At 72.0% G+C, this 54,152-nt stretch carries 57 protein-coding genes (2 of these 57 cut by a window edge); 26 read left to right on the forward strand and 31 right to left on the reverse strand.

Going from position 1 to position 54,152, the window contains the following annotated elements:
* The 3 genes from ACTWJ8_RS00550 to ACTWJ8_RS00560 form a co-directional block, all read right to left on the reverse strand.
* Positions 1–122, reverse strand: the start of a protein-coding gene (locus tag ACTWJ8_RS00550; protein ID WP_443262331.1) for a S28 family serine protease. It extends 1,201 nt beyond the left edge of the window; the window shows 122 of its 1,323 coding nt (coding positions 1–122); it begins with the start codon at positions 120–122; its stop codon lies off the left edge, out of view.
* Between the two features lie 157 nt (positions 123–279).
* A complete protein-coding gene (locus ACTWJ8_RS00555) occupies positions 280–771 on the reverse strand; it encodes a peptidylprolyl isomerase (RefSeq protein WP_356382436.1) in 492 nt (163 codons plus the stop codon).
* A gap of 112 nt (positions 772–883) precedes the next feature.
* Positions 884–1,363: a DUF4188 domain-containing protein gene (locus tag ACTWJ8_RS00560; RefSeq protein ID WP_356382433.1), complete on the reverse strand. Its 480-nt coding sequence runs from the start codon at positions 1,361–1,363 to the stop codon at positions 884–886.
* A 100-nt stretch (positions 1,364–1,463) separates the two neighbouring features.
* On the opposite strand from ACTWJ8_RS00560, the gene ACTWJ8_RS00565 reads away from it, so the two are divergent.
* Positions 1,464–2,105 carry a MerR family transcriptional regulator gene (locus tag ACTWJ8_RS00565; RefSeq protein ID WP_356382430.1) on the forward strand — a complete coding sequence of 214 codons (642 nt, stop codon included), beginning with the start codon at positions 1,464–1,466 and terminating at the stop codon, positions 2,103–2,105.
* A gap of 76 nt (positions 2,106–2,181) precedes the next feature.
* Entirely contained in the window at positions 2,182–2,466 is a 285-nt protein-coding gene (locus ACTWJ8_RS00570; RefSeq protein WP_443262332.1) for a zinc-ribbon domain-containing protein, read from the forward strand.
* 191 nt (positions 2,467–2,657) lie between these two features.
* Here ACTWJ8_RS00570 and trpS read toward each other — a convergent pair whose 3' ends face one another.
* The 3 genes from trpS to ACTWJ8_RS00585 form a co-directional block, all read right to left on the reverse strand.
* The gene (gene trpS, locus ACTWJ8_RS00575; protein WP_443262333.1) at positions 2,658–3,728 is read right to left on the reverse strand and encodes a tryptophan--tRNA ligase; all 1,071 of its coding nucleotides are present in this window, start codon (positions 3,726–3,728) and stop codon (positions 2,658–2,660) included.
* A 192-nt stretch (positions 3,729–3,920) separates the two neighbouring features.
* Positions 3,921–5,144: a cytochrome P450 gene (locus ACTWJ8_RS00580; RefSeq protein WP_443262334.1), complete on the reverse strand. Its 1,224-nt coding sequence runs from the start codon at positions 5,142–5,144 to the stop codon at positions 3,921–3,923.
* A gap of 79 nt (positions 5,145–5,223) precedes the next feature.
* A complete protein-coding gene (locus ACTWJ8_RS00585) occupies positions 5,224–6,264 on the reverse strand; it encodes an NAD(P)-dependent alcohol dehydrogenase (protein ID WP_443262335.1) in 1,041 nt (346 codons plus the stop codon).
* A 326-nt stretch (positions 6,265–6,590) separates the two neighbouring features.
* Here ACTWJ8_RS00585 and ACTWJ8_RS00590 point away from each other — a divergent pair, with 326 nt between their 5' ends.
* A complete protein-coding gene (locus tag ACTWJ8_RS00590; protein WP_356382416.1) occupies positions 6,591–7,637 on the forward strand; it encodes a Dyp-type peroxidase in 1,047 nt (348 codons plus the stop codon).
* A 5-nt stretch (positions 7,638–7,642) separates the two neighbouring features.
* The gene (locus ACTWJ8_RS00595) at positions 7,643–8,467 is read left to right on the forward strand and encodes a family 1 encapsulin nanocompartment shell protein (RefSeq protein ID WP_443262336.1); all 825 of its coding nucleotides are present in this window, start codon (positions 7,643–7,645) and stop codon (positions 8,465–8,467) included.
* A 19-nt stretch (positions 8,468–8,486) separates the two neighbouring features.
* On the opposite strand, the gene ACTWJ8_RS00600 is transcribed toward ACTWJ8_RS00595, so the two are convergent.
* The 5 genes from ACTWJ8_RS00600 to ACTWJ8_RS00620 form a co-directional block, all read right to left on the reverse strand.
* Complete coding sequence (locus ACTWJ8_RS00600) at positions 8,487–8,990, reverse strand: FBP domain-containing protein (RefSeq protein WP_443262337.1); 504 nt, start codon at positions 8,988–8,990, stop codon at positions 8,487–8,489.
* 78 nt (positions 8,991–9,068) lie between these two features.
* The gene (locus ACTWJ8_RS00605; protein WP_356382409.1) at positions 9,069–9,944 is read right to left on the reverse strand and encodes a universal stress protein; all 876 of its coding nucleotides are present in this window, start codon (positions 9,942–9,944) and stop codon (positions 9,069–9,071) included.
* Positions 9,945–9,971: 27 nt separating this feature from the next.
* The gene (locus tag ACTWJ8_RS00610) at positions 9,972–11,306 is read right to left on the reverse strand and encodes a hypothetical protein (RefSeq protein ID WP_356382406.1); all 1,335 of its coding nucleotides are present in this window, start codon (positions 11,304–11,306) and stop codon (positions 9,972–9,974) included.
* A 158-nt stretch (positions 11,307–11,464) separates the two neighbouring features.
* Positions 11,465–12,850: an FAD-binding oxidoreductase gene (locus ACTWJ8_RS00615; RefSeq protein WP_443262338.1), complete on the reverse strand. Its 1,386-nt coding sequence runs from the start codon at positions 12,848–12,850 to the stop codon at positions 11,465–11,467.
* 125 nt (positions 12,851–12,975) lie between these two features.
* Positions 12,976–13,428: an ATP-binding protein gene (locus ACTWJ8_RS00620; RefSeq protein WP_356382400.1), complete on the reverse strand. Its 453-nt coding sequence runs from the start codon at positions 13,426–13,428 to the stop codon at positions 12,976–12,978.
* Between the two features lie 230 nt (positions 13,429–13,658).
* On the opposite strand from ACTWJ8_RS00620, the gene ACTWJ8_RS00625 reads away from it, so the two are divergent.
* A complete protein-coding gene (locus tag ACTWJ8_RS00625; RefSeq protein WP_443262339.1) occupies positions 13,659–15,176 on the forward strand; it encodes an SDR family oxidoreductase in 1,518 nt (505 codons plus the stop codon).
* 73 nt (positions 15,177–15,249) lie between these two features.
* On the forward strand, positions 15,250–16,608 hold the full coding sequence (locus ACTWJ8_RS00630; RefSeq protein ID WP_443262340.1) for a cryptochrome/photolyase family protein: 1,359 nt from the start codon (positions 15,250–15,252) through the stop codon (positions 16,606–16,608).
* Here ACTWJ8_RS00630 and ACTWJ8_RS00635 read toward each other — a convergent pair.
* A complete protein-coding gene (locus tag ACTWJ8_RS00635) occupies positions 16,583–17,581 on the reverse strand; it encodes a MerR family transcriptional regulator (protein ID WP_443262341.1) in 999 nt (332 codons plus the stop codon). The two genes, ACTWJ8_RS00630 and ACTWJ8_RS00635, sit on opposite strands and share 26 nt — an antisense overlap.
* 122 nt (positions 17,582–17,703) lie before the next feature.
* Here ACTWJ8_RS00635 and ACTWJ8_RS00640 point away from each other — a divergent pair, with 122 nt between their 5' ends.
* A complete protein-coding gene (locus ACTWJ8_RS00640) occupies positions 17,704–18,285 on the forward strand; it encodes an RNA polymerase sigma factor (RefSeq protein ID WP_443262342.1) in 582 nt (193 codons plus the stop codon).
* Between the two features lie 174 nt (positions 18,286–18,459).
* Here ACTWJ8_RS00640 and ACTWJ8_RS00645 read toward each other — a convergent pair whose 3' ends face one another.
* The 4 genes from ACTWJ8_RS00645 to ACTWJ8_RS00660 all read right to left on the reverse strand — a co-directional run bounded on the left by ACTWJ8_RS00645 (position 18,460) and on the right by ACTWJ8_RS00660 (position 20,261).
* The gene (locus tag ACTWJ8_RS00645) at positions 18,460–18,831 is read right to left on the reverse strand and encodes a peptidase inhibitor family I36 protein (protein WP_443262343.1); all 372 of its coding nucleotides are present in this window, start codon (positions 18,829–18,831) and stop codon (positions 18,460–18,462) included.
* 2 nt (positions 18,832–18,833) lie between these two features.
* On the reverse strand, positions 18,834–19,367 hold the full coding sequence (locus tag ACTWJ8_RS00650; protein ID WP_443262344.1) for a hypothetical protein: 534 nt from the start codon (positions 19,365–19,367) through the stop codon (positions 18,834–18,836).
* 6 nt (positions 19,368–19,373) lie between these two features.
* Positions 19,374–19,742 carry a hypothetical protein gene (locus tag ACTWJ8_RS00655; protein ID WP_443262345.1) on the reverse strand — a complete coding sequence of 123 codons (369 nt, stop codon included), beginning with the start codon at positions 19,740–19,742 and terminating at the stop codon, positions 19,374–19,376.
* Between the two features lie 84 nt (positions 19,743–19,826).
* Positions 19,827–20,261: a hypothetical protein gene (locus ACTWJ8_RS00660; RefSeq protein ID WP_356382378.1), complete on the reverse strand. Its 435-nt coding sequence runs from the start codon at positions 20,259–20,261 to the stop codon at positions 19,827–19,829.
* Positions 20,262–20,508: 247 nt separating this feature from the next.
* On the opposite strand from ACTWJ8_RS00660, the gene ACTWJ8_RS00665 reads away from it, so the two are divergent.
* Both ACTWJ8_RS00665 and ACTWJ8_RS00670 read left to right on the forward strand, forming a co-directional pair.
* Entirely contained in the window at positions 20,509–21,009 is a 501-nt protein-coding gene (locus ACTWJ8_RS00665) for a mycothiol transferase (RefSeq protein WP_356382375.1), read from the forward strand.
* Positions 21,010–21,178: 169 nt separating this feature from the next.
* Positions 21,179–22,876, forward strand: coding sequence for a chitinase (locus ACTWJ8_RS00670; protein WP_443262346.1), 1,698 nt, complete (start codon positions 21,179–21,181; stop codon positions 22,874–22,876).
* Positions 22,877–22,922: 46 nt separating this feature from the next.
* Here ACTWJ8_RS00670 and ACTWJ8_RS00675 read toward each other — a convergent pair whose 3' ends face one another.
* Positions 22,923–23,363, reverse strand: a complete 441-nt coding sequence (locus tag ACTWJ8_RS00675) for an OsmC family protein (protein WP_443262347.1) — start codon at positions 23,361–23,363, stop codon at positions 22,923–22,925.
* A 315-nt stretch (positions 23,364–23,678) separates the two neighbouring features.
* Positions 23,679–24,176 carry a cupin domain-containing protein gene (locus ACTWJ8_RS00680; RefSeq protein WP_443262349.1) on the reverse strand — a complete coding sequence of 166 codons (498 nt, stop codon included), beginning with the start codon at positions 24,174–24,176 and terminating at the stop codon, positions 23,679–23,681.
* Positions 24,177–24,384: 208 nt separating this feature from the next.
* Here ACTWJ8_RS00680 and ACTWJ8_RS00685 point away from each other — a divergent pair, with 208 nt between their 5' ends.
* From ACTWJ8_RS00685 to pgm, 4 genes are all read left to right on the forward strand, one after another.
* Positions 24,385–28,674 carry a discoidin domain-containing protein gene (locus ACTWJ8_RS00685; protein WP_443265147.1) on the forward strand — a complete coding sequence of 1,430 codons (4,290 nt, stop codon included), beginning with the start codon at positions 24,385–24,387 and terminating at the stop codon, positions 28,672–28,674.
* Between the two features lie 138 nt (positions 28,675–28,812).
* Positions 28,813–29,847, forward strand: a complete 1,035-nt coding sequence (locus ACTWJ8_RS00690) for an aldo/keto reductase (protein ID WP_443262350.1) — start codon at positions 28,813–28,815, stop codon at positions 29,845–29,847.
* Positions 29,848–29,908: 61 nt separating this feature from the next.
* The gene (locus ACTWJ8_RS00695; RefSeq protein ID WP_356382358.1) at positions 29,909–30,652 is read left to right on the forward strand and encodes a Clp protease N-terminal domain-containing protein; all 744 of its coding nucleotides are present in this window, start codon (positions 29,909–29,911) and stop codon (positions 30,650–30,652) included.
* Positions 30,653–30,736: 84 nt separating this feature from the next.
* A complete protein-coding gene (gene pgm / locus ACTWJ8_RS00700) occupies positions 30,737–32,362 on the forward strand; it encodes a phosphoglucomutase (alpha-D-glucose-1,6-bisphosphate-dependent) (RefSeq protein ID WP_356382355.1) in 1,626 nt (541 codons plus the stop codon).
* A 12-nt stretch (positions 32,363–32,374) separates the two neighbouring features.
* On the opposite strand, the gene ACTWJ8_RS00705 is transcribed toward pgm, so the two are convergent.
* The gene (locus tag ACTWJ8_RS00705) at positions 32,375–33,064 is read right to left on the reverse strand and encodes a phosphonatase-like hydrolase (RefSeq protein ID WP_443262351.1); all 690 of its coding nucleotides are present in this window, start codon (positions 33,062–33,064) and stop codon (positions 32,375–32,377) included.
* Positions 33,061–33,849: a GntR family transcriptional regulator gene (locus tag ACTWJ8_RS00710; RefSeq protein ID WP_356382349.1), complete on the reverse strand. Its 789-nt coding sequence runs from the start codon at positions 33,847–33,849 to the stop codon at positions 33,061–33,063. The genes ACTWJ8_RS00705 and ACTWJ8_RS00710 overlap by 4 nt, the downstream gene beginning before the upstream one ends.
* Positions 33,850–33,977: 128 nt before the next feature.
* Here ACTWJ8_RS00710 and ACTWJ8_RS00715 point away from each other — a divergent pair, with 128 nt between their 5' ends.
* The 3 genes from ACTWJ8_RS00715 to ACTWJ8_RS00725 all read left to right on the forward strand — a co-directional run bounded on the left by ACTWJ8_RS00715 (position 33,978) and on the right by ACTWJ8_RS00725 (position 37,821).
* Positions 33,978–35,168, forward strand: a complete 1,191-nt coding sequence (locus ACTWJ8_RS00715; RefSeq protein ID WP_443262352.1) for a TIGR03364 family FAD-dependent oxidoreductase — start codon at positions 33,978–33,980, stop codon at positions 35,166–35,168.
* A 232-nt stretch (positions 35,169–35,400) separates the two neighbouring features.
* Positions 35,401–37,242 (forward strand): asparagine synthase (glutamine-hydrolyzing), encoded by a 1,842-nt coding sequence (gene asnB / locus ACTWJ8_RS00720; RefSeq protein ID WP_443262353.1) that lies wholly within the window; start codon positions 35,401–35,403, stop codon positions 37,240–37,242.
* Positions 37,243–37,431: 189 nt separating this feature from the next.
* The gene (locus ACTWJ8_RS00725) at positions 37,432–37,821 is read left to right on the forward strand and encodes a VOC family protein (protein ID WP_356382340.1); all 390 of its coding nucleotides are present in this window, start codon (positions 37,432–37,434) and stop codon (positions 37,819–37,821) included.
* Positions 37,822–37,912: 91 nt separating this feature from the next.
* Here the strand turns inward: ACTWJ8_RS00725 and ACTWJ8_RS00730 are convergent, their stop codons facing one another.
* The 3 genes from ACTWJ8_RS00730 to ACTWJ8_RS00740 all read right to left on the reverse strand — a co-directional run bounded on the left by ACTWJ8_RS00730 (position 37,913) and on the right by ACTWJ8_RS00740 (position 39,170).
* A complete protein-coding gene (locus tag ACTWJ8_RS00730; RefSeq protein WP_356382337.1) occupies positions 37,913–38,257 on the reverse strand; it encodes a VOC family protein in 345 nt (114 codons plus the stop codon).
* 47 nt (positions 38,258–38,304) lie between these two features.
* Complete coding sequence (locus ACTWJ8_RS00735) at positions 38,305–38,541, reverse strand: hypothetical protein (RefSeq protein ID WP_356382335.1); 237 nt, start codon at positions 38,539–38,541, stop codon at positions 38,305–38,307.
* A 92-nt stretch (positions 38,542–38,633) separates the two neighbouring features.
* A complete protein-coding gene (locus ACTWJ8_RS00740) occupies positions 38,634–39,170 on the reverse strand; it encodes an SRPBCC family protein (protein ID WP_443262354.1) in 537 nt (178 codons plus the stop codon).
* Between the two features lie 170 nt (positions 39,171–39,340).
* Here ACTWJ8_RS00740 and ACTWJ8_RS00745 point away from each other — a divergent pair, with 170 nt between their 5' ends.
* Together ACTWJ8_RS00745 and ACTWJ8_RS00750 are read left to right on the forward strand one after the other, a co-directional pair.
* On the forward strand, positions 39,341–40,312 hold the full coding sequence (locus ACTWJ8_RS00745) for a glutathione S-transferase family protein (RefSeq protein ID WP_443262355.1): 972 nt from the start codon (positions 39,341–39,343) through the stop codon (positions 40,310–40,312).
* 37 nt (positions 40,313–40,349) lie between these two features.
* Positions 40,350–41,498, forward strand: a complete 1,149-nt coding sequence (locus ACTWJ8_RS00750; RefSeq protein WP_356382326.1) for a dihydrofolate reductase family protein — start codon at positions 40,350–40,352, stop codon at positions 41,496–41,498.
* Here ACTWJ8_RS00750 and ACTWJ8_RS00755 read toward each other — a convergent pair.
* On the reverse strand, positions 41,412–42,371 hold the full coding sequence (locus ACTWJ8_RS00755) for a DMT family transporter (RefSeq protein ID WP_443262356.1): 960 nt from the start codon (positions 42,369–42,371) through the stop codon (positions 41,412–41,414). The two genes, ACTWJ8_RS00750 and ACTWJ8_RS00755, sit on opposite strands and share 87 nt — an antisense overlap.
* Before the next feature lie 126 nt (positions 42,372–42,497).
* On the opposite strand from ACTWJ8_RS00755, the gene ACTWJ8_RS00760 reads away from it, so the two are divergent.
* From ACTWJ8_RS00760 to ACTWJ8_RS00770, 3 genes are read left to right on the forward strand one after another with little or no spacing between them, the layout of a single operon-like run.
* Positions 42,498–43,118, forward strand: a complete 621-nt coding sequence (locus ACTWJ8_RS00760) for a TetR/AcrR family transcriptional regulator (protein ID WP_443262357.1) — start codon at positions 42,498–42,500, stop codon at positions 43,116–43,118.
* A complete protein-coding gene (locus tag ACTWJ8_RS00765; RefSeq protein WP_443262358.1) occupies positions 43,115–43,543 on the forward strand; it encodes a protein-tyrosine phosphatase family protein in 429 nt (142 codons plus the stop codon). The genes ACTWJ8_RS00760 and ACTWJ8_RS00765 overlap by 4 nt, the downstream gene beginning before the upstream one ends.
* Before the next feature lie 58 nt (positions 43,544–43,601).
* Positions 43,602–44,270: a DUF4230 domain-containing protein gene (locus ACTWJ8_RS00770; RefSeq protein WP_443262359.1), complete on the forward strand. Its 669-nt coding sequence runs from the start codon at positions 43,602–43,604 to the stop codon at positions 44,268–44,270.
* Between the two features lie 17 nt (positions 44,271–44,287).
* On the opposite strand, the gene ACTWJ8_RS00775 is transcribed toward ACTWJ8_RS00770, so the two are convergent.
* The 3 genes from ACTWJ8_RS00775 to ACTWJ8_RS00785 form a co-directional block, all read right to left on the reverse strand.
* Complete coding sequence (locus tag ACTWJ8_RS00775) at positions 44,288–45,157, reverse strand: PhzF family phenazine biosynthesis protein (protein WP_443262360.1); 870 nt, start codon at positions 45,155–45,157, stop codon at positions 44,288–44,290.
* A gap of 110 nt (positions 45,158–45,267) precedes the next feature.
* A complete protein-coding gene (locus ACTWJ8_RS00780) occupies positions 45,268–45,639 on the reverse strand; it encodes a hypothetical protein (protein WP_443262361.1) in 372 nt (123 codons plus the stop codon).
* A gap of 75 nt (positions 45,640–45,714) precedes the next feature.
* Positions 45,715–46,518 carry a putative protein N(5)-glutamine methyltransferase gene (locus ACTWJ8_RS00785; protein ID WP_443262362.1) on the reverse strand — a complete coding sequence of 268 codons (804 nt, stop codon included), beginning with the start codon at positions 46,516–46,518 and terminating at the stop codon, positions 45,715–45,717.
* Between the two features lie 275 nt (positions 46,519–46,793).
* Here ACTWJ8_RS00785 and ACTWJ8_RS00790 point away from each other — a divergent pair, with 275 nt between their 5' ends.
* Both ACTWJ8_RS00790 and ACTWJ8_RS00795 read left to right on the forward strand, forming a co-directional pair.
* Positions 46,794–47,519, forward strand: coding sequence for a 2OG-Fe(II) oxygenase (locus tag ACTWJ8_RS00790; RefSeq protein WP_443262363.1), 726 nt, complete (start codon positions 46,794–46,796; stop codon positions 47,517–47,519).
* A 96-nt stretch (positions 47,520–47,615) separates the two neighbouring features.
* Positions 47,616–48,410 (forward strand): slipin family protein, encoded by a 795-nt coding sequence (locus ACTWJ8_RS00795; protein ID WP_443262364.1) that lies wholly within the window; start codon positions 47,616–47,618, stop codon positions 48,408–48,410.
* A gap of 3 nt (positions 48,411–48,413) precedes the next feature.
* Here ACTWJ8_RS00795 and ACTWJ8_RS00800 read toward each other — a convergent pair whose 3' ends face one another.
* From ACTWJ8_RS00800 to ACTWJ8_RS00810, 3 genes are all read right to left on the reverse strand, one after another.
* Complete coding sequence (locus tag ACTWJ8_RS00800) at positions 48,414–49,823, reverse strand: MFS transporter (protein WP_443262365.1); 1,410 nt, start codon at positions 49,821–49,823, stop codon at positions 48,414–48,416.
* Positions 49,820–50,275 (reverse strand): MarR family winged helix-turn-helix transcriptional regulator, encoded by a 456-nt coding sequence (locus ACTWJ8_RS00805; protein ID WP_443262366.1) that lies wholly within the window; start codon positions 50,273–50,275, stop codon positions 49,820–49,822. The genes ACTWJ8_RS00800 and ACTWJ8_RS00805 overlap by 4 nt, the downstream gene beginning before the upstream one ends.
* A gap of 72 nt (positions 50,276–50,347) precedes the next feature.
* Complete coding sequence (locus tag ACTWJ8_RS00810; RefSeq protein WP_443262367.1) at positions 50,348–50,980, reverse strand: TetR/AcrR family transcriptional regulator; 633 nt, start codon at positions 50,978–50,980, stop codon at positions 50,348–50,350.
* Positions 50,981–51,122: 142 nt separating this feature from the next.
* Between ACTWJ8_RS00810 and ACTWJ8_RS00815 the strand changes: the two genes are divergently transcribed.
* The gene (locus tag ACTWJ8_RS00815; protein ID WP_443262368.1) at positions 51,123–52,571 is read left to right on the forward strand and encodes a cytochrome P450; all 1,449 of its coding nucleotides are present in this window, start codon (positions 51,123–51,125) and stop codon (positions 52,569–52,571) included.
* A gap of 22 nt (positions 52,572–52,593) precedes the next feature.
* On the opposite strand, the gene ACTWJ8_RS00820 is transcribed toward ACTWJ8_RS00815, so the two are convergent.
* The gene (locus tag ACTWJ8_RS00820; protein ID WP_443262369.1) at positions 52,594–53,340 is read right to left on the reverse strand and encodes an MgtC/SapB family protein; all 747 of its coding nucleotides are present in this window, start codon (positions 53,338–53,340) and stop codon (positions 52,594–52,596) included.
* A gap of 93 nt (positions 53,341–53,433) precedes the next feature.
* On the opposite strand from ACTWJ8_RS00820, the gene ACTWJ8_RS00825 reads away from it, so the two are divergent.
* Positions 53,434–53,682, forward strand: a complete 249-nt coding sequence (locus ACTWJ8_RS00825) for a hypothetical protein (protein ID WP_443262370.1) — start codon at positions 53,434–53,436, stop codon at positions 53,680–53,682.
* A gap of 69 nt (positions 53,683–53,751) precedes the next feature.
* Positions 53,752–54,152, forward strand: the 5' portion of a protein-coding gene (locus tag ACTWJ8_RS00830; RefSeq protein WP_443262371.1) for an arylamine N-acetyltransferase family protein. 412 nt of this gene lie beyond the right edge of the window; 401 of the gene's 813 nt are visible here — the first part of the coding sequence; the start codon lies at positions 53,752–53,754; the stop codon falls past the right edge of the window.

The following is a 54,152-nucleotide window of genomic DNA, read 5'->3' on the forward strand; positions in this document are numbered from 1 at the left end:
AGGGCCCGCAGCCGGTCCTCGAACGAGGCGGGGGCGGCGGTCGCCGGTGCCGCGGTGGCGGCGAGGGCTCCGGCCGTGAGGGCGGCGGACAGCAGCAGCGTGGGTATGGCGCGCAGGCGCACGGTATCTCCCTGGGTCGAGGGAACGGCGGGCGGATCGGTGATCCACCGACCGAGACCTTAACCCGTGGCGGGCGCCCGGCAGTTGGGCTCGGCGCGAACATGCGGGAAGCCGGGACCCCTTGACGGGATCCCGGCTTCGTGCGCCGTGGCGGGCCGGTCAGAGCTGGCCGGACTCCGCGATGGTGATCTTGGCGGAGGTGGCGCCGCTGCGGGAGCCGAGGGACTCGATCTTCTTCACGAGCTCCATGCCGTCCTCGACCTCGCCGAAGACGACGTGCTTGCCGTCCAGCCAGTCGGTGACGATGGTGGTGATGAAGAACTGCGAGCCGTTGGTGTTCGGGCCGGCGTTGGCCATCGAGAGCAGGCCGGGCTTGGTGTGCTTGAGCTGGAAGTTCTCGTCGGCGAACTTCTCGCCGTAGATGCTCTTGCCGCCGGTGCCGTTCCCGGCGGTGAAGTCGCCGCCCTGCAGCATGAACTGCGGGATGACGCGGTGGAAGGACGAGCCGGCGTAGCCGAAGCCCTTCTCGCCCGTGCACAGGGCACGGAAGTTCTCGGCGGTCTTCGGGACGACGTCCTCGAAGAGGTTGAACGTGATCCGCCCGGCGGGCTCGTCGTTGATCGTGATGTCGAAGTAGGTCTTGATTGCCATGGACGCAATCCTTTCATCACGGAGCCCGGATTGCCGATTCGGCCCGTCGGGACGGCCGTTTTCGTCCACCATTCGCACGCTCCGTGACGCCTTGCTTGCGGGGCGCGAGCGTTCAGGCCGCGAGCCGGTCCTTCGCCTGCACGCCCTCGCCCAGCGGCCGGACCCCGTAGGCCCTGCCGAGGCCGTACGCGGGCATGTCGCCGTAGATGGTCTCGTACGAGCCCGCGGGCACGAGGTAGGTCTCGTGCCAGATGCCGACGTGCCCCTTGCTCGTGCGGGCGTACCGGTTGATGCGGGCCCACCAGGGCTTGTGCCGCTTGTCCGAGGCCGCCGCATAGGCGAGCAGCTTCTCCTTGGACTCCCAGTACTGGATGACGTAGTAGTTGCGCGGGTTCGAGCTGCCCAGCACGTGGTGGAGCAGGCCTGCCGTGCGATCCTTGCCCAGTTCCCGCAGCATCATGGGCATCGCACACATCACCGGCAGCCAGCGGTGCACGGCCCAGAAGCGGTTGATCCGCATGCCGACGACGAAGAGCACGACGTCGCCGTCGGCGGTCGCCGTGGTCCGTCCGGGTTCCAGCTTGGTGAACACAACTCCCCCGTTTCGGTCGGGTGTTCGTGGCGAGCCAGGGGTCCCCCGGGCCCCTGGCCCATGTTTGGATAGTGGCACTTTCCAAGGAGGGGCACAAGGGATGCGACTGGCGGAGTTGAGCGAGCGCAGCGGCGTGCCGGTCGGCACGATCAAGTACTACCTGCGCGAGGGCCTGCTGCCGCCGGGCGAGCGGATCAGCGCCACCCAGGCCGCGTACGGGGACGCGCATCTGCGCCGGCTCGGCCTGATCCGGGCGATGATCCAGATCGGCCGGATCCCGGTGGCGACCGTGCGGGAGGTGCTGGGGCACGTCGACGACGACTCGCTGGGGACGACGTTCCGGCTCGGCGCGGCGCTGTGGGCGCTGCCGCATCCACCGGACGCGCCCGCGGACGATCCGCTGACGGCGGAGGTGACGGAGGCCGTCGACCGGTTCCTCGACACCATGGGCTGGCACCACGCGCGCGAGATCGGCGCGCTGTCCCCCACCTACCGGACGCTGATCACGACGATCGTCACCCTCACTCGCCTCGGCTTCTCGCGCGGCCCCGAGGTGCTCGCCCGCTACGCGCACCTCATGGACGAGGTGGCCCGCCTGGACTTGGACGAGCTCGACACCTCCGAGGACGATGCCGAGAAGGCGGAGCTCGCGGTCGCCTCGACCGTTCTCTACGAGCCGCTGCTGATGGCGCTGCGCCGGCTCGCGCAGGAGGAGCACTCCACCCGCCGCTACGGCTTGTGAGGCCATGGGGACGGCCGCATACGATGACCGGCGGACGCCGAACGCTCTGCGGCGGCCGTACAACGGGAGGGAACCCATGATCATCTTCGGCACGCGGGGCTACGCGTACCAGCTCGCCATCCTCACCTTCGTCTGCGGCAGCTGCGGCAACCCCGCGGCGCACACGCTGCGCAAGTTCGTCACGAAGTTCACGCTGTTCTTCGTCCCGCTGTTCCCGATCTCGACGAAGTACCAGGCCCAGTGCACCTTCTGCGGCGCCGCGCACCAGGTGCCCAAGGAGCACGTCGACGGGATGCTGGCGCAGGCCGCGGGCCCGCAGGCGGGTGCGCCGCAGCAGTACCAGCAGCCGCACCAGGGCTAGTTGGGCCCCTCTCCGTAGACGCAGGAAAGGAAAGGGCCCTGCCGCCTCCCAGGGGGGAGAGGGGGCGACAGGGCCTCGGGCTCGAGCGCCCGGGGGGGTGGGCAGCTTGAGCGTCTGTTCTCCTGCTGCCCGGGATACGGCGGAGCATGCACGCCCCGCGCAGAATCGTCGCGGCAGGTTTCCGCGCCGTGTCAGTAGGCGGCGTTCATGGCGGCCCGCACCTCCTCGAGCGTGGCGTCGGCGATGGCGCCCGCCCGCGCGTTCCCGGCCCGCAGCACGTCCCTGACCAGGGCGCGGTCCTGGGCATAGGCGTCGCGGCGGGCGCGGATCGGGGCGAGGTACGCGTTGACGGACTCGGTGACGCGGCGCTTGAGCGCGGCCGCTCCCCCGGCGCCGATCTCCTCGGCCACGACGCCCGGCTCGACGCCCTCGCACAGGGCGGCGAGCAGGACGAGCGAGGAGACCTCGGGGCGGGCCTCGGGGTCGTACGTGATGTGGCGTTCGGCGTCGGTCCTGGCGCCACGGATGAGGCGGGCCGTCTCGTCCGGGGTCGCGGACAGGGCGATGGCGTTGCCGCGGGACTTGCTCATCTTGGTTCCGTCGGTGCCGAGCAGCAGCGGCGCCGTGGACAGCAGGGCGTCGGGCTGCGGGAAGACCGGGGTGCCGTGGCCGTAGCGGTCGTTGAAGCGGCGGGCGACGGTGCGGGTGACCTCCAGGTGCGGCAGCTGGTCCTGGCCGACGGGCACGAGGTTCGCCTTGCAGAACAGGATGTCGGCGGCCTGGTGGACGGGATAGGTGAACATCAGGCCGCTCACGGCGTTCTGCCGGGAGTGGGCGATCTCGTCCTTGACCGTGGGGTTGCGCTGGAGTTCGGCGACGGAGACGAGGCTGAGGAACGGCAGCAGCAGCTGGTTCAGGGCGGGCAGGGCGCTGTGCGTGAAAATCGTGGACCGCTCGGGGTCGATGCCGATGGCCAGATGGTCGAGGACCAGCTCCTCGACGTGCTCGGTGAGGTTCTCGGCGACGTCGCGGTCGGTGAGGACCTGGTAGTCGGCGATGAGGACGAAGGTCTCGACGCCGAGGTCCTGGAGCCTGACCCGGTTGTGCAGGGTGCCGAAGTAGTGGCCGAGGTGCAGGCGCCCGGTGGGGCGGTCCCCGGTGAGGATCCGGAACCGCCCGGGGTCCTTGCGGATCAGCTGCTCGAGCTCGGCGCTGCGGGTCTGCGCGGCGGACGTGCCGATGGCGTCGGTGGTGCTGCTCATGGTGGTGGTCTCTCCCCTGGTCACGGGCGTCCGCTGGACGGCGTGGACTCCGGTGGGAGGACATGGGAAAGGGCCGTCCGGGGACGGCCCTTGTACGTGCTTGACTGTGCGGCCGCCTCTAAGTGAGGCGCCACCAGTTGAGACACGTAGAACGATGCATGCTGCAATCGTACACCTGACGGACCCGTCCGGTCAGGAACCGACGGGTGTGAAGCGCACGGGGAGCGCCTTCGGCCCGCGGGTGAAGACGCCCGCCTCGGCCGGCTCGAAGCCGTCGGCGAGCCGCACGTCGGGCATGGCGTCGAGCAGCTGGTTCACCCCGGTCTCCACCTCCGCCTTGGCGAGCAGCGCGCCGACGCAGAAGTGCCGGCCGAGCGCGAAGGCGAGGTGGTCGGCGGCAGCGGAGAACGCGGTGGCGGTGGTCAGGTCGGCGCGGAACAGGTCGAAGCGGTCCGGGTCCCGGTAGCGCCGCTCGTCGCGGTTGGCGGCGCCGATGAGGCAGGTGACGGTGGCGCCCGCGGGGACGGTGCCACCGGTCAGCTCCACGTCGACGGCGGCCTGGCGCATGATCATGTGGACGGGCGGGGTGAAGCGGAGCGTCTCGGCGAAGGCCCGCTCGATGAGCGAGCGGTCGGCGCGGACGGCGGCGAGCTGGTCGGGGTGGGCCAGCAGATTGGCGAAGATGCCCGCGATGGCCTTGTCGGTGGTCTCGCCGCCGGCCGCGAGCAGCAGGCTGCAGAAGGCCTTGATGTCCTCGTCGCTCATCCGCACCCCGTCGACCTCGGCGGCGCACAGTGCGGACAGCAGGTCGTCGCCGGGGTGCTCGCGGCGCTCCTGGATGACCGGGATCATGTACGCGGCGAACTCGACGCGGGTCCGCTCCCCCGCCGCCGCGACGTCCGGATCGCCCGACAGGTTGGAGAGGAAGTCGATGACGGCCGTGTACCAGCCGTGGAAGCGGTCGTGGTCGGCCTTGTCGAGGCCGAGCATGTCGGCGATCACGTTGACGGGAAGCCGGGTGGCGAAGTCGGCGACGAGGTCGGCGGAGCCGGTGTCCCTGAACGCGTCTATCAGTTCACGGGAGTTGCGCTCGATGACGGGCAGGAATGTGTCCTGGAGTTCGCTGCCGCGGAAGGCGGGCGCGACGAGCGCCCGGCGCACGCTGTGCTCGCGCCCGCTCATCTGGAGGATGGTCCTGCCGTGCACGGGTTCGAGCTGCCAGTCGTAGTTGTCGGTGGTGAACGTGCCTTCCTTGTCCTTGAAGACGCGCTCCACGTCGGCGTACCGCGACACGATCCAGCTCTGCGTCGCCTCGTGCCACAGCAGCGGGGCGGACTCGCGCATCGCCCGGTAGGCGGGGTAGGGGTTCGCGGCGAATTCCGGCGAGAGGATGTCGGGGACCTGCGCGGTGGACATGGAACTCCCTGTGGGGGCGCAACGGGCGGTAGCCGTCAGCCTATTGACCGCCCGTCAACACGTACACCCCCACCGGGTGTTAGCCGTTGGGGAGGATCACCGCGCGCCCGTTGATCTTGCCGTGGTGCAGGAGTTCGTACGCCTTGGGGGCGTCGTCGAGGGAGAAGGTCTCGGTGTGCACGGAGACGGCGCCCGCCCGCGCCAGGTCGAGGACCTCGATGAGTTCGGCGCGGCTGCCCCAGTACGGGGCGCTGACGTTGACCTCAAAGTTCGTCGCGCCGAAGCCGACGGGCAGGGTGCCGCCGCCGATGCCGACGATGGTGACGTCTCCCTCGACCGCGGCGACGGCCCCGGCGGTCTCGACGGTGGGCTGCACGCCGACGAAGTCGAAGACGGCCTCCGCGCCGCGCCCGCCGGTGATCTCCCTGACCTTGCCCGCGGCCGCGGCGTCGGAGAGCACCGCCTGGTGGGCGCCGACCGTGCGGGCCAGGGAGAGCTTGTCCTCGGACACGTCGAGCGCGACGACGCGGCACGCGGTCATGGCGCGCAGCAGCTGGATGGCGACGTGCCCGAGCCCTCCCGTGCCGATGACGACGGCCGTGGACCCCGGCACCAGCTTCGGCAGCGAGCGCTTGATGGCGTGGTACGGGGTGAGGCCCGCGTCCGTGAGCGGCACCGTCGCGACGGGGTCGAGGCCCGCGATGGGCGCCAGGTGCCGCGCGTCGTCGACGATCATGTACTCGGCCATGGAGCCGGGGGCGCCGAGGCCGGGCGGGCGGATGTTCAGCTCCTCGGCGCGCAGGCAGTAGTTCTCCTTGCCCTCGGCGCACTTGAGGCAGGCGCCGCAGCCCCACGGCCCGTACACGGCGACCGCGTCGCCCTCCACGAAGCCGGTGACGCCCGCGCCGAGCGCGGCGACGGTGCCGACGCCCTCGTGCCCGAGGGTGAGCGGCAGCTCGTAGGGGAAGTTCTCGGCGGGCCAGCTCATCACGGCGATGTCGGAGTGGCAGACGCCTGCGGCGGTGACCTTCAGGAGGACCTCGCCGGGACCCGGTTCGGGGTCGGGGACGGTGACGACCTCGGGCGCCGCTCCCACCGTGCGGTACTGGAGTGCCTTCATGTTCGGGCTCCTTCGTGGCTGACCCCCGCCACCCCATGCAACCCCAGGCTCCGGGCGAGCGCACGCCCGCACACGCAAAGGACCCCGACCGTACGGGGGAGAACGGTCGGGGCCTGGTTCAAAGTTTAACAGCATGTGTCGGGTGCTCGGCACCTGTTCGACGCCGGACGGACGTGAGGTCGGGCACATCCGTTCATCTGCCCTTTAGGTCACTCTTTTCGGGCGCGTGTGCCGGGCTACCGCGCGGCGCATCGCGTGCCGGGCGCCGCCTCAGCCCATATGGTGACAACAGCCGTCCGACGCCCTCCATCGCATCCGGAGCACTCGTGGCCGAACCCCAGCCCGTCCTCCTCACCCCACCCGCGAAGGCCGCCGTCTTCCTGGTCGTGACCATCCAGCCGGGCGGTGAGCCCGCCGTCCGCGACACGCTGGAGGAGCTGTCGGCGCTCAGCCGCTCCGTCGGCTTCCGCGACCGGGACGCCGCGCTCGGCTGCATCACCGGCATCGGGTCGACCGCGTGGGACCGCCTGTTCAGCGGGCCGCGCCCGCGCGAACTGCACTCCTTCCAGGCGCTCGCCGGTGACCGGCACCTGGCCCCCGCCACCCCCGGCGACCTGCTCTTCCATCTGCGCGCGCGCCGGATGGACCTCTGCTTCGAGCTGGCCCGCGTGATCATCGGCAGGCTCGGCGACGCCGTGCGGGTCGTCGACGAGGTGCACGGCTTCAAGTACTTCGACGAGCGGGACCTGCTCGGCTTCGTGGACGGCAGCGAGAACCCGACGGGGCAGGCCGCGGCCGAGGCCGTGTTCGTCGGCGACGAGGACCCGGACTTCCGCGGCGGCTCCTACGTGATCGTGCAGAAGTACCTGCACGACATGGCGGCCTGGGAGGCGCTCCCGGCTGCCGAGCAGGAGAAGGTCATCGGCCGCACCAAGACCGCGAACATCGAGCTGGACGACGACGTGAAGCCCGCCGACTCGCACGTCGCGCTCAACACGATCGTCGACGAGGACGGCACGGAGCGGCAGATCCTGCGCGAGAACATGCCGTTCGGCAGCGTCGGCGAGGGCGAGTTCGGCACGTACTTCATCGGCTACGCGCGCACCCCGGACGTCACCGAGCGGATGCTGCGCAACATGTTCCTGGGCGATCCGCCCGGCACCCACGACCGGATCCTCGACTTCTCGACCGCGGTCACCGGCTGTCTGTTCCACGTGCCGAACGCGGACTTCCTCGACGATCTGCCCGAGCCGCCGGCGGAGACCGCGGTGGCCGTGGCCGAGGAAGCCGAGACCCTCGAGCCCGCCGCGGCCTTCGCCACCCCGGACCCCGCCGCCGGTTCCCTCGGCATCGGCAGCCTCAAAGGAGCCTGAAGACGATGAGCATCGCCCCGAACCCCACCCCGAGCACCAACCTGCACCGTGAGCTCGCCCCGATCACCCCGGCCGCCTGGGCCGAGATCGAGGAGGAGGCGTCGCGCACCTTCCGGCGTCATGTCGCGGGCCGCCGCGTCGTGGACGTGACGGGCCCCGACGGTGCGGCGCTCTCGGCCGTCGGCACCGGTCACCTGACCGAGATCGCGCCGCCCGCGCCCGGCGTGACGGCCCGGCTGCGCAAGGTGCAGCCGCTGGTGGAGCTGCGGGTGCCGTTCACGGTGAGCCGGGAGGCCGTGGACGACGTGGAGCGCGGTGCGCAGGACTCCGACTGGCAGCCGGTGAAGGACGCGGCGCGGGCCATGGCGTACGCGGAGGACCAGGCGATCTTCGACGGGTACGCGGCGGCGGGCATCGACGGGCTGCGCGAGCGGACGTCGAACCCGGTGCTGAGCCTGCCGGCGGAGGCCCGCGACTACCCGGACACGATCAGCAGGGCGCTGACCGCGCTGCGCCTCGCGGGCGTGGCGGGCCCGTACGCGCTGCTGCTCGGCGCCGACGCGTACACGGCGGTCAGCGAGACCTCCGACCACGGCTATCCGATCGCCAACCACCTGGGCCGGATCCTGGACGGCGAACTGATCTGGGCGCCGGCGCTGAACGGGGCGTTCGTGCTGTCCACGCGCGGCGGCGACTTCGAGCTGCGGCTGGGCCAGGACCTGGCGATCGGGTACACGTCGCACGACGCGCGCGGCATCGAGCTGTACTTCCACCAGACCCTGACGTTCCTGCCCTACACGGACGAGGCCGTGGTCGCGCTCAAGGCCTGAGCGCTCCCCCCCTCGCCGCTCAGCGGCCCTGGACCTTGGCGACGAACGCGTCGAGGTTGCCGAGGGCGCGGTCCACGCGCTCGTCGAGGGTGAGGGACTCCTCGTAGCGGCCCGCGCGCAGCTTGGGCTGCTTCTTGCCGCGCAGGTACAGGGAGCAGGCCAGGTCGGCGCAGATGTAGAGGCCGACCGTGTTGCCATCGCGGCCGCGGGCGCCCGCCAGGGGCGCGGCGAACAGGGAGACGCCCGACGAGGCGTGTCCGGTCAGGCAGATCTGGCACAGGCTCGACTTCACCGCGCTGGTGCGCCCGGTCTGCGGCACGCGCAGGGTGACGCCGACCGGTCCTTCGTCGGTGGGCCTGACGAGGTGGGCGCGCAGCGGCGCGCCCGGGTCCACCCAGCCGAGGAAGTCCAGGTCGTGCCAGGGCAGCTCGGCGAAGTCGAGCGGCAGCCGCATACGGGTGGCCTCGCCCTTGGTGCAGTTCACGAAGGACGAGCGGATCTGTTTGTCGCTGAGTGGTTCCACGTCGTGGACCCTACAAAGCCGCTCGCCCCTCCCGCATCCGGATATTCGCGTCGGGCCTGGTCAGACGGTCGGACCCGGTCAGGGGTTGGGGACGACCGCGACGGGGCACGGCGCGTGGTGCAGGACCGCGTGGGCGACCGAGCCGATGCGGGAGCCGATCGCGGTGCGGCGCGCGCGGCGGCCGACGACGAGCAGCTGCCCCTCGGGGGCGATGGAGAGCAGCACCTGTCCCGCGCTGCCGATCTCCACGTGCTCGCGGACCGGCACGTCGGGGAAGCGCTCGCGCCAGGGGGCGAGGGCGGCGGCCAGGGCCTTGCGCTCGTACGGCTCGATGCCTCCGGCGTCGTCGAGCAGGGCCATCGAGCCGGGGCTGTAGGAGAACACCGGCGGCAGGTTCCACGCGCGCACGGCCCGCACGGCGACGCCGCGGGCCTGCGCGGTGGTGAAGGCGAACTCCATGGCGGCGGCGCTGTCCTCGGGCTCGCCCTCCTGGCCGACGACGACGTCGCGCCCGCTCGCCTCGGCGGACGCCTCGTCGCCCGCGCGGACGAGCACGACGGGCCGCTCCGCCTTGGTGAGCACCTGCTGGCCGACGGAGCCGAGGAGGAAGCCGACGATCACGCCGTGCCCGCGCGAGCCGAGCACCAGTGCCTCCGCGTCGCGGGCCGCGGCGGTCAGGGACTCGGCGGCGCCGTCCGCGTCGAGGACGTCGGTGGTGACCGCGAGGCCGGGGTGGCGCTCGGCGATCTCCTGCTCGGTGTCGTCGAGCAGGTCGCCGGCCCACTGGGTGAGGGCGCTCTCGTCGGCGGCGAGCGCCAGGGTGTCGGGGGCGGGCTCGCCCACGTGCACGAGGCGCAGCGGCAGTCCGCGCCGCACCGCCTCGCGCGCCGCCCAGGCGGCGGCCGCCCCGCTCTCGGGTGATCCGTCCACTCCCGCGGTGATGGGCCGGGTCATCGGGTCTCCTCGTCTGTCCGGTGGCGTCTAGTGTGCTGTCTGTCCGGGAGCGCCGGCTTCAGTCCTCGTACCGTTCTTGCTCGTGGTCTTCTTCGACCCTCGCAGATACCGGTTCCAGCCGCCCGGTGGACGCTCCCCCACCTGGAGCGCGCGCAGTTTGGCGAGGACGGCGGGGTCCTGGGCGTCGAGCCAGTCGACGAACTGCCGGAACGACACGAGCCGTACGTCGGCGCCCGCCTCGGCCTTGTCGGCGATCCGCTTGAGCGCGTTCTCGACGGCGTCCATGTAGATGCCGCCGTTCCACTCCTCGAAGTGGTTGCCGATGAAGAAGGGTGCCCGGTTGCTCTCGTAGGCGCGCCGGAAGCCGGTGAGGTACGCGTCGGTGGCCTGGGTGCGCCAGCCCGGGTAGTTGTGGGCGGGGGCGCGGGTGGAGTTCTTCGACTGGTTGGCGAGGATGTTGTAGTCCATCGACAGGACCTCGAAGCTGTGGCCGGGGAACGGGATGCCCTGGAGGGGCAGGTCCCAGATGCCGTGCCGCTTGTCGGGCCAGCGCTGGAGGCCGCCGGGCGAGGACGCGTCGTAGCGCCAGCCCATCTCTCGGGCGACGGGCAGCAGGTTCTCCTGGCCGAGCAGGCAGGGGGTGCGGCCGCCGACGAGTTCCTTGTCGTAGTCGAAGGGCAGGGCGGGCTCGTCGTGCCAACCGGTGTGGGTGCGCCAGGACTTGACGAAGGTGCGGGCCTGTTCGATCTCGCTGCGCCACTGCTTGGGGCTCCAGTTGGCGACGGATCCGGCGCCGCCGCAGAAGTGCCCGTTGAAGTGGGTGCCGATCTCGTGGCCTTCGAGCCAGGCCTGATGGACGTACTTCAGCGTCTCCTTGACGTGCGGGTCGGAGAGATAGCCGATGTCGGAGGCGCCGACGGGGTTGTTCGGCGGCAGGTAGCGGCGCTTCTGCGACTCGGGCAGCAGGTAGAGCCCGGAGAGGAAGAAGGTCATGCGGGCGTCGTGCTGCCTGGCCAGTTCGAGGAAGCGGGGGAACAGGCCGTTGCCGACCTCACCGGCGCCGTCCCAGGAGAAGACGACGAACTGCGGTGGCGTCTGGCCGGGTTCGAGCGGGACGGGCGTGGCCGGCTGCTTGGGCTGCTTGCCCGTGTACGAGGTCGAGCCGTCGCCGATCAGGCGGGGCGCCGCCTTCTTGGCGGGGCGTTCCGGGTGGCGTGCGGGGCCTGCCGGGGGCGGGCTCTGCCGTTCCGCGCCGCCGCTCCCGCATCCGGCGAGCGCCCCCGCCGCGGCGCCGAGACCGACACCGAGGCCCAGGCGGGCCACGCCTCTGCGACTGATTCCACTGGACGAACTCGACTCCATGGGCAACCCAATCCGCGCCCCGAGCGGGGGCGTTGTACGTCCCCCCACACGGACACCGACCCCCGCACCGTAGGGCGGATAAACGGACAAATGCCTCATTTGAGACGGCGTGCCGTGCAAAGAGATGGAGCGCGGAAGGGTGGTCCGGAAGCCGGCGGTCAGTCCTCGCCGACGACCTTGCCCGGGTTGAAGAGGTCGAGCGGGTCGAGCGTCCGCTTCACCGCGCGCTGCAACGCGCAGACGGCCGGGCCGAGTTCGCTGCGCATGCCGCCCCGCTTGAGCAGGCCGACGCCGTGCTCGCCCGTGACGGTGCCGCCCGCGGCGATCGCGGCGTCCAGGAGTTCCTCGAAGGCGGCCTGCGCGGCGACCCGCTGCGCCTCGTCGCCCGGCTCGGTGATCAGGAGCGGGTGCAGATTGCCGTCCCCGGCGTGCGCGATGGTCGCGATCCGCACGCCGTGCCTGCGCCCGATCTCCTCGATGGTGGCGAGCATCGACGGCACGGCCGAGCGCGGCACGCACAGGTCCTCGGTGAGCACGGGGCCGAGCCGCTCGAGCGCCGGGTACGCGAGGCGGCGCACGTCGAACAGGGCCTCGGCCTCCACGGCGTCGGTGGACTGCTCGGCCCACAGGGCACCCGCCTCCCGGAAGGCGTCGGCCACCGCGCTCGCCTCGCTCTCGCCCGCGTCGCCGGGGGCGTCGATCCGGGCGAGGAGCATGGCCTCGGCGCCGGGCTCGATGCCGAGGTGCTTCCAGTTCTCCACGGCCTCCATGCAGGCGCGGTCGAGGAGTTCCAGGGCGGCGGGCGCGAGGCCCCTGCTGGTGACGAGCGCGACGGCGGCGCCCGCGGCGACGAGGCTGTCGAAGTTCCCGACGACGGTACGGGGCTCGGCGGCCGGCGCGGGCCGCAGCTTCAGAGTGATCTCGGTGATGACGCCGAAGGTGCCCTCGGAGCCCACGAAGAGGCTGGTCAGGTCGTAGCCCGCGACGCCCTTGGTGGTACGCCGGCCGAGCCTGACCCGGCTGCCGTACTCCCCCGCGGGGCCGCCCATCACGACCTCCATGCCGAGGACGTAGTCGCGGGTGACGCCGTACTTGAGGCAGCACAGGCCGCCCGCGTTCGTGGAGACGTTGCCGCCGATGGTCGACCAGGGGGCGCTGGCCGGGTCCGGCGGGTACCAGAGGCCGTGCTCGGCGACGGCGGCCTTGAGGTCGTTGTTGACGACGCCGGGCTGGACGACGGCGACCAGGTTCTCGCTGTCGATCTCCAGGATGCGGTTCATCTTCGACACGTCGAGCACGAGGCAGCCGTCCACGGCGTTCGCCCCGCCGGAGAGCCCGGTGCCCGCGCCCCGCGTGACCACGGGGATGCCCCGCGCCGCGCAGGCCCGCACCACGGCCTCGACCTCGTCGGCCGACGTGGCGCGCACCGCGGCGAGCGGTCGGCCCATCGGGGCCCACTCGGCGTCGTCGTGGCCGAGGGACGCGAGGACGTCCGGGTCGGTGACGAGGGTGCTGTCCGGCAGCGCGGCGGCGAGCTCGCCCACCGTGCCCTTCGTGTCTGCGGTGTCGATGTCGTCCTCCTGAACAGATGGCCCCGACCGGCGCGTTCACGGGTCGGGATCACCATCATGGAACACCGCTCGGCGCCGCCCGACGGCGCGGGGGCGGTTCAGGAGGCGAGGGTCAGCACGGCGCGCACGCGCTTGCCGACGGGGACCTGCTCGACGGAGACGACGGCGAGCGCGTCGACGATCTCCAGGCCGTGCCCGCCGACGCGGGCCGGGTCGCGGGGGAAGCGGACGGGGACGGCGGCGCTGCTGTCGTAGACGGTGACGGCGATCTGCCGGGACGTTCCTTCGAGCTCCAGGACGTACGGACCCGAGCTGTGCCGGTCCGCATTCGTGATCAGCTCGGTGACGACCAGCAGGACGTCCCCTGCCGTACGGGGGTCGAGCTCGACGCACCACTCCTGGCGCAGCCGCGTGAGGAACACGTCGGCGAACCTGCGCGCGTCGGCGAGGCTGCTCCCCTCGTCACCCGCGTAGTGGGTCGCCTGCATCAGGGGCCCGACCGCCTCGTCGAAGCCCGTGGGGATCACTGCCCCGTCCATGTACTCGGTCATTCGTGTCTCTTTCACGCCTGCCGGCCTCCGTGATGGGGACCCGCAGCCTGCTGATACCCCGCATGGCGCCGCGCAGTCCTGCCGGTTTCCACGGAGGTACCGGCGCCCGTGGATCTCGTGGGCGCCTCCCAGTATCCCTTGCGTGCACACCGCATCCGCACCCGCCGTGGATGCGGAATTCGTGCAGGGGGTCGACGGTGAAGAAAGCGGGGGCGAGCGAGGGAGAACGGATGAACGCGGAGCACGACCGGCAGCGCTGTCTGGTGACCGGGGCGAGCGGCTACATCGGCGGCCGGCTCGTGCCCCAGCTGCTCGCGGCCGGGCACCGGGTGCGCTGCCTGGCCCGCACCCCGGAGAAGCTGCGCGACCACCCCTGGTACGACGACGTCACCGTGGCGCAGGGCGATGTCCTCGACCGGGACGCCGTCGCGGACGCCCTGCGCGGCGTGGACGTCGCGTACTACCTGGTGCACGCGCTCGGCACCGGCAAGGACTTCGAGGAGACCGACCGCGAGGCCGCGCGGATCTTCGCCGAGGAGGCCCGGAGGGCGGGGGTGCGGCGGATCGTGTACCTGGGCGGTCTGACCCCGGCGGGCGTGCCCGAGCACGAGCTCTCGCCGCATCTGCGTTCGCGGGCCGAGGTCGGCCACATCCTGCTGGAGTCCGGCGTGCCGACGACCGTGCTGCGCGCGGCCGTCATCATCGGCTCGGGCTCCGCCTCCTTCGAGATGCTGCGGTACCTCACCGAACGGCTGCCGGTGATGGTGACGCCGAGCTGGGTGCACACCCGGATCCAGCCGATCGCCGTGCGCGACGTGCTGCGCTGTCTGGTGGTCGCGGCCTCGATGCCGCCCGAGGTGTCACGGGCCTTCGACGTCGGCGGCCCCGACGTCCTCACGTACCGCGACATGATGCTGCGCTACGCGGAGGTGGCGCGGCTGCCCCGGCGGCTCGTGGTCGGGGTGCCGATGCTCAGCCCCGGCCTGTCGAGCCACTGGGTGGGCCTGGTGACGCCGGTGCCCGCCTCGATCGCCCGCCCGCTCACCGAGTCGCTGCGCCACGAGGTCGTCTGCCAGGAACGGGACATCGAGGAGTGGGTGACGTTTCCGGCCGGGTCCCCCGTCGGCTTCGACGAGGCGGTCCGGCTCGCGCTGCGCCGCGTCCAGGAGGCGCAGGTCGCGACGCGCTGGTCGTCCGCCGCGCTGCCGGGCGCGCCGAGCGATCCGCTGCCGACGGATCCGGACTGGGCGGGCGGCAGCCTCTACACGGACGAGCGGGAGCGGCTCGTCGACGCCTCGCCCGACCGGCTGTGGGACGTCGTCGAGGGGATCGGCGGGGAGCACGGCTGGTACTCGTTCCCGCTGGCGTGGGCGGTGCGCGGCTGGCTCGACCGGTTCGTGGGCGGCGTGGGGCTGCGGCGCGGGCGGCGGGACGCGAAGCGCCTGCGGGTCGGCGACTCGCTCGACTTCTGGCGGGTGGAGGAGATCGAGCGGGGGCGGCTGCTGCGGCTGCGCGCGGAGATGCGGCTGCCGGGGCTCGCCTGGCTGGAGCTGACCGTGGAGCCCGCGGGCGACGGGCGGGCCCGCTACCACCAGCGGGCGCTGTTCCATCCGCACGGGCTCGCGGGCCAGGCGTACTGGTGGAGCGTGGCGCCGTTCCACGCCGTGGTGTTCGGCGGGATGGCGCGGAACATCGCGGCCGCCGCCGAACGGCCCGCGTCCGACTCCGACGCCGCTCCGTCCGGGTGAGCCCGCATCCGCGCGGGGCGCCGACCGGGAAGCCCTGACGTATCCCCCTCCCCTGCTGACCAGGAGCCGCGCCGTGCGTGTCCGTGTCGTTCTGTTCACTTCCGATCTGCGGGTGCACGACCATCCGCCGCTGCGGGCCGCGCTCGACTCGGCCGACGCGGTGGTGCCGCTGTTCGTGCGGGACCCGGCGATCGACGCGGCCGGGTTCGCGGCGCCGAACCGGGCTGCGTTCCTCGCGGACTGCCTGCGTGATCTGGACGCGGGTCTGCGCGAGCGCGGCGGGCGGCTGGTGCTGCGGGAGGGCCCGGTGGCCGAGGAGGTCGCGAAGGTGGTGGCCGAGACGGAGGCGTGCGCGGTGCACGTGGCGGCCGGGGTGAGCGGCTACGCGCGGCGCCGCGAGGACGCGCTGCGCACGGCGCTCGACTGCGAACTGGTCGTGCACGACACGGTGGTGACGTGTGTGCCGCCGGGCGAGCTCGCGCCCCAGGGCAGGGACCACTTCGCGGTGTTCACGCCGTACCACCGCCACTGGGAGCGACACCCGGTCAGGGACGCGCTGCGGGCGCCGCGCACGGTCGTGGTGCCCGACGGGGTCGGCTCCGCGGCGCTGCCCGAGCGGCGGCACGTGCGCGGTGTCTCCCCCGGTCTCGCGGAGGGCGGCGAGCGGGCCGCCCGGGAGCGGCTCACGGCCTGGCTGCGCTCCGGGATCGACGCGTACGAGGAGCGGCACGACGACCTGGCGGGCGACGCCACGTCTCGGCTCTCCCCGCATCTGCACTTCGGGACGCTCGGCCCGGTCGAGGCGGTGCGCCGGGCACGTCACAGGGGCGGCCCCGGCGCGGAGGCGTTCGTACGGCAGGTGGCCTGGCGGGACTTCCACCATCAGGTCCTCGCCGCCCGCCCGGACGCGGCGCACGCCGACTACCGGCCGCAGGGCGACCGCTGGCGCCGGGCCCCGCGCGACGTCGAGGCGTGGTGGGAGGGGCGGACGGGGTATCCGATCGTGGACGCGGCGATGCGGCAGCTGCGCCACGAGGGGTGGATGCACAACCGGGGCCGGCTGCTCACGGCGTCGTTCCTCGTCAAGACGCTGTACGTGGACTGGCGGGTGGGCGCGCGGCACTTCCTCGACCTGCTGGTGGACGGAGATGTCGCGAACAACCAGATGAACTGGCAGTGGATGGCGGGCACCGGCACCGACAGCCGCCCGAACCGGGTGCTCAATCCGGTCACGCAGGCCAAGCGGTACGACCCGGACGGCGCGTATGTGCGGCGCTGGGTACCGGAGTTGGCCGAGGTCGAGGGCCCCGCCGTGCACACGCCGTGGAAGGCGAAGGGCCTCGACCGAGCGGCCGTCGGCGACTATCCGGAGCCGATCGTCGCGTTGTCGGACGGCCTCGACCGGTTCAGGCGGGCTCGGGGGCTCGACTGATCTCCGGGTAGTACCGCTCGATCTGTTCGAGGGCCTGCGGCAGGGTCGCCGGGTGCAGCGCGCCGCGCACGCCGCGCCCCGCCCAACCGGGCCCCGCGAGCATCACGGCCGGTTTGCCGCGGGCGCCGCGCACGCCCCAGTGGGTGTCGGCGAGGTGCCGGGCCAGCGGGAGGCTCGCCGTCGAGCGGGCCTGCGCCCACAGCACGACGACGCGCGGCCCGATCCTGCGCACCGCCGCGGCCACCGCCTCGACGGGCACGGCCGCCCCGAACATCCGCTGCGGCACGCCCAGTCGGCTCAGTCCGGCGCTGAGCGCTTCGAGGGCGAGCACGTGCTGTTCGGCGGGGACGCAGGCGAGGACCAGCGGCGGCGCGGCGAGCGTGGACTCGACGGGCGACGCGGCCCGGTGCAGGGTGCGCGAGACGTGCCAGGACAGCAGGTGCTCGACCTCGACGTAGCGGTCGCCGGCCTCCTCCCACTTGCGGCCGACGGCGTGCAGCACGGGCGCCATGACGTCCTGCCAGGCGGTCACCAGGCCGTGCCGGTCCACGGCTTCGGTCAGCAGCTTCTGCACGGTCGGCGCGTCCATGCGGGTCGCGGCGCGGGAGATGCCGCGGCACTGGCGCTCCAGCGTGGCGGGCGAGGCCGCGGCGGGGGCCGGTCGGCGCTGCGCCGGCAGTGCGGCGGGCTCCCGTTCCTGGCGCTTGCCCGCGAGCCGGGCGGCCTCGGCGGGCGGCAGGCCCGTCGTGGTCAGCCGGCACATCTCCTCGACGACCGCGATGTCCTGCGCGGTCCAGCGGCGGTGGTGTCCCGCGGCGCGCTGCGCGGGTCCGAGGCCGTAGCGGCGGTCCCAGCTGCGCAGGGTGGTCGGGGAGACCCCGAGGCGCCGCGCGAGGGCGCCGGTGGTGACGCCCGTGTCCTGCCGCGGCGTCTGTGGCGGTGTCGCTTCGTGTGTGGCTCGCCCCTCGTCCATCGGCCCACGATACGACGCACAAACGATGCGGGTTGCCGTGCTGCGCGAGCCGTTTCCAGGATGACCGGGCCTGGCCGGAACAGGCGGACGCACGACCGTTTCGAGGAGTTGACGGGGCTTTGATGGGCGCAGGGGTGCTGGCGCGGGGCGTGGACCCGCGCGAGATGTCGGACGCCGCGCTGGCGGAGGGTCTCGCCGCGGGGGACGTCGGCTGCCTCGCGGAGGTGTACCGGCGGTGGTCGCCGGTGGTGCGCGGGCTCGCGCAGCGGGCGCTCGGGGACCGCTTCGAGGCGGAGGACGTGATGCAGCAGGTGTTCCTCGCCGCGTGGCGGGGCCGGTCCGGGTACCGGCCCGAACTGGGGCCGCCCGTCGCCTGGTTGACGGGGATCGCCCGGCATCGGGTGGCGGACGCGCTGGCGGCCAGGAACCGTCGGGCGGCGCTGTTCGAGGCGGCGCTCGCCCGGCATCCGGTCGCGGCGGAGGACAGCACGGACGCCGCCGTGCGCCGGGTGCTGCTGTCCCAGGAGCTGGCGCGGCTACCCCGCACCCAGCGCACGGTGCTGCGTCTGTCGTTCTACGAGGATCTGACGCAGCCGCAGATCGCGGAGCGCACCGGGTGGCCGCTGGGCACGGTCAAGAGCCATGCCCGGCGCGGCATGCGGCGCCTCGGGGACCGGCTGCGCGGCGGGGACGCCGGCGGCTGAGATTCGTGCGTCCCGGCCGCATCCGTGGGGCGCCCCGGGAGCGAATACCTCGTGTGCGGCCCGGTCCCGTGACCACGGACCGCACGGGGCCGGGCGGCCCGGACCCCGCCGCCCGCCCGCCTCAGCGGGGTCGGTGCCGCTGAGGTGGGCCGGGGCGGGGCGGCGCTGCCTGGGTCAGCAGTCCATCTTCCAGGTGTGGGAGTCGCCGCTGTCGTTGGCCCAGCCGTTGGAGGGGATCTCCTGGCCCGGTGCGAGGCAGACGGTGCCGAGGCCGATGAGGCCCGGGTTCTCGTAGACCTGGACGTGGTCCTTGATGCCGGGGCCCGAGATGCCGTGGTTGGCCCAGGAGGAGTCCTCGTCCTGGATGCCGTCCTCCCAGTCGTGGTCGTCGCCGGACCAGTTCCAGCGCATGCCGCCGTAGTTGGCGTCGGTCCAGGCGCAGAAGTCGCCGCTGGGGCACTGGGCGGCGTACGCGGTGGTGGTGACGGCGGCGCCGCCGAGGGCCAGGACCGCGGCGGCGGCCAGGGCGAGCGGGTGCTTGACCATGTTCAGTTCTCCTTGGTGGGTCGGTCGGTCGAGGTGCGCAGCACGCGCCGCGACGCGTCGAGCGCGTGCTGCCGCAACTGCCGGTACTCGGTGAGTTCGGCGTGGTGGCGCGCGCGTACGGAGGCGAGGCCGAGGCCGCGGTGGGCGGCCTCGGGCCCGAGGTTGTTGACGACGGTGGACACCCGGAACCAGCGTTTCTGGTCGCCGTAGAGGGTGCGTTGGGCGGCGGCGAGGCAGCCGTCGGTGTGGGCGCGGACGGGGATGCCGTTCGCGAGGGTGAGGGAGAGTTCGGCGGGCGGGCGGCCGAAGAGGGCGGCGGCGACCCGCTGTTGCTCGGCGCTGCTCCCCCGGCGCTGTCCGGGCCGGGGCGGTGTCAGGCCCTGTCGGGTGAGGCAGCGGTCTGTGAGGGCCTGTGTCGCGGCCCGGACGGTGTCGTCGGGGGTGCGGGCGGGCCGCTCGGGCCCGGGTGAGGTGCAGCCGGTGAGCGGGAGGAGGGCGCAGGCCAGGACGGCGAGGGCCCGCGTGGGGCGGTTCATGGCGCGCTAGCCCTGCTCGCACCCCATGGTGGTGTCCGCGACACCGTCGAGTTTTCCGGCCCACTCCCAGTTCTCGGAGTAGTCGTCGCGCCGGATCTCCCTGTAGAGGCAGCCGGTCGACGTGTAGCTGATGGCGTAGACGGTGCCCTGGACGCGGGAGTCGAAGGAGGCGGCGTGCCGCGCCGTCCCGTTCTCGGCGTCGGCGTAGCCGGGCGGGCCGTAGCACCAGGACTGGCCGTGCATGCCCGGTTCGGTCCAGAAGCAGACCTGGCCGGGCGGTACGGCGGCGGTGGCGGCGGGGGTGCCGAGCGTGAGGGCGGCGCCCGCCATGGGCAGGGCGAGGAGCACGGATCTGTGCTTGATGAAGCGCTTCATTGAGGTGACCCCGGAGTGATCGTTCTTACTGAGCGTGATCACACTCCCCCGCGGTTCGCGGGATCAAGCGCCGTGTCACTCGTGTCAGTGACTGCTGGTGACCGGCGTGCGTCGCCGGGGGCCACGGCGGCGCGGCTGGGTGCGGGCCATGCGGACGGCGTCGACGGACTCGGCGAGGAGTTCGTACTCGGTGGTGTCGTCGCTGGTGGCGACCCTGACGAGGCGCCCGGAGGCCAGTTCGTCGGCGACGCTCTCCTGCCGCTCCGGGTCGGCGCACCAGGCGCGGAGCAGCTCCGGCACGTCGGGGGCGTCGTCACCCACGGGCGTCAACGCGCCGTCGGGCACGGCGGCGGACCCGGGGCGCGGGTCGAGCCGGTCGGCGATCCACATCGCCCGGTCGCGCAGCCACCACAGGGCGAGGGGAAGCGTCGGGGCGCGATATGTGCCGAGCGGAACACCCACGCGCCGGCCACCGCAGATTCCGTACGCGGTGACATGGCACAGGAATTCGTCGTGCACGGTCCTCCCCCATTGCCTGGAGCCCGACAGCATTGACTGTTCAGCCACACGATCAGTGATCCACCGCAACGGCGGGAATTACCCGGGCTATTGGCCCGCACCCCGCCGCCCTCGAGCAACGTTCAACCGTTCCGTGGTCAAGTATCGGCACTTGGGAAGTGGTGTCACCATGGCTTTCACGCCAGTCTCCGGGCATATTCACGGCGTTCGTTGGCCGAAATCCCGCGCGTCGGAGAGACTGACACGCATGCGCTCTCACGACGTACTCATGGACGGTTACAGCCGCATTCAGGAAGAGGTGCACGCGGCCGTCGAGGGACTTTCCGTCGACACGCTGCACGAGCGCCCCGGAGACACGGCGAATTCCATTGCGTGGCTGATCTGGCATCTCACCCGGGTGCAGGACGATCACATCGCCGACGCGGCCGGGCGGGATCAGGTGTGGCTCGCCGACGGCTGGGCGGAGCGGTTCGATCTGCCGCTCGACACGTCGGACACCGGGTACGGACACACGCCCAAGCAGGTCGGTCAGGTGCGGGTCGCCTCGGGCGAGCTGCTGGTCGGCTACTACGACGCGGTGCACGAGCGGACCGTCGACTACCTCGGCGGCCTGAAGGACGCCGACCTCGATCGCGTCGTCGACGAGGGGTGGGATCCGCCGGTGACCCTGGGCGTGCGGCTCGTCAGCGTGCTCGCGGACGACCTCCAGCACGTGGGGCAGGCCGCCTACCTGCGCGGACTGCTCTGAGACCACCGCTCGTCCGCCTTCTGGAGCGGCGCCGGACCTGGGGTCCGGCGCCGCTCTCGTGCGTGCCAGAGGTCTTGACAACTCGATTGGTCTGAACCAACTTTGGCGCTCACAGCGGTGGCCACCGTTCACATCCGCATCCGCTCCACCTCTCCCCAGGAGGCACCCCGTGGACCGTGCACGCCATCGCAGACGCAGACCCGGCCTCGCGCTCGCCGTCGTGGCGGCCTCGTCGCTCGGCGTCACCGCGCTCGCCGCGCCCGCGCAGGCCGCCGACGTGAACGTCGCGAAGAACGCCGGCTTCGAGTCGGACCTGAGCAACTGGACGTGCACGGCGGGCAGCGGCTCCGTCGTGACCTCCCCGGTGCACGGCGGCACGAAGGCCCTCAAGGGCACGCCGTCAGGGCAGGACAACGCCAAGTGCAGCCAGACGGTCCAGGTCAAGCCCAACTCGACGTACACGCTCAGCAGTTGGGTGCAGGGCGGCTACGCGTATCTGGGCGTCAGCGGCACCGGTACCACCGACGTGTCCACGTGGACGCCGGGTTCCACCTCCTGGCAGCAGCTGACGACCAGCTTCAAGACCGGCGCGAGCACGACGTCCGTGACCGTCTACACGCACGGCTGGTACGGGCAGAGCGCGTACTACGTCGACGACGTGAGTGTGCTCGGGCCCGACGGGGGCGGCGGCCCGGACCCGGTCGTGGTGCCGGCCGCGCCGACGGGGCTCGCGGCGGGCGCCACCACCGCGTCGTCGATCGACCTGTCGTGGACGCCGGTCTCCAACGCCACCGGCTACAACGTGTACCGGGGCGGCACGAAGGTCGCCGCCGTCACGGGCGCCTCGACGACCGTCACCGGCCTGTCCGCCGACACCTCGTACAGCTTCCAGGTCACCGCGACGAACGCGGCGGGCGAGTCGCCCAAGTCGACGGCGGTCACCGCGAGGACGGCGGCGTCCGGCGGCAATCCCGGCGGCGGGACCGTGCCCAAGCACGCGCTGACGGGGTACTGGCAGAACTTCGACAACGGCGCGACCGTGCAGAAGCTGCGCGACGTGCAGGCGCAGTACGACATCATCGCGGTCGCCTTCGCCGACGCCACCACGACGCCCGGCCAGATCACCTTCAACCTGGACCCGGCCGTCGGCTACGCGAGCGCCGCCGACTTCAAGGCGGACATCGCCGCGAAGCAGGCGGCGGGCAAGTCCGTGATCCTCTCCGTCGGCGGCGAGAAGGGCACCGTCTCCGTCAACAGCGACGCGTCGGCGACGGCCTTCGCGGACAGCGCGTACCGGCTGATGCAGGAGTACGGCTTCGACGGCGTCGACATCGACCTGGAGAACGGGCTGAACTCGACGTACATGACGAAGGCGCTGCGCCAGCTGTCGGCGAAGGCGGGCGGCAAGCTGGTCCTGACGATGGCGCCGCAGACCATCGACATGCAGTCGACGTCCGGCGAGTATTTCAAGACCGCGCTGAACGTGAAGGACATCCTCACGGTCGTCAACATGCAGTACTACAACAGCGGTTCGATGCTGGGCTGCGACGGCAAGGTCTACAGCCAGGGCTCCGTCGACTTCCTGACGGCCCTCGCCTGCATCCAGCTGGAGGGCGGCCTGGACGCCTCGCAGGTCGGGCTCGGCGTCCCGGCGTCGACGCGCGGCGCGGGCAGCGGCTACGTGGCGCCCTCGGTCGTGAACAACGCGCTGGACTGCCTGGCGCGCGGCACCGGCTGCGGCACGTTCAAGCCCGCGAAGACCTATCCGGGGCTGCGCGGCGCGATGACCTGGTCGACGAACTGGGACGCGACGGCGGGCAACGCCTGGTCGAACGCGGTCGGCCCGAAGGTGCACGCGCTGCCGTAGCGCGGCGGTACGGGCCGGTGGCACGCGCCGCCGGCCCGCTCGCGCGTCAGCCGCCCATGAAGAGCATCGTGCCGTCGGGTCCGAGCGCCTCGACGCGCGCGCCGTGCTCGACGGTGCGGCTGACCGTGCAGTACTTCTCGTGGGTCAGCCGGATGCCGCGCTCCAGGGTCTCGGCTGCCTTGGTGTCGCCCTCCGGCAGCTCGATCTCGTACGAGACCCGGACGGCGCCGACCCGTCCGTCGTCCTCGGGGCGCGAGACGGACTCGACGGTGATGCGCAGCTCGTCGTGCGGCACGGTGCGCGCCGTGCGGTCGACGACGAGGCCGCCGCAGCCGCCGAGCGCCGCGAGGAGGAGTTCGACGGGGGTGAAGGAGGGCTGTGCGTCCGGGCTGTCGGCGGGGGCGATGCGGACCTCGGCGCCCCGGTCGTTGCGCGCGGTCCAGTCGCGCTCGCCGTTGCGGACGGTCTCGATGCGGTAGTCGGCCATGCCGGAACCGTAACCAGAGGCGGGCGCCCGCGCCGCTCGGCTCCGCCGGGGTGTCGGGGGCCGGGCGGGGAGTCCGCGTGCCCCACGCCCACGGACTCCCCGGTGGTGCTCCCTCCCCTGACGGCCGCTGCCCGAGTGCGCGGCCGCGGTGCAGAGTCTGCCGGGGACGGCCGCGGAGTTCATCCCGGACCCCCGAGTTTCGGTAACTTCACGTGTTGAACCAGTGGCGTGAAGTGACGGCCTCGTGCTGTCGGAAGCCGTACATACAGCGGCCGTCGAGGCGCCCCGGACGGTGCATGGCGTGATCCCTGCGCCTCAAGCGGGACCGGATTCCTGCCCTTCGAGGCGCTCGCCGCACCGGGCGCAGTACCGCGCGCCCGCGTCGTCGGCGGCGCGCCCGCAGGACGGGCAGACGCGCGGCAGCAGGCAGGGCGCCTCGCCGCCATCGGCCGTCACCTGCGGTGCGGCGCGACGGATGGTCATGCCGGGCCGCCTGCGGTGCGCCGTGATGTAGACGAGCCCTTCGTCGCCCGCCGTGACCGCGCGCCGTTCGCCGCGCGGCACGAAGACGAGCGTGCCGGGCGCGAGCTCCTCTTCCTCTCCCGCCCGGTGCAGCATGCCGCGGCCCTCCACGACGACGAGCAGCACGTCGAGTTCGGTCTCCTCGTACGCGGTCCCGCCACCGCCGGGTCGCAGCCGGACGACGTTGGCGTCGAGCTGGCGGGCCGCGCCGTCGAGCCGCCAGAGGGCGCCGGTCGCGTCCGGCGCTGCGGTGCTCAGGACGTCGGCGAGGGTGACGTGGGCTGCGGGCATCGGGCGGATTCCCCTGACGTGGTGTGCGGGCGGCGTTCCTGACCGCTCGATTCTCTCTCACCGCAACTCTCTCTGCGCAAACAGTGGACTCGGCAACACAGCTCTGCAATTCTCCAACAACTGAACGCAAGAACCTGATGCACGTCCTTCATTTCGCTCACAACAGCGCAGGGACAGGAGAGGCATGTACGGACCAAGCGTGTTCAGAATCGAGGAGAGACACAGGTGGCGAGGGTTCGCCGCGGTCCTTCTCGCACTCACCCTGGCGCTCCTCGGACTGCCCGCCGTCGCCGCACACGCGGCGGGCGGCCCCGATCTCGCGGCGGGGGCACCGGCGAAGGCGAGCAGCGCGAAGTCGGGGTACGGCGCGGGGAACGTCTCCGACGGCAACGCCTCGACGTACTGGGAGAGTTCGGGCGACGACTGGCCGCAGTGGGTGCAGGTCGACCTCGGCTCTACGGCCCGCGTGGACGAGGTGACGCTGCGGCTTCCGGCGGCGTGGGAGAGCAGGTCGCAGACGCTGTCGGTGCAGGGCAGCGCCGACGGCACCACGTTCGACACGCTCAAGTCCTCGGCGTCGTACGCCTTCTCGCCGGGGTCGGGGAACACGACGACCGTCTCGTTCCCGGCGACGCAGGCCCGCTTCGTGCGGGTCGTGGTGAGCGCCAACACCGGCTGGAAGGCGGCCCAGTTGGCCGAGCTGGAAGTGCACGGCGCCGCCGACTCATCGGTGAACCTGGCGCGCGGCAAGGCGTTCACGGCGAGTTCCACCACGCAGACGTACGTGGCCGCGAACGCGGGCGACGGGAATGTCGCCAGCTACTGGGAGAGCAGGAACGACGACCTCCCGCAGTGGGTCCAGGTGGACCTCGGCGCATCGGTGCGGGTGGACCGGGTGGTGCTACGGCTGCCGTCGAGCTGGGAGACGCGCACGCAGACCCTCGCCGTGAAGGGCAGCACGAACGGCTCGGACTTCACGGACCTCGCCGCGTCGAAGGCGTACGAGTTCAGCGCGGCGGACGGGCAGCGGCAGAGCATCGCGTTCGACGCCGTGACGACGCGCTACGTCCGGGTGCTCGTGACCGCCAACACGCGCCAACCGGCGGGCCAGGTGAGCGAGTTGGAGGTGTACGGGCCGACGACCGGTGACACCGAGGCGCCGTCCGCGCCGACCGGGCTCGCCTACACGGAGCCCACGACCGGGCAGATCCGGCTGACGTGGAAGGCCACGACGGACGACACCAAGGTCACCGGCTACGACATCTACGCGGACGGGAAGCTGCGCGCCTCGGTCGACGGCGACACCCTCACGTACACGGACACGCAGCCGTCGTCCGCCACGCTCACGTACTACGTGCGGGCCAGGGACGCGGCGGGCAACCAGTCGGCGAACAGTGAATCCGTGACCCGCAAGGGCGACACGGGCGACACGCAGGCGCCGACCGCGCCGGGCACCCTCTCGTTCACCGAGAACACCAAGGGAAAGGTCGAGCTGCGCTGGCAGGCGTCGACCGACAACGTGAAGGTCACCGCGTACGACATCTACGCGAACGGCAAGCCGCTCACCTCGGTGGCCGGTGATGTCACCACGTACACCGACAGCCAACCCTCGTCGGCGACGGTCACGTACTACGTCCGCGCGAAGGACGCCGCGGGCAACGAGTCCGCGAACAGCAACTCCGTGACACGCAACGGGTCCACGACCGAGGCGGCGAACCTGGCGGCGGGCAAGCCGGTCTCCGCCTCTTCGTCGACGCAGACGTACGTCGCGGCCAACGCGGTGGACGACGACACCAGCACGTACTGGGAGGGCTCCCCCGGCTCGTACCCGAACAGCCTCACCGTGAAGCTGGGCGCGAACGCGGACGTGTCCTCGCTCGTCCTGAAGCTGAACCCGGACGCGGCCTGGTCGGCGCGCACGCAGAAGATCGAGGTGCTGGGCCGCGAGCAGAAGGGCACGGAGTTCACGCGGCTCGCCGAGCCGAAGGAGTACCGCTTCGACCCGGCGAGCGGCAACAAGGTGACGGTGCCGCTGACCGCGCGCGTCGCGGACGTCCGTCTCGTGTTCACCGCCAACTCGGGTGCGACGGCCGGCCAGTTGGCGGAGTTCCAGGTGCTGGGCGAGCCCGCGCCGAACCCGGACCTCGTCGTCACGGGCATCACGGCGAAACCGGAGACCCCCGTCGAGTCCGACACGATCACGCTGTCGGCGACGGTGCGCAACGCGGGCACCGAGGCGTCCGACGCCACGGACGTCGACTTCGCACTCGGCTCCCAAAAGGTGGGTTCGGGTTCGGTGGGCGCGCTCGCGGCCGGCGCGTCGGACACGGTGAGCGCGGAAATCGGCGCGCACGAGGCGGGCTCGTACCGGGTCGGCGCCACGGTCGACGCGAGCGGTCTCGTCGTCGAGCGCGACGAGTCGAACAACGCGTACACCAGCCCGACGAACCTCACCGTGAAGCCGGTGACCAGCTCCGACCTCGTCGCGTCCCCCGTGGCGTGGTCGCCGAGCGCGCCCGCGGAGGGCGACACCGTCAGCTTCTCGGTCGCGGTGAAGAACCAGGGCAACCAGGCGAGCGCGAGCGGCGCGCACGACATCACGCTCACCGTCACGGACTCCGACGGCACCGTGGTGAAGAAGCTGACCGGCTCCCACGACGGCGCGATCGCGGCCGGTGACACCACGCCGCCCGTGAAGCTGGGCACGTGGACGGCGGGCAAGGGCAAATTCACCGTGAAGACGGTGATCGCGGACGACGCCAACGAACTCGCGGTCAAGCGCGACAACAACACGTCCACGCAGCCCCTGTTCGTGGGGCGCGGTGCCAGCATGCCGTACGACATGTACGAGGCGGAGGACGGCACGGTCGGCGGCGGCGCGAAGGTCGTCGGCCCGAACCGGACCGTCGGCGATGTCGCGGGCGAGGCGTCGGGCCGCAAGGCCGTGACCCTCGAATCGACCGGCAGCTACGTCGAGTTCACGACGAAGGCCCCCACGAACACGCTCGTCACCCGCTTCTCCCTGCCGGACGCGGCCGGTGGCGGCGGCAGGAACTCCACGCTGAACGTGTACGTCGACGGGAAGTACCTCAAGGCGATCGACCTAACGTCGAAGTACGCGTGGCTGTACGGCGCGGAGACGGGGCCGGGCAACTCGCCGGGGGCGGGCGCGCCGCGTCACATCTACGACGAGGCGAATCTGCTGCTCGGCACGACGGTGCCGCAGGGCAGCAGGATCAGGCTCCAGAAGGACGCCGCCAACGACTCCACGTACGCGATCGACTTCATCAACCTTGAGGAGGCGAAGGAGCTGCCCAACCCGGACCCGGCGGCGTACGCCGTGCCGAACGGGTTCTCGCACCAGGCCGTGCAGGACGCGCTCGACAAGGTGCGGATGGACACGAGCGGCAAGCTGGTCGGCGTGTATCTGCCGACGGGTGACTACGAGACGGCGAACAAGTTCCAGGTGTACGGGAAGGCCGTGAAGGTGGTCGGCGCGGGGCCCTGGTTCACGCGGTTCCACACGCCGTCGTCGCAGGAGAACACGGACGCCGGCTTCCGGGCGGAGGCCAGCGCCAACGGCTCGACGTTCGCGCACTTCTCGTTCTTCGGGAACTACACGTCACGGATCGACGGACCTGGCAAGGTCTTCGACTTCTCGAACGTCGCGAACATCACCATCGACGACATCTGGAACGAGCACACGGTGTGCCTGTACTGGGGCGCCAACACCGACCGCATCACCATCAAGAACTCCCGGATCCGGGACACCTTCGCCGACGGCGTCAACATGACGAACGGGTCCACGGACAACCACGTCGTCAACAACGAGTCGCGGGCCACCGGCGACGACAGCTTCGCGCTGTTCTCGGCGATCGACGCGGGCGGCGCCGACGAGAAGAACAACGTGTACGAGAACCTGACCTCGCTGCTGACGTGGCGGGCGGCGGGCATCGCCGTGTACGGCGGCTACGACAACACGTTCCGCAACATCCTCATCGCGGACACCCTCGTCTACTCCGGAGTCACCATCAGCTCGCTCGACTTCGGGTATCCGATGAACGGCTTCGGCACGGGGCCCACGAAGCTGGAGAACACCTCGATCGTCCGCTCCGGCGGGCACTTCTGGGGCGGGCAGACCTTCCCCGGCATCTGGATGTTCTCGGCGTCGAAGGTCTTCCAGGGGATCCGCGTGACCGACGTCGACATCGTCGACCCGACGTACAGCGGCGTCATGTTCCAGACCAACTACGTGGGAGGACAGCCCCAGTACCCCATCAAGGACACGATCCTCACGGACGTGACGATCTCCGGCGCCCGCAAGAGCGGGGACGCCTACGACGCGAAGTCCGGCTTCGGCGTGTGGGCCAACGAGATGCCGGAGGCGGGCCAGGGCCCGGCCGTCGGCGAGGTCACGTTCCACAACCTGAAGCTGAGCGACAACGCCGTGGACATCCGCAACACGACGTCCACCTTCACCATCAATCGGCAGCCGTAGCGAGTAGCAGACAAGTAAAGGAACTGCGGTTCCATTACGAACCCGAACCCTGCTAGAGTCGCGGCACGCACTAACGGGACACCCATCCCGTTAGTGCGTGCCGTTCACTCAACCGCCGCAGAAATCAAGGGGATCGTCATGGAATACCGCCGACTCGGCACGTCCGGACTCAAGGTGCCCGCACTGGGCTTCGGCGCCGGAACCTTCGGCGGGCGCGGCCCGCTCTTCTCCGCCTGGGGCACCGCGGGGGTCGAGGAGGCGCGGCGCATGGTCGACCTGAGCCTGGACGCCGGAGTCACCCTCTTCGACACGGCCGACGTGTACTCGGACGGCGCCTCCGAGGAAGTACTCGGCGCCGCGCTCAAGGGGCGCCGCGACCGGGCCCTCATCTCCACCAAGGCCGCGCTTCCGACCGGCGAGGGGCCGTACGACGCCGGGGTTTCGCGCTCACGCCTGATCGCGTCGGTCGACGCGGCGCTGCGGCGGCTCGACACCGACCGCATCGACCTGTTCCAGCTGCACGCCTACGACGCGAGCACCCCGGTCGAGGAGGTGCTGGCCACGCTCGACGACCTGGTGCGCGCGGGCAAGATCCGCTACACGGGCGTCTCCAACTACGCGGGCTGGCAGTTGATGAAGGGGCTCGCCGAGGCGGAGAAGCACGGGCGGCCCCGGTTCGCCGCGCACCAGGTGTACTACTCACTCGTCGGCCGCGACTACGAGTGGGAGCTGATGCCGCTCGCGCAGGCGGAGGGCGTCGGCGCGGTGGTGTGGAGTCCGCTCGGCTGGGGCCGGCTCACCGGGAAGATCCGTCGCGACCGGCCGCTGCCCGCGGACAGTCGGCTGCACCGCACGGCGCAGTTCGGGCCGCCTGTCGAGGAGGAGCGGCTGTACCGGGTGGTGGACGCGCTCGACGAGATCGCCGAGGAGACCGGGAAGGCGATTCCGCAGATCGCCCTCAACTGGCTGCTGCGCAGGCCCACCGTGTCGACGGTGCTGATCGGGGCGCGCGACGAGGAGCAGCTGCGGCAGAACCTCGGCGCCGTCGGCTGGGAGTTGACACCGGATCAGGTGGCGCGGCTCGACGCGGCGAGCGAGACCCCGGCGCCATATCCGTACTACCCGTACCGGATCCAGGACGGGTTCCGGCAGCTGAATCCACCGATCGTGTGAGCCGCCACGCGAGTGTCAACTTCGGGTTGACACTCCTCGACTGTCAACCTACGGTTGCATCATGACGAACTCCGGTGGCAGCACGCCCTCCGTACGCCTCGACGACCTCATCGACGCCATCAAGAAGTCCAACACCGACGCACTCGAGCAGCTCCAGAACGCCGTCCTCGCGGCGGACCACCTCGGCGACGTCGCCGACCATCTGATCGGCCACTTCGTCGACCAGGCCCGCCGCTCCGGCGCCTCCTGGACCGACATCGGCAAGAGCATGGGCGTCACGCGGCAGGCCGCCCAGAAGCGCTTCGTGCCCAAGGGCGCCGAATCCGACCTCGACCCCAGCCAGGGCTTCAACCGCTACACGGACCGCGCCCGCAACGTCGTGGTCGCCTCCCAGAGCGAGGCCCGCGCCGCGAGCAACGCCGCCATCACCCCCGCCCACCTCGTGCTCGGCCTGCTGCACGAGCCGGAGGGCCTCGCGGCCCGGGCGATCGTCGCGCAGAACGTCCTGCTGGACACCGTGCGACAGGCCGCCACCGAGCGGCTCCCCGAGAAGTCCGACGACATCCCGGCCCTGGTGCCGTTCGACGCCGACGCCAAGAAGGCCCTGGAGCTGACGTTCCGTGAGGCGCTGCGCCTCGGCCACAACTACGTCGGCACCGAGCACATCCTGCTCGCGCTCCTGGAGCACGAGAACGGCTCGGGCCTCCTCACCGACCTGGGCATCTCCAAGGACCAGGCCGAATCGCAGGTCCTCGCGGTCCTCTCGGAGATCGTGAAGAACCAGCAGGAGTCCGGCGAGGACTGAACCCCGCCACGCTCTGTCACCCGAAGCCGTCTCCCGCCTGTGCCGCGGACTTTCCTTCATAGGCGCAGGTGGGAGACTGCTTCCATGACTGCTGAGCGTTCAGGAACCCCCGCCCTGCCGGGCGATCTCGTCGACGTCGACGAGCTGATCGACGCGTACTACACGCGGAAGCCCGACGTCACGCGCCCCGAACAGCGCGTCGTCTTCGGCACGAGTGGCCATCGCGGCTCCAGCCTCGACGGAGCCTTCAACGAGAAGCACATCGCCGCGATCACCCAGGCGATCGTCGAGCACCGCACCGCCGAGGGCATCACGGGCCCGCTGTTCATCGGCCCGGACACGCACGCCCTGTCGCGGCCCGCGCTCAAGACGGCCCTGGGTGTGCTCGCCGCGCACGGCGTGCGGGTGCTGGCCGACGCGCACGAGGACTTCGTGCCGACGCCCGCGCTCAGCCACGCGATCCTGCGCTGGAACCGGGACGAGCCGGCCGAGCGCGCCGACGGCATCGTGATCACGCCGAGCCACAATCCGCCCCGCGACGGCGGCTTCAAGTACAACCCGCCGCACGGCGGCCCCGCCGACTCGCAGGCGACGTCCTGGATCGCGAACCGTGCCAACGAGCTCCTCGAGGACCCGTCCTGGGCGCCGCGCACGGTCGACGACGCGGCCTGGGAGCCGTACGACTTCCGTGAGCGCTACGTCGAGGACCTGCGCAACATCGTCGACGTCGACGCCATCCGCGAAGCCGGTGTGCGGATCGGCGCCGACCCGCTGGGCGGGGCGAGCGTGCACTACTGGGCGCGGATCGCCGAGATGTACGGGCTTGACCTGACCGTGGTGAACCCGGAGACCGACCCGACCTGGCGGTTCATGACGCTCGACTGGGACGGGAAGATCCGGATGGACCCGTCGTCGGCGCCCGCGATGGCATCCGTCCTCGCCCGCCGTCACGACTACGACCTGCTGACCGGCAACGACGCGGACGCCGACCGGCACGGCATCGTCACTCCCGACGCGGGCCTGATGAACCCGAACCACTATCTGGCCGTGGCGATCCACTACCTGTTCAGCCACCGGCCCCAGTGGTCGGCGTCGGCCGCCATCGGCAAGACGCTCGTGTCGTCCGCCGTCATCGACCGGATCGCCGCCTCGCTGGGCCGGGAACTCGTCGAGGTGCCCGTCGGGTTCAAGTGGTTCGTGCCGGGCCTGGTCGACGGCTCGGTGGCGTTCGGCGGCGAGGAGAGCGCCGGGGCCAGCTTCGTCCGCACCGACGGCAGCGTGTGGACCACCGACAAGGACGGCATCCTGCTGGCGCTGCTCGCCGCCGAGATCACCGCCGTCACCGGGAAGACACCGTCCGCGTACTACGCCGAACTCGCCGCCGAGCACGGCGCGTCGGGCGCCGCGTACGCGCGCGTCGACGCCAAGGCGACCAAGGAGCAGAAGGCACGGCTGGCCAAGCTGACCGGTGACGCCATCACCGCCGACACCCTCGCGGGCGAGCCGATCACGGCCCGGCTCTCCGAAGCGCCGGGCAACGGCGCGGCCATCGGCGGCGTCAAGGTCACCACCGAGAACGCGTGGTTCGCGGCCCGGCCCAGCGGCACGGAGGACGTCTACAAGATCTACGCCGAGTCGTTCCGCGGCGCCGACCACCTCGCCCAGGTGCAGAGCGAGGCGCAGGCGATCGTGGACGCGGCGCTGAGCTGACGTGCGGACGGCTCAGGCGTCGGCCTGGGTCTCCGCGATGCCGGGGAGGTCGGACACGGCGTCGAGGACATGGCTGTGCGGGTGGGCCTCGAGCTGCTCACGGGTCAGCTGGCCCGTGAGCACGCCCACCACCACGGCCGCCCCCGCGTTGAACCCGGCCTCCAGGTCGACGACCGTGTCCCCGGCGACGAGGACCTTCCGCACGTCGACGGTCCCGGTCTTCTCCATGGCGCGCTGGATCATGTACGGCGCGGGGCGGCCGCGGGGCACCTCGTCGGAGGTGACGACCGCGTCGAGGTTGCCGCCCTCTCCGGTGGACCAACCGAGCGAGTCGAGCAGGGGCAGCGCCACGTCCGCGCTGAAACCGGTGGTGAGGGCGATCTTGATGCCGCGGGCCCGCAGTGCGGCGAGGGCCTTGTCGGCCTCGGCGACGGGCTGCGGCGGCCGCCGCGTGTAGCTCTCGCGCAGATGGGCGCGGAACACCTCGTACTGCCGCTCCACGAGGTCGGCGTCGGGGGCGCCGCCGCCGATGCGGACGAGCGCGGCGATGGCCTCGCGCTTGTCGGTGCCCATCCAGGTCTGGAGATCGACCGGGTCGACGGCGACGCCGGTGGTCTCGACGGCGTGCCGCAGCGCGTCGTAGACCGCCCCGTGCTCGTCGATGGTGGTGCCGGCCATGTCGAAGACGGCGAGCTCGATCACTGTGCTTCCTCACGTGTGGTGCTGGGGTCTGCGACACCGCCGCGGGCCGCGACGGTGCGGCCGCCCATGGTGTTCTCGATGGTGAACGTGGCCATGGCCGGCAGATAGCGGTCGTCCGCGTACTCGACGGGCCTGCCGTCGCCGGTGAACGCCAACCGCCGTACGCGGAGCAGGGGTTGGCCGGGGTCGACGCCGAGGAGTTCCGCGTCCTGGGGGTCCGCGCCGATGGCGTCGATGGTGTGCCGGGCGCGGTGCAGATCGACCCCGCGCGAGGTGAGCGCGTCGTAGACGGAGCCCTCGTCGGGGTCGAAGGCGAACAGGTGGGCACCGACGTCGAGGACGAACGTGGAGCGCTCGACCATGGCGGGCACCCCGTCGAGGCTGCGCAGGCGGACGAGGTCGACGGCGCGCGCCCCCTCGTCGAGGCCGAGGCGCGCGGCGGCCTCGGGGGACGCGCGGCGCCTGGCCACCTCGACGGTGTGCTGGCCGGGGGCGCGCCCGATCGACTCGGCCCACTGCGTGAACGACATGAGCGTGGCGAACGGCTGCGACGGTGTGACCCGGCGTGCGACGGGCGGTCTGCCGCGCCCGCCGACCAGGTGTCCGTCGGCCCGCAGGTGCGCGAGCGCCTGGCGCACGGGGCCGCGCGACGTGCCGAACTCCTCGCAGAGCTGGGCCTCGCTGGGCACCGGGGCGCCCTCGGGCCACTCCCCCGCTTCGATGCGCCGCCGGAACTCGGCGCCGAGCCGCTGGTGCAGCGGACCGTCCTCACCACTTGTCTTCACAACTCGAAGTCTCGCAGTTCGGCGCCCTGCCGGGCAAGGTCATACCCAGCGCACATCCGGTAAACAACGAGAAAACTTGTATAGACAACACTTGCAAGGTCCGGTCGGCGGTCCGCAGTCTTGGGGCCATGAACAACGCATCAGCGCCCGCCACCGCCACCGTCCTCCCCTCCGGCCGCAGCGACCTCGTGGTCGTCGGCGCCGGCATCGTCGGCCTCGCCCACGCCTTCGAGGCGGTGCGGCGCGGGCTCACGGTCACCGTGGTCGAGCGGGACCGGCGGCCGGTGGGCGCGTCCGTGCGGAACTTCGGGCACTGCTGCGTCACGGCACAGCGCGGAGAACTCCTCGGTCTGGCGCAGCGTTCGCGCGCCGGGTGGCTGGACGCCGCCAAGTCCGCGGATCTGTGGGCGCCGGAGGCGGGCGCGCTCGTGGTGGCCAGGTCGGCGACCGAGCTCGCGGTCCTGGAGGAGCTGCGGGAGGAGCGCGGCGCGGACGCGGTGCGGCTGCGCACGCGCGACGAGGTGGCCGACGCGCTCAGCCGACCCGTGGACGGGCGCGAGGATCTGGTGGGCGGGGCGCTGCTCCCCGCGGATCTGCGGGTGAATCCGCGCGAGGCCGCGCCGAGGCTCGCCGCGTGGCTGGCCGAGCAGCCGGGCGTGACGATCGCCTGGGGCACGAACGTCGTGGGTGTCGAGTCCGGCACGGTGCACACCAGCCGGGGCCCGGTGCACGGCGAGCGGGTCCTGCTCTGCGTCGGTCACGACCTGGACCGGCTGTACCCGGCGGAGGCCGAGGCGCACGGCATCGAGCGCTGCCGCCTGTCGATGGCGCGGGTCGCGGCGCCTGACGCCTTCCGCACGGACGCGGCGGTCCTGACGGCGACGTCGATGCTGCGCTACGACGGGTTCACGGCGATGCCCTCGACCGACCGGCTGCGGGCCGAGGTCACGGGCCACAGCCCCGAACTCCTCGACATCGTCGCCAACGTGATGTGCACGCGGTTGCCCGACGGCACGGTCCTGGTCGGCGACTCGCACGCGTACGACGCGACGGAGATCCCGTTCCAGGACGAGGCGACGGCGGAGCTGCTGCTGCGCGAGGCCGCTCGGGTCCTCGGCGTGCCCTCGGTGCGGGTCACCGAGCGCTGGCAGGGCGTGTACGCCAGCAGCCCCCGCGGCCCCCTCCTCGTACGGGACGTGGCGCCCGGGGTGCGGGCGCTGTCGGTGACGTCGGGGATCGGGATGACGCTGTCGTTCGGGCTCGCGGCGGCCACATTTGACGGAACGTTGACCGTCACGGGCGCCGCTCGCGAGGATTGATCAAGTCTTTGCCGTTGGCCGGATCACACTGGTAGCCCAAGGCAACCTGATTCACGAAGGCCGTGTCGGCGGGGATTCGCGAAGGGAATCATTCCGCTTCGTGAACGCCACGCGGCCGAAATCGCTCGGTCCGGCATCTCCCCAGCGTTACGGGCACATTGACCGCCCCGGCAGTGATGACACACGCTCGAAACATAGCTGTTGCGTACATCTTGTTTGCGGGAGGAAGCACATGTGTGGCATCACCGGCTGGGTTTCCTTCGACCGTGACCTGCGGGCCTCGGCCGAGACTCTGGATGCGATGACTCAGACGATGGAGTGCCGCGGTCCCGACGACCGCGGCACCTGGATCGAGGGCCCGGCGGCGCTCGGTCACCGCCGGCTCGCCATCATCGACCTGCCGGGCGGCCGGCAGCCGATGTCCGTCGAGACGCCGGAGGGCAACGTCGCCCTGGTGTACTCCGGAGAGACGTACAACTACACCGAGCTGCGCGAGCAGCTGACCGCCCGCGGACACCGGTTCACCACCGACTCCGACACCGAGGTCGTGCTCCGCGGCTACCTGGAGTGGGGCGAGCGGCTGCCCGAGCACCTCAACGGCATGTACGCGTTCGCCGTCTGGGACGGCCGTGCCGGCAAGCTGCTGATGATCCGCGACCGGATGGGCATCAAGCCCTTCTACTTCTACGAGACCCCGGACGGCGTGCTGTTCGGCTCCGAGCCCAAGGCGATCCTCGCCAACCCGCTCGCCACGCCGCGCGTCACGCTCGACGGACTGCGCGAGCTGTTCACGTTCGTGAAGACCCCGGGGCACGCGGTGTGGGACGGCATGCACGAGGTCGAGCCGGGCACCGTCGTCACCGTCGACCGGTCCGGGCTGCGCAAGCGCGCGTACTGGACCCTCGAGACGAAGCCGCACACCGACGACCGCGACACCACGATCGCCCATGTGCGCGAGCTGCTCGACGACATCGTGCGCCGCCAGCTCGTCTCCGACGTGCCGCGCTGCACGCTCCTGTCCGGCGGCCTCGACTCCTCGGCGATGACCGCGATCGCCGCCCGGCAGCTGAGCGGGCGCGGCGAGACGGTGCGCAGCTTCGCGGTGGACTTCCTCGGCCAGGCCGAGAACTTCGTCGCCGACGAGCTGCGGGGCACACCCGACACCCCGTACGTGCACGACGTGGCCCGCTCGTCCGCGACCGACCACCAGGACATCGTGCTCGACTCGAACGCGCTCGCCGATCCCGAGGTGCGGGCCAAGGTGATCCGCGCCCGGGACATCCCGGCGGGCTTCGGCGACATGGACGCCTCGCTGTATCTGCTGTTCAAGGCGATCCGCGAGCACTCGACGGTGGCTCTGTCCGGCGAGTCGGCCGACGAGGTGTTCGGCGGCTACCGGCACTTCTTCGACGAGGAGGCCCGCAAGGGCGACACGTTCCCGTGGCTGGCGCAGTTCGGACGGCACTTCGGCGACGACGCGGACGTGCTCCGCCCCGACCTCGGCAAGCGCCTCGACATCGCCGGGTACGTCGCCGACAGCTACGCCGGCGCCGTCTCCGGCATCCAGCGGCTCGACGGCGAGAGCGACTTCGAGTACCGGATGCGCCGCATCTGCCATCTGCACCTCACCCGGTTCGTGCGGGTGCTGCTCGACCGCAAGGACCGGGCCAGCATGGCGGTCGGCCTGGAGGTGCGGGTGCCCTTCTGCGACCACCGGCTCGTGGAGTACGTCTACAACACGCCGTGGGCGCTGAAGTCGTTCGACGGCCGGGAGAAGTCGCTGCTGCGCGAGGCGACGGCGGACGTGCTGCCGAAGTCGGTGTACGACCGGGTGAAGAGCCCGTACCCGTCGACGCAGGACCCGAAGTACGCCGTCGCGCTCCAGGAGCACGCCAAAGATCTGCTGTCCCGGCCCTCGCACCGGGTCTTCGACCTGCTCGACCGCGAGCGCGTGGCGCAGGCCGCGCACCACGACGCGCCGCAGATCACGCAGGCCTCGCGGCGCGGCCTGGAGCGCACGCTCGACCTGGCGCTCTGGCTCGACCTCTACAACCCGGAACTCGCTCTCGACTGAGCACGGGAGCCCGCGAGTTCGGGAGCGGGGCGGACAGGCGAGGCGGATGGCGAGGAGGAAGGTCGGGGCGGAAAAACGGTCTGGCCCCGGGTGCCGTCTTGTGCATATGATCACCGGCAGCATCGCGTGCCGGTCACCGACCGGGTGAGGCATGGAGGTGCCGGAGTTGCCTTCTGGAGGCAATCCACCATGGCAGTTCAGCTCAATCACACCATCGTCCACGCCCGGGACAACCGAGAGTCCGCGGAGTTCCTCGCGCACATCCTCGGACTCGAGGCGGGCGACACCTGGGGACCGTTCGTCCCGCTCGAACTCAGCAACGGCGTGACCCTCGACTTCGCGACCATCCCCGCGGAGTCGATCGTCACGCAGCACTACGCGTTCCTCGTCACCGAGGAGGAGTTCGACGGGATCTTCGCCCGGATCAAGGACGCGGGGCTCACGTACTACGCCGATCCGCACGGCAAGCAGCCGGGCGAGATCAACCACAACGACGGAGGTCGTGGCGTGTACTTCATGGACCCCGCGAACCACGGGATGGAAGTGATCACCCGCCCCTACGGGAGCGGTGACCAGTAGGCCGGTGATCCGGTAGGACAGCGCCCGAGTGGGGCCGCGGCCGCTTCGGCCCGGCCCCACTCCCCTGCCCGCCGACCGTCCGACCAGGCGGTCAGCCGTCCTGGAGCAGCCCGAACACATTGCCGTCCGCGTCCTTGAGCGACGCGATGCGGCGGCCGGGGCCGACCTCGGTGACGTCCTGGACGACCTCCGCGCCCGACTCGACGAGGGAGGCGACCATCCCCTGGATGTCGTCGACCGTCCAATAGCCGACCGGACCCGTCATGCCCTGCTGGTGTCCTGCCGGGTTGAGCCCGAAGTGCTGCCCCGCCACGTCGTAGCCCACGTAGTAGGCCTCGTCGGCGGACGGCTCCACGCCGAGCAGCTTCGTGTAGACGGCCTTGGCGGCCGCGAGATCGCGGACGGGGGTGATGATCGTGTGCTGACCACTGGTCATGTCGTACTTCCCTCTCCCTCATTCAGTACGGCCACCTGTGGGCCCCCTCAGCCGAAGTCGGTCAGTTCGAGGAACAGGAACACCGTTCCGACGACGAGTGCCGCGATGCCGAGCGCACCGAGCACCAGCGCCGTCCGCATGGCCGGGCGGCAGACCGCCTCGGCCTCCTCCTGCCGGACCGAGGCCCCGCACGGGAGCGCCGCCAGACCGTAGGTCACCAGTCCCGCGGTACCGACCGTGAAGCCGAGTCCGAGCCACGTCACACTCGCGGACATAAAGGACATGCGTCCGATTTTGCGCCCGTTCGTGGGATACCGCTATTCGTACGGTGACCGTCCGCACACGGTGGCCGGAGGGCACACAGTCGTCGAAGGGCTCAGGCCTCCTCGTCCATGCCGGGCACGGGGGCGCCGGAGGGGAAGCCCGACGCCGTGTACGCCTCGTAGAGCTCCTTCCACTGCGGCGTCGCCCCTGTCTGTTCCTCCGTCAGGGGCTCGCCGCGGTCCGCCGCGTCGAGGGCCTGCAGGCAGACCTCCCAGCCCGCCGCGTTGCGCGCCGCCGCGTCCGCGCTCTCCAGCACGTTCGTGAGCGTCAGATGGGTGCCGCCGTCGCCGCGCTCCTCCAGGTCGTACTGCAGCTCGTCGCCGCCCCAGGTGAAGGAGAAGTGCCGCGGGGGTTCGGCCGCGACGACCGTGCCGACCGACTCCGGCATGTTCGGGTCGTCGAAGAAGCGGATCTGCGCACCCGGTGCGAGCTCGCCCGTCTCGAACTTGGAGGGGAACCAGTGCGCGAGGTCGGCGGGGTCCGTGACGTACCGCCACACACGCTCGATCGGCCGGTCGTACGTACGGGTGAACCGGACGCCGGGACGGCCGTCGTCCAGGGTGAGGTAGCTGCCGGTGGTGGTCGCCATGCCTGCGCCTTCCTTGCGGTTCGGAGGTACTCAGGAGGTGCTGAGGGGTACTGCCCACTCCGACCCTCTCACCGCGCACTGACAGTCGCCTCCGCCGCGGTGGTGCGCGGGCCGTTCCTCGGGCAGGCTCGGGGCGCACGGAGTTGTCCGCCCCCGGAAGGGAGATCCTCGTGCCCGGCAACGCCTCGTACGGCAAGAAGGCCTTCAAGCGGTCCCGCAGTCACTTCACCGACCGGATCACGGCTGATGGACGCGACGGCTGGCCTGTGGAGGCGGGCCGCTACCGGCTCGTCGTCAGCAAGGCCTGCCCCTGGGCGAGCCGCGCCCTGGTGGTGCGCCGGCTGCTCGGCCTGGAGGACGCCCTGTCGCTCGCCGTCGCCGACCCGATCCAGGACGACCGCAGTTGGCGCTTCACGCTCGACCCGGACGGCCGCGACCCGGTGCTCGGCATCCGGTATCTGAGCGAGGCGTACGACGCGCGGGAGACCGGGTACCCGGGCGGGGTGAGCGTGCCCGCGATCGTCGACGTCCCGTCGGGCAAGCTCGTCACGAACGACTTCCAGCAATTGACGCTCGACCTGGAGACCGAGTGGACGGCGCTGCACCGGCCCGGCGCGCCCGATCTGTACCCGGAGCCGCTGCGCGACGAGATCGACGAGGTGATGGAGGGCGTCTACCGCGACGTCAACAACGGCGTGTACCGGGCCGGGTTCGCCAACGAGCAGGGCGTGTACGAGGAGGCGTACCACGACGTGTTCGCGCGCCTCGACACCGTGGCCGAGCGACTGGCGGGGCAGCGCTATCTGGTCGGCGACACGATCACGGAGGCGGACGTCCGGCTCTTCACGACGCTGGTCCGCTTCGACGCCGTCTACCACGGCCACTTCAAGTGCAACCGGAACAAGCTGGCCGAGGACCCTGTCCTGTGGGCGTACGCGCGGGACCTGTACCAGACGCCGGGCTTCGGGGACACGGTCGACTTCGACCACATCAAGCGGCACTACTACCAGGTGCACACCGGCATCAACCCCACGGGGATCGTGCCGCTGGGCCCCGATCCGTCCGGCTGGCTGGAGCCGCACGGGCGGGAGAAGCTCGGCGGACGGCCGTTCGGGGACGGCACCCCGCCCGCCGCTCGATAGGGTCGCCTCGTACGTCCCGCCCGGTCTCGGAGTCGCCATGTCCCGCCCCCACGTGTTGTTGTCCGCCGCCGTGTCGCTCGACGGATGCCTCGACGACACGGGGCCTGAGCGGCTGCTGCTGTCCGGGGCGGAGGACTTCGACCGGGTGGACGCGGTGCGGGCGGCGAGCGACGCGATCCTCGTCGGGGCCGGCACGCTGCGCGCCGACCGGCCCCGGCTGCTCGTCAACTCACCGCAGCGGCGCGCCAAGCGGGTGGACGACGGGCGGCCCGCGTACCCGCTGAAGGTCGCGGTCACAGCGTCGGGCGACCTGGATCCGGGCGACCCGTTCTGGACGACGGGCGGCGAACGGCTCGTCTACACGACGGAGTCGGGCGCCTCGCTCGCGCGCACGCGCGTGGGTGGCGCGGCGCAGGTCGTGGCGCTCGGCGCGCACCTCGACTGGGCGGCGCTCCTCGACGACCTGGGCGCGCGCGGAGTCCTGCGACTGCTCGTGGAGGGTGGCGCGCGGGTGCACACGCAGCTGCTGCAACTGGGACTCGCGGACGAACTGCGGCTCGCGATCGCCCCGTTGGTGGTCGGCGAGCCGGGGGCGCCGCGGCTCTTCGGGCCCGGCTCGTACCCCGGGGGCCCGCGCAGCCGGATGCGGGTGCTCGGCACGGAGCGGGTCGGGGACGTGATCGTGACCCGGTACGCGCCGACCGTGCCCGGCAGCGGCGATGCGGCCACCGCGGCGGACCGGCACTGGCTGCGGCTCGCCTGCGAACTCGCCGCGGAGTGCCCGCCGTCGCGGACCGCGTTCAGCGTGGGCGCCGTGATCGTCGCGGAGGACGGTACGGAGCTGGCGCGCGGCTGGTCCCGGGAGGGTGACGATCCGGTGGTGCACGCCGAGGAGGCGGCGCTCGGCAAGCTGGCTGGCGACGATCCGCGGCTCGCCGGGGCGACGGTCTACAGCAGCCTGGAGCCGTGCGCCCACCGCGCCTCGCGGCCCAAGCCGTGCGCGCGGCTCATCGTGGAGGCGGGCGTGCGCCGGGTGGTGACGGCGTGGCGGGAGCCGGACACGTTCGTGCCGGGCGCGGACGGGATCGGGGTGCTGGCCTCAGCGGGCGTCGTCGTGGTGGAGGTGCCCGAGCTCGCGGACGCCGCGATGCTCCCCAACCGGCATCTCCTCACGGCGGCTCCGTAGCGGGTACGCGCGCGTGCCGAGGCGTACGACCACGACGGCGGCGAGTCCGAGGACGAGCCCCAGGGCGGTGCGGACGCCGAAGGGTTCGCCGAACATGAGGGCGCCCCACACGGCGGTCACCGGCGCCATCAGGAACATCAGCGTGTTGACCTGGGTGAGGCCGCGGCGGCGCAGCACGATCCAGTAGAGGCCGTAGCCGCCGAAGGTCGACAGGCCGACCAGCCAGGCGACGGCCAGCCAGAAGTCCGTCGACGCGGGCGGCGCCGCCGCGCCGAACGCCACGGCGAGCCCGGTGAAGACGACGGCGCTGGTGGCGCAGTGCACGGTCAGCGCGACCAGTGGCTCGACGCGGGTGTCCGAGCGGCTCTCCACGAAGGTGGCCGCGACCAGCGACAGCATCCCGAGGAAGGGGACGCCGTACGCCCACCAGGGCACGCCTCCGACGGCCCCGGCGTCGGCCGTGGTGACGACGGCGACGCCGGCCACGCCGAGGCTCAGTCCGAGCCACTGTCGGGCGGTGACGTACTGCCGCAGCAGCGGTCCCGCGAGGGCGCCCGCGACCAGCGGCTGGGTGCCGTCGATGAGGGCGGTGGTGCCGCTGGAGACGCCGAGCTGGATGGCGTAGTAGACGGTCAGCAGGTAGCCGCTCTGCGAGAGGGCGCCGATGACGACCTGTCGGCCGACGGCGCGCGCTCCGAGCCCCCGCCACCGCTCGCGTCCACGGACCACGGCGACGGCTCCCAGGGCGAGCGCCAGCGGCAGGAACCGCCACATCAGCGTGGTGACGGCGCTCGCCTCACCGGCGCCGAGCTTGGCTCCGATGAAGCCGGAGCTCCAGGTCAGGACGAATCCGACGGACAGAAGGACGTTCATGGCGGGGACACCACCTCGCGAGATCGGGTGCAACGGCAGGAGAGCCCTCGTGCCTGGTCGACACCGGCAAGAGCTATACAGATCTGTCTACTCGCTCCACTATACAGATCGGTATACCCTGGAGGCATGCGTACGACGACGAATGCCGCTCCGCCGACCGTCGACCCCGACAGGGCCGACCTCACGCCGGCCGCGCGAAGGGTCCTGGAGACCGCCTCGCGGCTCTTCTACGAGCGCGGCATCCACGCGGTCGGCGTGGATCTGATCGCGGCGGAGGCGGGCGTCACGAAGAAGACGCTCTACGACCGCTTCGGTTCGAAGGAGCAGATCGTCGTGGACTACCTGGCGACCCGCGACGCCCGCTGGCGCGCCTATCTCGCCGCGCACCACGAGAACGCCGAACTCTCCCCCGTCGACCGGGTGCTGGCCGTCTTCGACGCCTCCGAGGAGTGGATGCGCGCCAACAGCGGCAAGGGGTGCAGCATGGTCAACGCGCACGCCGAGATCAGCGACCCCGCGCACCCCGCGTACGCGGTGATCACCGGCCAGAAGCAGTGGATGCTCGACCTGTTCACGCGGCTGGCGCGGGACGTGGCGCCGGACGCGGCGCGGGAGTTGGGCCGTTCGCTGATGCTGCTGCACGAGGGGGCGCTGGTCTCGGACGGGCTCGACGTGTTCCCCGACGCGTTCGGGCGTGCGCGCCGGATGGCGGCGTTCCTGCTGTCGGCGGCGAAGGACGCGCGATGACGTGGGAGCCCGGAGCGCCGGGTGTGCTGCGACTCCCTTCCGGGCGGCTCGTACGCGGCCGGGGCCTGCGCGGTCCGCTGCCCGTGGGGCCCACACCGACGTACGGCGTCTACCTCCTGGGAGCCGAACCGCCGCCCGTGAACTGGGAGTCGACATGGTTGCGCTGGCCCGACTTCCGGCTGCCCGCCGACCACGCACGCGCGCGTGCCGTGCTCACCGACGTCTGGCGGCGCTGCGCGGGCGAGCGGGTGGAACTGGCGTGCGCGGGAGGCCGCGGGCGTACCGGGACGGCACTCGCGTGTCTAGCGGTACTGGACGGCGTGCCCGCGCGGGAGGCCGTCGGCTACGTACGGGAGCACTACGCGCGCGGGGCGGTTGAGACGCCGTGGCAGAAGCGGTACGTCCGGAAGTTCGCGCGCCCCTGACGGAGGCGTGATCAACGCTCCTGGTGGCAACCGGTAGTCATGGGAAGGAGGTCTCCCCATGACGTCCAGGACCTCGCTGCCCCGGTGGGCTCGGGCCGCCCGGCTCCCCCGCTGGACGAAGGCGCTCGTCGCGCTCGCCGTGGTGGCGGCCCTCGTGTTCACGGGCCTGAGCCTGCTGCACCGGCTGCCCGACGTGTTCGGCACGGAGACGCACGACCGCTCGGGGCCGGCGCTGCTCGAGTCCGTGCGGGACCTGAGCCGGTACGACGCGGCGGCTGGGAACTTCCAGGTGGTGGTCGACCTGGACAAGGACTCCAAGTACCTGCCGGACGCCATCCAGGGCACCCGCACGCTCTACATCGGGGCGGGCACGGTCAACGCCTATGTCGACCTCGGCAAGGTCGACTCCGGCGACGTCCGGGTCAACGGCGACCGGACGGCGGCGACGCTGCGGCTGCCGCACGCCCGGCTCGCCGAGCCGACGCTCGACACGGACCGCTCCTACGCCGTGGCGAAGCAGCGCGGGCTCCTCGACCGGCTCGGCGACCTGTTCGCCGACAACCCCGGCGACGAGCGGGCGGTGCGCCAACTCGCCGCCCGGCACATCGGCGAGGCCGCCCAGGACAGCGGCCTGAAGGGGCGGGCCGAGCGCAACACCACCGACATGCTGCGCGGGCTGCTGCACTCCCTGGGCTTCAAGGACGTGAAGGTCTCCTACGGGACCTGAGGGACCACGCGGGGCCCCTAGAGGCGGACCGCCGCGCCCGTCACCCGCACGCGCGGGTCGCCCTCCCGCAGCTCCACCTCCAGGAGGGACGGACGCCCCATGTCGTGCCCCTGGTGGAGCGTCAGACGGGCCGCGTCGGGCACGAGGCCGAGCGCGCGGGCGTACGCGCCGAACGCCGCCGCGGCCGCTCCCGTGGCGGCGTCCTCCACGACGCCGCCGACCGGGAACGGGTCGCGCACGTGGAACGTGGTGGCGTCCTCGCGCCACACCAGCTGCACGGTCGTCAGGTCGAGCCTGCGCATGAGGGCGAGCAGGGCGTCGAAGTCGTAGTCCAGATCGGCGAGTCGCTCGCGGGTCGCCGCCGCGAGGACCAGGTGGCGCACGCCCGCGTAGGAGATCCGGGGCGGAAGGCCCGCGTCCAGTTCGTCGTGCTTCCAGCCCAGGGCGGCGAGCGCCTCGTCCACGTCGTCGGGGGCCGCCTCGTGCAGACGGGGTTCGACGCTGGTGAGCGTGGCCTTGAGGACGCCGTCCTCGTCGCGCACGGCGACCGGGACGAGCCCCGCGGCCGTGTGGAAGGCGTAGTCGCCCGCCCCGAACCGCTCGCCGAGCGCCACAGCGGCGGCGACGGTGGCGTGGCCGCAGAAGTCGACCTCCGCCTTGGGGCTGAAGTACCGCAGCGTGAAGGCGCGTTCGTCGTCGCGGTCGGGGCCCGGCGTGAGGAAGGCGGACTCGGAGTAGCCGAGGTCGGCCGCGATCCGGACCATGTCCGCGTCGTCGAGGGCGCGGGCGTCGAGGACGACCCCCGCGCCGTTCCCGCCGTCCGGGCTGGTGGAGAACGCGGTGTAGTGCAGCACGTCGGGGGCCTGGGCGGGCGCGGTGTTCGTCATGGGGCAGAGCCTTTCACGAAGGCGGTGGGAGCCCGTGTGCGATGCGGGCTCCGAGGTCCGGTGCGCGGTCCTCGGAGCCAACGCCCGCCGTGCCGCCGCGAATTCCCGGCTCAGTGGTGGGTCGTCAGGCGCAGGTGCAGCTCCTCCTCCTGGTCGCCGTGGGCCGCGGTCGCCTCGCTGACGGTGAACGCCTTGGTGAGCGCCGCCCGCACCCGGTCGAGGGCCTCGTGGCCGCCCTGGATGTCCGCGGTGACCGGGCCGGACAGGGGCCTGGTCACGCAAGGGGCGGGCAGCGACGAGACGTCCAGCGTGGTGAGCCAGACCGTGGCGTCCTCATCGGGGTGCTCGGTGGGCCTGCGGTCGGACCGGAAGGCGGTGCACAGCACGCGCAGGACCGTCTCGGCGTCCCGCGCCGTGCAGTCGCTGAGGGCCACGCCCACCGCGGTGGGGGCGTAGCCGTGGACGGGAGGCGTGTCGGTCATGGTGGGCTTCTCCCTCTGCGTCGCCGGTGCGGGTGCGTCCGGGTACCGGTGGTGCGGCGGGTGAAACCCCGGGTGTCAGGAGACGCGGGTGCCGACCACGACGGTGGCGTACAGCTCGTCGTCCGCGACCACGCGCGCGTGCAGGCCCGCCGCGCGCACCGCCTCCCGCGCCGCGTCCGCCTGCCGCTCGCTCGTCTCGACGTAGAGCCGGCCGCCGGGCGCGAGCCAGTCGGGGGCCTCGTCCGCGACGCGGCGCAGCACGTCGAGCCCGTCGCGGCCGCCGTCGAGCGCGATGCGCCGCTCGTGGTCGCGGGCCTCGGGCGGCAGCAGCGGTACGTCGCCGGTGGGGACGTAGGGGCCGTTCGCGACCAGGGTGTCGACGCGGCCCTTCAGGTCGGCGGGCAGCGGTGCGTACAGGTCGCCCTCGTGGACGTCGCCGCCGAGCGGGGCGAGGTTGCGGCGGGCGCAGCCGACGGCCGCCGGGTCGAGGTCGGCCGCGTGCAGCCGGGCGGGGCGGCGGACGGCGAGGACGGCGGCGACGGCGCCGGTGCCGCAGCACAGGTCGACGACGACGGCTCCGGGCGGCGTGTGGGTGAGGGCCTGGCGGGCGAGGAACTCGGTGCGGCGGCGCGGCACGAAGACGCCGGGGTCGACGGCGATGCGCAGTCCGCAGAACTCGGCCCAGCCGACGACGTGCTCCAGCGGAAGGCCGCTCGCGCGGCGCTCGACCATGTCCGTCAGGTGGGCGGAGTCGTGGGCGGTGGACAGCAGGACGGCCGCCTCGTCCTCGGCGAAGACACAGCCGGCGGCGCGCAGGGCGGCGACGACGGCATCGGTGTCGGGCGGGAGGGAGGAGCCGGGTGGCGGGGAGAGCGACATGAAGGGAGGTGGCCTCTCGGGATGCCGTGGGGGCTCCCGGTGCACCGGACGGCCGTGGCCGCGCTCAGTGCGGGCGGACGGGGCGTACGGCGGGAGAAGGGAGCTCCCGATCTGACACGACGCTGATCGGACTCACCTCCTCGGTCCCTCGCGGTGGCTGCGGCCCGGCCACACTACCCCACCGAACACCGCGTCCGATTGCCGCCAGCAGCTGTTTCGCAACAGGGCGAGCCTGGAGTCTGACCACCGTCGACGACGTACGGAGACGCACCGCCATGACCGCCAGTACGACCACACCGTGGGCCCGCGTCGACGCCCTGGACTGGGAGGGGCTCGGCACCGAAATCGACGCGTTCGGGCACGCGCTCACACCGCACCCCGTGCTCACCGCCGAGGAGTGCCGGGAAATCTCCGCGCTCTACGACGACGTGAGCCGGTTCCGGTCGACGATCGACATGGAGCGCTACCGTTTCGGGCGCGGGCAGTACCGCTACTTCGATCACCCGCTCCCCGATCTCGTACGGGAGCTGCGCGCGGCGTTCTACCCGCGGCTGCTGCCGGTGGCGCGGGAGTGGGCGCGGCGGCTCGGGCGGCCCGCGCCGTGGCCCGACACGCTCGACGAGTGGCTTGAGCGGTGCCATGCGGCGGGCCAGACCCGGCCGACGCCGATCCTGCTGCGCTACGGCCCTGGCGACTGGAACGCCCTGCACCGGGACATCTACGGCGAGTCGGTGTTCCCCTTGCAGGTGGTGATCGGCCTGGACGAGCCGGGGACGGACTTCACCGGCGGCGAGTTCCTGCTGACCGAGCAGCGGGCGCGCGCCCAGTCGCGCGGGTACGCCACGACGCTGCTCCAGGGGCACGCCCTGGTGTTCACGACGCGTGACCGACCGGTGCGTTCGGCGCGCGGCTGGTCGAACGGGCCGATGCGACACGGAGTGAGCACGGTCCGCTCGGGCCGGCGGCACACGCTGGGGCTCGTGCTGCACGACGCCGAATGAGCCCGGGAACACCGGCCACGGGCACCCCTCGACTGCACTGCCACGCCGGGCATATCGTTGATTAAGCGGTGGATTCGGACACCTGGGGGTGTCGTCATGGTCCAGGAACTCGTGACGGCGGGCGTGGCCCTGCTCTGCGTCTGTCTGGTGTACGCGGCGGCCGCGGCCCGCGTGGTGAAGCAGTACGAGCGGGGTGTCGTGTTCCGCCTGGGGCGGCTCGCGGGCAGCGTGCGCGAGCCGGGGTTCACGCTGGTGGTGCCGGGCATCGACCGCCTGCGCAAGGTCAACATGCAGATCGTGACGATGCCCGTGCCGGCCCAGGAGGGCATCACGCGGGACAACGTGACGGTACGGGTCGACGCCGTCGTGTACTTCAAGGTGGTGGACGCGGCGAACGCGGTGGTGCAGGTCGAGGACTACCGGTTCGCCGTCTCGCAGATGGCGCAGACGTCGCTGCGGTCCATCATCGGCAAGAGCGAGCTGGACGATCTGCTGGCCGACCGGGAGAAGCTCAACCAGGGCCTGGAGCTGATGATCGACAGCCCGGCGGTGGGCTGGGGCGTGCAGATCGACCGCGTCGAGATCAAGGACGTGTCGCTGCCCGAGTCGATGAAGCGCTCGATGGCCCGGCAGGCGGAGGCGGACCGTGAGCGCCGAGCGCGTGTCATCAACGCGGACGCCGAGCTCCAGGCGTCGAAGAAGCTCGCGGAGGCGGCGAAGCAGATGTCGGAGCAGCCCGCCGCGCTCCAGCTGCGGCTGTTGCAGACCGTGGTGGCGGTGGCCGCCGAGAAGAACTCGACGCTGGTGCTGCCGTTCCCGGTGGAGCTGCTGCGGTTCCTCGAGCGGGCCCAGCAGTCCGCGCGGCCCGCGGCCCCGCCGGTCGCGCGCTGAGCCTCAACTCCTGCGCAGCGCCCGGTCCGTCACGGTGAGCACGGCCAGCAGGACGCCGAGGACGACGGAGACCCCGGCCATCAGGTGCAGACCGCCGTCGGAGGCGCGCTGACCGTACGCGAGGGCGATCAGGCTCGACGCGGTGATGGCGCCGATGTACTGCGCGGTGCGCTGGAGGCCGGCGGCGGCGCCGATGTCGGCGGCGGGCGCGTACTCCTGGACGGCCGCCTGGTTGCAGGTGCCGACGAAGCCCTGCGGGATGCCGAAGCAGGCGCCCGCGACCAGCAGCAGCGCCAGTGGCGTGTCCCCGTCGAGGAAGGCGAGCAGCCCGGCGCCCGCGGTGAGCAGGACGCACGCGGTGATGAGCGGGGCCCGGATGCCCTTGGTGCGGGCACCGAGCAGCGAGCAGACCAGCGCGGTGAGGGACATCGGCAGCATCAGGAGCCCGGTGTGCCCGGAGGAGTAGCCGCGGCCCTCCTCCAGCCACTGCGTGAAGCCGTACATCACGCAGTAGATGAGCAGATAGCTCAGTCCGTGGCGCAGGTAGGTGCGCGCGAGCCGGCCGTTCCCCGCGAGCATCCGGACGTCGATGAACGGCGCCTTGCTGCGCAGCTGCCACCACACCAGGACGCCGGTGATCACGACGAAGGGGGCGAGCAGCCACCACACGGGGTCGGAGAGGTCGAGCAGGAAGAAGACGAGAACGGTCAGGGCCGTGGTGAACAGGCCGATGCCGAGCGGGTCGAGGGCGGGGCGCGGCGCCGCTTCGGTGTCGGTGGAGCGCGGCGGGTCGCGCGGGATCCACAGCAGGGCGGCGCCGAACGCGATGGCCGCGACGGGAACGTTGACGGCGAAGATGCCGCGCCAGCCGACGAGCATGACGAGCAGTCCGCCCAACGTCGGGCCGACGGCGGAGCTGCCGAGCGCGGCGAAGGAGAGCCGGGCCATGACGGGGCGCGGCGGGCGGCGGCCGACGCGGCGGCCCTCGTCGCGCAGCACGGCCATCGCGGCCGGGTAGGCGGCGGAGGTGCCGATGCCGAGGAGCAGCCGGGAGACGATCAGCCAGCCGAAGGCGGGGGCGAGGGCGCCGACGACACCGGAGAGACACACGACGACGAGCCCGGACAGGAACACGCGACGCGGGCCGAGGGTGTCGGCGAGCTTGCCGAGGACGGGCTGGGCGACGGCGCTCGCGAGGTAGAGGACGGAGATCAGCCAGGCCGTGTCGGCGGCGCCGATCCCGAAGTCGTGCCCGATCGCCACCAGGGCGGTGGAGATCATCGTGGTGTTGAGCGGGTTGAGCACCGAGCCGAGGAGCAGCGGCGCGGTGAGCCGGGCCCGGAATCCGCGCGGCGGCGCGGCGGCCTTCCCGGTGTCGGTGACGACGGCCGGGTCTCCCACGCCGTGGGTCACTTGCGCACCAGCCGTTCGAGGAGCGCGGTCGCCTCGGCGACGGCTCGCCGCTCGTCGGCGTCCAGTTCCTCGGCGAGGGCGTGGGTGAGCCAGCCGTGCTTGGCGGCGCGGACGGCGTCGAGGGTGACGCGGCCGCTCTCGGTGATCGACACGACGGACTGCCGCCCGTCGTTCGGGTCGGGGGCGCGGGAGACGAAGCCCTGCTCCTCCAGGGCGCCGAGGGTGAGCCGCATGGACTGCGGGCGGACGTACTCGGCGCGGGCGAGGGCGGCGGTGGTGCCGGGGCCCTCGGTCTCCAGGCGGGCGAGGACGGAGCGCTGGGTCGGGGTGAGCAGGCTGTCCGGGGACGCGGTGCGCAGCCGGCGGGAGAGCCGGCCGACGACGGTGGCGAGATCGGCGGCGATCTGCTCGGTGGGCGGTTCCTGCCCCGCGGCGGGCTGCGTTCCTGACATGCCGCCACCGTACGAGATGGACAGGAAGCCTTGCAAGTTAGCCTTCCAAACCGTACGGCCGCTGCGGCGGGCTCAGAGCCCGATCGCCCCCACGAGTGCTCGCGCGCACAGATCGCGGACCTGCTCCCGGGTGAGTTCGGCGGCGTCGAGCCAGTCGAGGCAGACGGCGACGAGGAACGCGAGCCAGCCGCGCACGGCGAGCCGCAGCACCTCGGGCGCCGGGAGGCTGTCGGCGATGTGCGGGTCCGCCGCGAGGGCGGCCATGATCTGCTCCTCGTGCGCGGCGAGCCCTTCCTGGTAGGCCGCGCGCACGGTCGGGTGGCCCGCCGCCTCGGCGCGGTGGAAGGCCCGGAAGCCGTGCGCGTGCGTGGCGACGTACTCGAGGAAGGTGTCGAGGCCGGAGCCGATCTGGTCGCGTACCGGGACGCCGGGGACGGCGGCGGTCAGCCGCAGCATCCGGTGGCTCTCGCGCTGGACGACGGCGGCGAAGAAGTCCCGCTTGTTCGGGAAGTAGTGGTAGAGCAACCCGCGCGACACGCCGGCGATCTCCGCGACCTCCTCGATCCACACGTCGCCGTAGGGGGCCTGCGCGAACAGTTTGGCCCCCACGGCGAGCAGTTGTTCGCGGCGCTCCTCGGTGCTGAGCCTGCGCCGGGTGCGCGTGGGCTCCCCGGGTGCCGTCGCTGCCCCTCGCTCCCTGGTCATGGCCCGCACCCTACTCGACTCCCCTCGCCTTACTTGACGTGAGTTCAATAACAGGCACAGACTGTGGCGCGTTGTTGAATCCACGTCCAACAGTGTGATCCGGGTGCCCCAACAGGGCTTCGGGGCAAGGGAGATGGCCACAATGACGACGACTCCGCAGGTGACGCAGGCGACCGCCCCGCTGCCGCGCGGTTTCCGCAGCGCCGAGCAGGGCTGGCCGCGCCTCGACCGGATCCCGCATCCGCCGCGGCGTGTGCCGTTCATTGGTGACGTGGTCGGCGCGAACGTCCGCTCCCCGCTCCAGGACTCCATGAAGCTGGCCGCCGAGCTCGGGCCGATCTTCCGGCGCAAGGGCTTCGGCAAGGAGATCGTGTTCGTGTGGGGCTCGGAGCTCGCGGCGGAGCTGGCCGACGAGTCCCGGTTCGCCAAGCACGTCGGCCTCGGCGTGGCCAATCTGCGTCCGCTGGCGGGCGACGGGCTGTTCACGGCGTACAACCACGAGCCGAACTGGCAGCTGGCGCACGACATCCTGGCGCCGGGCTTCAGCCGCGACGCGATGGCGGGCTACCACCCGCTGATGCTGGACGTCGCCGGTCAGCTGATGGCGTCGTGGGACGCGAGCGAGGCCGCGGGCCGCACCGTGGACGTGCCCGGCGACATGACGAAGCTGACCCTCGAGACGATCGCCCGGACCGGGTTCGGGTACGACTTCGGGTCGTTCGAGCGCGAGCGCCCGCACCCGTTCGTGACGGCGATGGTGGGCGCCCTGACCTTCGCGCAGCGCCGCAATGTGGTGCCGCCGCTGCTGTCCGTCCTGCTGCGCGGCGCCGAGAAGCGCAATGCGGCGGACCGCGCCTATCTCAATCGCACGGTCGACGAGGTGATCGAGGCGCGGCGCGCGTCCGACGGCGGTCCGGGCGACCTTCTCGACCGGATGCTGGAGGTGACGCACCCGGCGACCGGGGAGCGGCTCGCGCCGGAGAACATCCGCCGTCAGGTCATCACGTTCCTGGTGGCAGGGCACGAGACGACGTCGGGCGCGCTGTCCTTCGCGCTGCACTACCTCGCGCAGAACCCCGAGGTGCTCAAGAAGGCGCAGGAGGAGGTGGACCGCGTCTGGGGCGACGCGGACGTCCCCGCGTACGAGCAGGTCGCCAAGTTGCGCTATCTGCGGCGGGTCCTCGACGAGTCGCTGCGGCTGTGGCCGACCGCCCCTGCGTTCGCGCGCGAGGCCGTCGCGGACACCACGCTCGGCGGCAGGCACCCGATGCGGCGCGGCGCATGGGCGCTCGTCCTCACGACCATGCTGCACCGCGACCCGGACGTGTGGGGCGAGGACCCGGAGACCTTCGACCCGGAGCGCTTCACGCCACAGGCGGTGCGCGCCCGTCCCGGGCACGTCTTCAAGCCGTGGGGCACCGGCGCCCGCGCCTGCATCGGGCGTCAGTTCGCCCTGCACGAGGCGACGCTGGTGCTCGGCCTGCTGTTGCGCCGCTACGACCTGGCGCCCGAGCCCGGCTACCGGCTGGCGATCGCGGAGCGGCTGACGCTGATGCCGCGCGGGCTGCGCCTGCACCTGACGCGCCGGTGAACCCGGGCGGCCGTGGGCGCCGTCATTCGTCCTGGGCCGACGCCAGCGACGCCACGTCCAGGACGCCCTCCAACTCCGCGAGCACGCCGACGAGTTCCGGCACGTCGGCGGCGCCCTCGATCTCCATGCGGACGGCCATCGTGGCGCTGCGGCCCCGCCCTGCGTCCCAGTCGGTGCTGTCGTTGCGGAGTTCGACGACGCGGAATCCGCGGCTCGTGCACTCCTCCAGAACGCGGGTGAGCACGCTGGAGCCGACCCGGTAGGAGAGGTGCAGGCCCGTGCGACGCCCGGTCGCCAGCGCCGGCACCCGGCGGGTCAGCCACGGGTAGCCGCGCACGACCAGGAAGTGGCAGGCGGTCGCGGCGAGCGCGAGCAGCGGCAGTCCGCCGCCGCACGCCATCCCGATGGCGCAGGTCAGCCAGACGGTCGCCGCGGTGGTCAGTCCGCGCACCGCGTCCCGGCGTACGAAGATCAGGCCGCCGCCGATGAAGCCGATGCCGGAGACGATCTGGGCGGCGACGCGCGAGGGGTCGAGGCCCACGCCGTCCATGCCGAGCACGGAGTTGAAGCCGTGCTGCGACACCTCCATGAACAGCGCGCTGCCCACGCCGACGAGGGTGTGCGTGCGCAGCCCGGCGCTCTTCTGCTGCACGGCGCGCTCGGCGCCGATCAGCGTGGAGAGCACCAGCGCGAGGCCCAACTCGGCCAGCTGTCTGGGGCCTTGTCCGGCGGCCGGGTCGAACAGGGAGTACGCGAGCGGGGCCGACAACGGCGGGCCCTCCTCTCCATCCGGTGGATCTTCCCGAGGGTAGCCCCGCGTCGTCGCCGCCGGATTGTCAGACCCATGCGCAAGAGTGGACCCATGAACGGGACCAGGAATCACGGACAGCTGACGATGAACCCCGAGTTGGCGGCGGCGCAGGCCTGTCTGCGCCTGATGCACACGGCGCGCGCCGCCCTCTCCTCCTCCGAGCCGCCTGCCACGGCCGCGGTGCTCACGGTGCCGATCGCCGAGGCGGACGAGGCGCTGCGCAGGGCGGGTCTCGCGGGAAACGAGGGGTGGTTGCTCGAGCGGATCTACGGCCTGGGGAAGGAGGCCGATTCGCCCTGACCCCGGCCGTCCGGCGCGCGGACGGCGGCGCACCGGTGCCGATCCCCCGGCCCCTGCGAGACTGCCGTCATGGACCACCGCCGAACCGACGCGTACCTGCACCGCATCGGCGCCGCACGCCCCGCGGCGCCGACCTCCGACGCGCTGCGCGCCCTGCACCTGGCGCATCTGCGCGCCGTGCCGTTCGAGAACCTGTCGGTGCACCTGGGCGAGGAGATCGTCCTCGATCCGGACGCGCTGGTGGCGAAGCTGGTCGACCGCGGCCGCGGCGGCTTCTGCTACGAGCTCAACGGCGCGTTCGGCGCGCTGCTCGACGCCCTCGGCTTCGAGGTGACACCGCTCCAGGCGCGGGTCCCGGGCGGCGACGGGCGGCTCGGCATCCCGTACGACCACATGGCGCTGCGGGTCCGCACCGCGGACGGGGCGACGTGGCTCGCGGACGTCGGCTTCGGCACGCACACGCACTACCC

The organism is Streptomyces sp. SDT5-1, assembly GCF_052245995.1.
GTDB lineage: Bacteria > Actinomycetota > Actinomycetes > Streptomycetales > Streptomycetaceae > Streptomyces.

Bases quoted from the DNA above. Each gene is read 5' to 3' on its own strand.
- ACTWJ8_RS00555 (WP_356382436.1), bottom strand. From the start codon at position 771: ATGGCAATCAAGACCTACTTCGACATCACGATCAACGACGAGCCCGCC.
- ACTWJ8_RS00565 (WP_356382430.1), top strand. From the start codon at position 1,464: ATGCGACTGGCGGAGTTGAGCGAGCGCAGCGGCGTGCCGGTCGGCACG.
- ACTWJ8_RS00570 (WP_443262332.1), top strand. From the start codon at position 2,182: ATGATCATCTTCGGCACGCGGGGCTACGCGTACCAGCTCGCCATCCTC.
- trpS (WP_443262333.1), bottom strand. From the start codon at position 3,728: ATGAGCAGCACCACCGACGCCATCGGCACGTCCGCCGCGCAGACCCGC.
- ACTWJ8_RS00580 (WP_443262334.1), bottom strand. From the start codon at position 5,144: ATGTCCACCGCGCAGGTCCCCGACATCCTCTCGCCGGAATTCGCCGCG.
- ACTWJ8_RS00585 (WP_443262335.1), bottom strand. From the start codon at position 6,264: ATGAAGGCACTCCAGTACCGCACGGTGGGAGCGGCGCCCGAGGTCGTC.
- ACTWJ8_RS00595 (WP_443262336.1), top strand. From the start codon at position 7,643: ATGAGCATCGCCCCGAACCCCACCCCGAGCACCAACCTGCACCGTGAG.
- ACTWJ8_RS00605 (WP_356382409.1), bottom strand. From the start codon at position 9,944: ATGACCCGGCCCATCACCGCGGGAGTGGACGGATCACCCGAGAGCGGG.
- ACTWJ8_RS00610 (WP_356382406.1), bottom strand. From the start codon at position 11,306: ATGGAGTCGAGTTCGTCCAGTGGAATCAGTCGCAGAGGCGTGGCCCGC.
- ACTWJ8_RS00620 (WP_356382400.1), bottom strand. From the start codon at position 13,428: ATGACCGAGTACATGGACGGGGCAGTGATCCCCACGGGCTTCGACGAG.
- ACTWJ8_RS00625 (WP_443262339.1), top strand. From the start codon at position 13,659: ATGAACGCGGAGCACGACCGGCAGCGCTGTCTGGTGACCGGGGCGAGC.
- ACTWJ8_RS00635 (WP_443262341.1), bottom strand. From the start codon at position 17,581: ATGGACGAGGGGCGAGCCACACACGAAGCGACACCGCCACAGACGCCG.
- ACTWJ8_RS00640 (WP_443262342.1), top strand. From the start codon at position 17,704: ATGGGCGCAGGGGTGCTGGCGCGGGGCGTGGACCCGCGCGAGATGTCG.
- ACTWJ8_RS00645 (WP_443262343.1), bottom strand. From the start codon at position 18,831: ATGGTCAAGCACCCGCTCGCCCTGGCCGCCGCCGCGGTCCTGGCCCTC.
- ACTWJ8_RS00650 (WP_443262344.1), bottom strand. From the start codon at position 19,367: ATGAACCGCCCCACGCGGGCCCTCGCCGTCCTGGCCTGCGCCCTCCTC.
- ACTWJ8_RS00655 (WP_443262345.1), bottom strand. From the start codon at position 19,742: ATGAAGCGCTTCATCAAGCACAGATCCGTGCTCCTCGCCCTGCCCATG.
- ACTWJ8_RS00665 (WP_356382375.1), top strand. From the start codon at position 20,509: ATGCGCTCTCACGACGTACTCATGGACGGTTACAGCCGCATTCAGGAA.
- ACTWJ8_RS00675 (WP_443262347.1), bottom strand. From the start codon at position 23,363: ATGGCCGACTACCGCATCGAGACCGTCCGCAACGGCGAGCGCGACTGG.
- ACTWJ8_RS00680 (WP_443262349.1), bottom strand. From the start codon at position 24,176: ATGCCCGCAGCCCACGTCACCCTCGCCGACGTCCTGAGCACCGCAGCG.
- ACTWJ8_RS00690 (WP_443262350.1), top strand. From the start codon at position 28,813: ATGGAATACCGCCGACTCGGCACGTCCGGACTCAAGGTGCCCGCACTG.
- ACTWJ8_RS00695 (WP_356382358.1), top strand. From the start codon at position 29,909: ATGACGAACTCCGGTGGCAGCACGCCCTCCGTACGCCTCGACGACCTC.
- pgm (WP_356382355.1), top strand. From the start codon at position 30,737: ATGACTGCTGAGCGTTCAGGAACCCCCGCCCTGCCGGGCGATCTCGTC.
- ACTWJ8_RS00715 (WP_443262352.1), top strand. From the start codon at position 33,978: ATGAACAACGCATCAGCGCCCGCCACCGCCACCGTCCTCCCCTCCGGC.
- asnB (WP_443262353.1), top strand. From the start codon at position 35,401: ATGTGTGGCATCACCGGCTGGGTTTCCTTCGACCGTGACCTGCGGGCC.
- ACTWJ8_RS00725 (WP_356382340.1), top strand. From the start codon at position 37,432: ATGGCAGTTCAGCTCAATCACACCATCGTCCACGCCCGGGACAACCGA.
- ACTWJ8_RS00730 (WP_356382337.1), bottom strand. From the start codon at position 38,257: ATGACCAGTGGTCAGCACACGATCATCACCCCCGTCCGCGATCTCGCG.
- ACTWJ8_RS00735 (WP_356382335.1), bottom strand. From the start codon at position 38,541: ATGTCCTTTATGTCCGCGAGTGTGACGTGGCTCGGACTCGGCTTCACG.
- ACTWJ8_RS00740 (WP_443262354.1), bottom strand. From the start codon at position 39,170: ATGGCGACCACCACCGGCAGCTACCTCACCCTGGACGACGGCCGTCCC.
- ACTWJ8_RS00750 (WP_356382326.1), top strand. From the start codon at position 40,350: ATGTCCCGCCCCCACGTGTTGTTGTCCGCCGCCGTGTCGCTCGACGGA.
- ACTWJ8_RS00755 (WP_443262356.1), bottom strand. From the start codon at position 42,371: ATGAACGTCCTTCTGTCCGTCGGATTCGTCCTGACCTGGAGCTCCGGC.
- ACTWJ8_RS00760 (WP_443262357.1), top strand. From the start codon at position 42,498: ATGCGTACGACGACGAATGCCGCTCCGCCGACCGTCGACCCCGACAGG.
- ACTWJ8_RS00765 (WP_443262358.1), top strand. From the start codon at position 43,115: ATGACGTGGGAGCCCGGAGCGCCGGGTGTGCTGCGACTCCCTTCCGGG.
- ACTWJ8_RS00770 (WP_443262359.1), top strand. From the start codon at position 43,602: ATGACGTCCAGGACCTCGCTGCCCCGGTGGGCTCGGGCCGCCCGGCTC.
- ACTWJ8_RS00775 (WP_443262360.1), bottom strand. From the start codon at position 45,157: ATGACGAACACCGCGCCCGCCCAGGCCCCCGACGTGCTGCACTACACC.
- ACTWJ8_RS00780 (WP_443262361.1), bottom strand. From the start codon at position 45,639: ATGACCGACACGCCTCCCGTCCACGGCTACGCCCCCACCGCGGTGGGC.
- ACTWJ8_RS00785 (WP_443262362.1), bottom strand. From the start codon at position 46,518: ATGTCGCTCTCCCCGCCACCCGGCTCCTCCCTCCCGCCCGACACCGAT.
- ACTWJ8_RS00790 (WP_443262363.1), top strand. From the start codon at position 46,794: ATGACCGCCAGTACGACCACACCGTGGGCCCGCGTCGACGCCCTGGAC.
- ACTWJ8_RS00795 (WP_443262364.1), top strand. From the start codon at position 47,616: ATGGTCCAGGAACTCGTGACGGCGGGCGTGGCCCTGCTCTGCGTCTGT.
- ACTWJ8_RS00805 (WP_443262366.1), bottom strand. From the start codon at position 50,275: ATGTCAGGAACGCAGCCCGCCGCGGGGCAGGAACCGCCCACCGAGCAG.
- ACTWJ8_RS00810 (WP_443262367.1), bottom strand. From the start codon at position 50,980: ATGACCAGGGAGCGAGGGGCAGCGACGGCACCCGGGGAGCCCACGCGC.
- ACTWJ8_RS00815 (WP_443262368.1), top strand. From the start codon at position 51,123: ATGACGACGACTCCGCAGGTGACGCAGGCGACCGCCCCGCTGCCGCGC.
- ACTWJ8_RS00825 (WP_443262370.1), top strand. From the start codon at position 53,434: ATGAACGGGACCAGGAATCACGGACAGCTGACGATGAACCCCGAGTTG.